Source organism: Pseudomonas sp. PDM31 (assembly GCF_019218965.1).
Classification (GTDB): Bacteria; Pseudomonadota; Gammaproteobacteria; order Pseudomonadales; family Pseudomonadaceae; genus Aquipseudomonas.
The window spans coordinates 1-56,254 of sequence record NZ_JAHUWS010000018.1; the positions used below are offsets into that span (position 1 = coordinate 1).

51 protein-coding genes and 2 pseudogenes (1 of these 53 cut by a window edge) are annotated in these 56,254 nt (G+C 59.8%); 21 read left to right on the forward strand and 32 right to left on the reverse strand.

Features of this window, described 5'->3' with window-relative positions:
- Positions 1 to 347 precede the first annotated feature (347 nt).
- Positions 348 to 3,446 (reverse strand): efflux RND transporter permease subunit, encoded by a 3,099-nt coding sequence (locus tag KW839_RS26015; protein ID WP_218425879.1) that lies wholly within the window; start codon positions 3,444 to 3,446, stop codon positions 348 to 350.
- A 15-nt stretch (positions 3,447 to 3,461) separates the two neighbouring features.
- Positions 3,462 to 4,619, reverse strand: a complete 1,158-nt coding sequence (locus KW839_RS26020) for an efflux RND transporter periplasmic adaptor subunit (protein ID WP_218425880.1) — start codon at positions 4,617 to 4,619, stop codon at positions 3,462 to 3,464.
- Between the two features lie 275 nt (positions 4,620 to 4,894).
- On the opposite strand from KW839_RS26020, the gene KW839_RS26025 reads away from it, so the two are divergent.
- Positions 4,895 to 5,596 (forward strand): response regulator transcription factor, encoded by a 702-nt coding sequence (locus tag KW839_RS26025; RefSeq protein ID WP_060542901.1) that lies wholly within the window; start codon positions 4,895 to 4,897, stop codon positions 5,594 to 5,596.
- 4 nt (positions 5,597 to 5,600) lie between these two features.
- Positions 5,601 to 6,902, forward strand: coding sequence for an ATP-binding protein (locus tag KW839_RS26030; RefSeq protein WP_218425881.1), 1,302 nt, complete (start codon positions 5,601 to 5,603; stop codon positions 6,900 to 6,902).
- Positions 6,903 to 6,917: 15 nt separating this feature from the next.
- Here KW839_RS26030 and KW839_RS26035 read toward each other — a convergent pair whose 3' ends face one another.
- A complete protein-coding gene (locus tag KW839_RS26035) occupies positions 6,918 to 8,018 on the reverse strand; it encodes an RHS repeat-associated core domain-containing protein (RefSeq protein ID WP_218425882.1) in 1,101 nt (366 codons plus the stop codon).
- Between the two features lie 326 nt (positions 8,019 to 8,344).
- On the opposite strand from KW839_RS26035, the gene KW839_RS26040 reads away from it, so the two are divergent.
- A complete protein-coding gene (locus KW839_RS26040; RefSeq protein ID WP_060542904.1) occupies positions 8,345 to 8,599 on the forward strand; it encodes a hypothetical protein in 255 nt (84 codons plus the stop codon).
- Between the two features lie 14 nt (positions 8,600 to 8,613).
- On the opposite strand, the gene KW839_RS26045 is transcribed toward KW839_RS26040, so the two are convergent.
- From KW839_RS26045 to KW839_RS26075, 7 genes are all read right to left on the reverse strand, one after another.
- Positions 8,614 to 9,375, reverse strand: coding sequence for an anti-sigma factor (locus tag KW839_RS26045; RefSeq protein ID WP_218425883.1), 762 nt, complete (start codon positions 9,373 to 9,375; stop codon positions 8,614 to 8,616).
- Complete coding sequence (locus KW839_RS26050) at positions 9,372 to 9,857, reverse strand: RNA polymerase sigma factor (RefSeq protein WP_256352849.1); 486 nt, start codon at positions 9,855 to 9,857, stop codon at positions 9,372 to 9,374. The genes KW839_RS26045 and KW839_RS26050 overlap by 4 nt, the downstream gene beginning before the upstream one ends.
- 66 nt (positions 9,858 to 9,923) lie before the next feature.
- Positions 9,924 to 10,469, reverse strand: coding sequence for a tetratricopeptide repeat protein (locus KW839_RS26055; protein ID WP_218425884.1), 546 nt, complete (start codon positions 10,467 to 10,469; stop codon positions 9,924 to 9,926).
- Between the two features lie 386 nt (positions 10,470 to 10,855).
- Entirely contained in the window at positions 10,856 to 11,809 is a 954-nt protein-coding gene (locus tag KW839_RS26060; protein ID WP_218425885.1) for a D-2-hydroxyacid dehydrogenase family protein, read from the reverse strand.
- Between the two features lie 10 nt (positions 11,810 to 11,819).
- On the reverse strand, positions 11,820 to 12,848 hold the full coding sequence (locus KW839_RS26065) for an alpha/beta fold hydrolase (protein ID WP_060542909.1): 1,029 nt from the start codon (positions 12,846 to 12,848) through the stop codon (positions 11,820 to 11,822).
- Between the two features lie 85 nt (positions 12,849 to 12,933).
- Positions 12,934 to 13,368, reverse strand: a complete 435-nt coding sequence (locus KW839_RS26070; RefSeq protein WP_218425886.1) for a YqaA family protein — start codon at positions 13,366 to 13,368, stop codon at positions 12,934 to 12,936.
- Positions 13,368 to 13,814: a DUF411 domain-containing protein gene (locus KW839_RS26075; protein ID WP_218425887.1), complete on the reverse strand. Its 447-nt coding sequence runs from the start codon at positions 13,812 to 13,814 to the stop codon at positions 13,368 to 13,370. The genes KW839_RS26070 and KW839_RS26075 overlap by 1 nt, the downstream gene beginning before the upstream one ends.
- 579 nt (positions 13,815 to 14,393) lie before the next feature.
- On the opposite strand from KW839_RS26075, the gene KW839_RS26080 reads away from it, so the two are divergent.
- The gene (locus KW839_RS26080) at positions 14,394 to 14,582 is read left to right on the forward strand and encodes a hypothetical protein (RefSeq protein ID WP_060542912.1); all 189 of its coding nucleotides are present in this window, start codon (positions 14,394 to 14,396) and stop codon (positions 14,580 to 14,582) included.
- A 16-nt stretch (positions 14,583 to 14,598) separates the two neighbouring features.
- Here the strand turns inward: KW839_RS26080 and KW839_RS26085 are convergent, their stop codons facing one another.
- The 3 genes and pseudogenes from KW839_RS26085 to KW839_RS26090 all read right to left on the reverse strand — a co-directional run bounded on the left by KW839_RS26085 (position 14,599) and on the right by KW839_RS26090 (position 20,360).
- Positions 14,599 to 14,970: a fe2+ zn2+ uptake regulation protein gene (locus KW839_RS26085; RefSeq protein ID WP_218425888.1), complete on the reverse strand. Its 372-nt coding sequence runs from the start codon at positions 14,968 to 14,970 to the stop codon at positions 14,599 to 14,601.
- Between the two features lie 169 nt (positions 14,971 to 15,139).
- Positions 15,140 to 15,384 (reverse strand): annotated as a pseudogene (locus KW839_RS27810) (hypothetical protein); the annotation flags it as partial.
- Positions 15,385 to 15,479: 95 nt separating this feature from the next.
- The gene (locus KW839_RS26090; protein WP_218425889.1) at positions 15,480 to 20,360 is read right to left on the reverse strand and encodes a dermonecrotic toxin domain-containing protein; all 4,881 of its coding nucleotides are present in this window, start codon (positions 20,358 to 20,360) and stop codon (positions 15,480 to 15,482) included.
- A gap of 195 nt (positions 20,361 to 20,555) precedes the next feature.
- On the opposite strand from KW839_RS26090, the gene KW839_RS26095 reads away from it, so the two are divergent.
- On the forward strand, positions 20,556 to 21,596 hold the full coding sequence (locus tag KW839_RS26095) for an Ldh family oxidoreductase (RefSeq protein WP_218425890.1): 1,041 nt from the start codon (positions 20,556 to 20,558) through the stop codon (positions 21,594 to 21,596).
- Between the two features lie 401 nt (positions 21,597 to 21,997).
- On the opposite strand, the gene KW839_RS26100 is transcribed toward KW839_RS26095, so the two are convergent.
- Positions 21,998 to 22,315 (reverse strand): YqjD family protein, encoded by a 318-nt coding sequence (locus tag KW839_RS26100; RefSeq protein ID WP_060542916.1) that lies wholly within the window; start codon positions 22,313 to 22,315, stop codon positions 21,998 to 22,000.
- 163 nt (positions 22,316 to 22,478) lie between these two features.
- Here KW839_RS26100 and KW839_RS26105 point away from each other — a divergent pair, with 163 nt between their 5' ends.
- Positions 22,479 to 22,730: a hypothetical protein gene (locus tag KW839_RS26105; RefSeq protein WP_060542917.1), complete on the forward strand. Its 252-nt coding sequence runs from the start codon at positions 22,479 to 22,481 to the stop codon at positions 22,728 to 22,730.
- A 128-nt stretch (positions 22,731 to 22,858) separates the two neighbouring features.
- Here the strand turns inward: KW839_RS26105 and KW839_RS26110 are convergent, their stop codons facing one another.
- The gene (locus KW839_RS26110) at positions 22,859 to 23,791 is read right to left on the reverse strand and encodes a LysR family transcriptional regulator (RefSeq protein ID WP_218425891.1); all 933 of its coding nucleotides are present in this window, start codon (positions 23,789 to 23,791) and stop codon (positions 22,859 to 22,861) included.
- Between the two features lie 84 nt (positions 23,792 to 23,875).
- On the opposite strand from KW839_RS26110, the gene KW839_RS26115 reads away from it, so the two are divergent.
- The 6 genes from KW839_RS26115 to KW839_RS26140 all read left to right on the forward strand — a co-directional run bounded on the left by KW839_RS26115 (position 23,876) and on the right by KW839_RS26140 (position 30,641).
- Entirely contained in the window at positions 23,876 to 24,799 is a 924-nt protein-coding gene (locus KW839_RS26115) for a carbon-nitrogen hydrolase family protein (RefSeq protein ID WP_218425892.1), read from the forward strand.
- A gap of 134 nt (positions 24,800 to 24,933) precedes the next feature.
- A complete protein-coding gene (locus KW839_RS26120; RefSeq protein WP_218425893.1) occupies positions 24,934 to 26,598 on the forward strand; it encodes an AMP-binding protein in 1,665 nt (554 codons plus the stop codon).
- A 16-nt stretch (positions 26,599 to 26,614) separates the two neighbouring features.
- Positions 26,615 to 27,376 carry an SDR family NAD(P)-dependent oxidoreductase gene (locus KW839_RS26125; protein WP_218425894.1) on the forward strand — a complete coding sequence of 254 codons (762 nt, stop codon included), beginning with the start codon at positions 26,615 to 26,617 and terminating at the stop codon, positions 27,374 to 27,376.
- A gap of 12 nt (positions 27,377 to 27,388) precedes the next feature.
- Positions 27,389 to 28,582 (forward strand): acetyl-CoA C-acyltransferase, encoded by a 1,194-nt coding sequence (locus KW839_RS26130; protein ID WP_218425895.1) that lies wholly within the window; start codon positions 27,389 to 27,391, stop codon positions 28,580 to 28,582.
- Positions 28,583 to 28,725: 143 nt separating this feature from the next.
- Entirely contained in the window at positions 28,726 to 29,853 is a 1,128-nt protein-coding gene (locus KW839_RS26135; RefSeq protein WP_060542923.1) for an acyl-CoA dehydrogenase, read from the forward strand.
- A gap of 14 nt (positions 29,854 to 29,867) precedes the next feature.
- Positions 29,868 to 30,641, forward strand: coding sequence for an enoyl-CoA hydratase (locus KW839_RS26140; RefSeq protein ID WP_218425896.1), 774 nt, complete (start codon positions 29,868 to 29,870; stop codon positions 30,639 to 30,641).
- Positions 30,642 to 30,823: 182 nt separating this feature from the next.
- Here the strand turns inward: KW839_RS26140 and KW839_RS26145 are convergent, their stop codons facing one another.
- The 3 genes from KW839_RS26145 to KW839_RS26155 all read right to left on the reverse strand — a co-directional run bounded on the left by KW839_RS26145 (position 30,824) and on the right by KW839_RS26155 (position 34,832).
- Positions 30,824 to 31,975: an acyl-CoA dehydrogenase family protein gene (locus tag KW839_RS26145; protein WP_218425897.1), complete on the reverse strand. Its 1,152-nt coding sequence runs from the start codon at positions 31,973 to 31,975 to the stop codon at positions 30,824 to 30,826.
- A gap of 3 nt (positions 31,976 to 31,978) precedes the next feature.
- Positions 31,979 to 33,085 carry an enoyl-CoA hydratase/isomerase family protein gene (locus tag KW839_RS26150; RefSeq protein WP_218425898.1) on the reverse strand — a complete coding sequence of 369 codons (1,107 nt, stop codon included), beginning with the start codon at positions 33,083 to 33,085 and terminating at the stop codon, positions 31,979 to 31,981.
- Positions 33,086 to 33,779: 694 nt separating this feature from the next.
- Complete coding sequence (locus KW839_RS26155; RefSeq protein ID WP_218425899.1) at positions 33,780 to 34,832, reverse strand: aldo/keto reductase; 1,053 nt, start codon at positions 34,830 to 34,832, stop codon at positions 33,780 to 33,782.
- 151 nt (positions 34,833 to 34,983) lie between these two features.
- Between KW839_RS26155 and zapE the strand changes: the two genes are divergently transcribed.
- The 3 genes from zapE (at position 34,984) to KW839_RS26170 (ending at position 37,311) form a co-directional block, all read left to right on the forward strand.
- Positions 34,984 to 36,102, forward strand: a complete 1,119-nt coding sequence (gene zapE, locus KW839_RS26160) for a cell division protein ZapE (protein WP_218425900.1) — start codon at positions 34,984 to 34,986, stop codon at positions 36,100 to 36,102.
- A 15-nt stretch (positions 36,103 to 36,117) separates the two neighbouring features.
- Entirely contained in the window at positions 36,118 to 36,699 is a 582-nt protein-coding gene (locus KW839_RS26165) for a DinB family protein (protein WP_218425901.1), read from the forward strand.
- A 120-nt stretch (positions 36,700 to 36,819) separates the two neighbouring features.
- On the forward strand, positions 36,820 to 37,311 hold the full coding sequence (locus tag KW839_RS26170) for a GNAT family N-acetyltransferase (RefSeq protein WP_060542281.1): 492 nt from the start codon (positions 36,820 to 36,822) through the stop codon (positions 37,309 to 37,311).
- Between the two features lie 516 nt (positions 37,312 to 37,827).
- Here KW839_RS26170 and KW839_RS26175 read toward each other — a convergent pair.
- The 3 genes from KW839_RS26175 to KW839_RS26185 form a co-directional block, all read right to left on the reverse strand.
- Complete coding sequence (locus tag KW839_RS26175; protein ID WP_218425902.1) at positions 37,828 to 38,046, reverse strand: hypothetical protein; 219 nt, start codon at positions 38,044 to 38,046, stop codon at positions 37,828 to 37,830.
- 175 nt (positions 38,047 to 38,221) lie between these two features.
- A complete protein-coding gene (locus tag KW839_RS26180; protein WP_218425903.1) occupies positions 38,222 to 39,958 on the reverse strand; it encodes a phosphoethanolamine transferase CptA in 1,737 nt (578 codons plus the stop codon).
- A 198-nt stretch (positions 39,959 to 40,156) separates the two neighbouring features.
- The gene (locus KW839_RS26185) at positions 40,157 to 40,339 is read right to left on the reverse strand and encodes a DUF6026 family protein (protein ID WP_060541989.1); all 183 of its coding nucleotides are present in this window, start codon (positions 40,337 to 40,339) and stop codon (positions 40,157 to 40,159) included.
- Positions 40,340 to 40,623: 284 nt separating this feature from the next.
- On the opposite strand from KW839_RS26185, the gene gnd reads away from it, so the two are divergent.
- From gnd to KW839_RS27935, 3 genes and pseudogenes are all read left to right on the forward strand, one after another.
- Positions 40,624 to 41,604, forward strand: coding sequence for a phosphogluconate dehydrogenase (NAD(+)-dependent, decarboxylating) (gene gnd, locus KW839_RS26190; protein WP_060541990.1), 981 nt, complete (start codon positions 40,624 to 40,626; stop codon positions 41,602 to 41,604).
- Entirely contained in the window at positions 41,601 to 43,124 is a 1,524-nt protein-coding gene (gene zwf, locus KW839_RS26195; RefSeq protein ID WP_060541991.1) for a glucose-6-phosphate dehydrogenase, read from the forward strand. Before gnd ends, zwf begins: the two co-directional genes overlap by 4 nt.
- Before the next feature lie 35 nt (positions 43,125 to 43,159).
- Positions 43,160 to 43,237 (forward strand): annotated as a pseudogene (locus KW839_RS27935) (outer membrane lipoprotein carrier protein LolA); the annotation flags it as partial.
- Between the two features lie 23 nt (positions 43,238 to 43,260).
- Here KW839_RS27935 and nhaB read toward each other — a convergent pair.
- From nhaB to KW839_RS26210, 3 genes are all read right to left on the reverse strand, one after another.
- Complete coding sequence (gene nhaB / locus KW839_RS26200) at positions 43,261 to 44,763, reverse strand: sodium/proton antiporter NhaB (RefSeq protein ID WP_218425904.1); 1,503 nt, start codon at positions 44,761 to 44,763, stop codon at positions 43,261 to 43,263.
- A gap of 78 nt (positions 44,764 to 44,841) precedes the next feature.
- Positions 44,842 to 46,131, reverse strand: coding sequence for a hypothetical protein (locus KW839_RS26205; RefSeq protein ID WP_218425905.1), 1,290 nt, complete (start codon positions 46,129 to 46,131; stop codon positions 44,842 to 44,844).
- A 282-nt stretch (positions 46,132 to 46,413) separates the two neighbouring features.
- Positions 46,414 to 46,680 carry a hypothetical protein gene (locus tag KW839_RS26210; RefSeq protein WP_060541994.1) on the reverse strand — a complete coding sequence of 89 codons (267 nt, stop codon included), beginning with the start codon at positions 46,678 to 46,680 and terminating at the stop codon, positions 46,414 to 46,416.
- Positions 46,681 to 47,024: 344 nt separating this feature from the next.
- On the opposite strand from KW839_RS26210, the gene KW839_RS26215 reads away from it, so the two are divergent.
- Positions 47,025 to 48,350: a sigma-54 dependent transcriptional regulator gene (locus tag KW839_RS26215; protein WP_218425906.1), complete on the forward strand. Its 1,326-nt coding sequence runs from the start codon at positions 47,025 to 47,027 to the stop codon at positions 48,348 to 48,350.
- Positions 48,351 to 48,522: 172 nt separating this feature from the next.
- On the opposite strand, the gene KW839_RS26220 is transcribed toward KW839_RS26215, so the two are convergent.
- The 8 genes from KW839_RS26220 to pnuC all read right to left on the reverse strand — a co-directional run bounded on the left by KW839_RS26220 (position 48,523) and on the right by pnuC (position 54,716).
- Positions 48,523 to 49,815: a hypothetical protein gene (locus KW839_RS26220; RefSeq protein WP_218425907.1), complete on the reverse strand. Its 1,293-nt coding sequence runs from the start codon at positions 49,813 to 49,815 to the stop codon at positions 48,523 to 48,525.
- A gap of 46 nt (positions 49,816 to 49,861) precedes the next feature.
- Positions 49,862 to 50,605, reverse strand: coding sequence for a hypothetical protein (locus KW839_RS26225; protein ID WP_060541997.1), 744 nt, complete (start codon positions 50,603 to 50,605; stop codon positions 49,862 to 49,864).
- Between the two features lie 48 nt (positions 50,606 to 50,653).
- Complete coding sequence (locus KW839_RS26230; RefSeq protein ID WP_060541998.1) at positions 50,654 to 51,334, reverse strand: C39 family peptidase; 681 nt, start codon at positions 51,332 to 51,334, stop codon at positions 50,654 to 50,656.
- 64 nt (positions 51,335 to 51,398) lie between these two features.
- Positions 51,399 to 52,208 (reverse strand): heme utilization protein, encoded by an 810-nt coding sequence (locus tag KW839_RS26235; RefSeq protein WP_218425908.1) that lies wholly within the window; start codon positions 52,206 to 52,208, stop codon positions 51,399 to 51,401.
- A gap of 63 nt (positions 52,209 to 52,271) precedes the next feature.
- On the reverse strand, positions 52,272 to 52,850 hold the full coding sequence (locus tag KW839_RS26240) for a hypothetical protein (protein ID WP_060542000.1): 579 nt from the start codon (positions 52,848 to 52,850) through the stop codon (positions 52,272 to 52,274).
- Position 52,851: 1 nt separating this feature from the next.
- Positions 52,852 to 53,283, reverse strand: a complete 432-nt coding sequence (locus tag KW839_RS26245) for a hypothetical protein (RefSeq protein WP_256352851.1) — start codon at positions 53,281 to 53,283, stop codon at positions 52,852 to 52,854.
- A gap of 348 nt (positions 53,284 to 53,631) precedes the next feature.
- Entirely contained in the window at positions 53,632 to 54,156 is a 525-nt protein-coding gene (locus KW839_RS26250; protein ID WP_218425927.1) for an AAA family ATPase, read from the reverse strand.
- The gene (gene pnuC, locus KW839_RS26255; RefSeq protein WP_218425909.1) at positions 54,153 to 54,716 is read right to left on the reverse strand and encodes a nicotinamide riboside transporter PnuC; all 564 of its coding nucleotides are present in this window, start codon (positions 54,714 to 54,716) and stop codon (positions 54,153 to 54,155) included. The genes KW839_RS26250 and pnuC overlap by 4 nt, the downstream gene beginning before the upstream one ends.
- Positions 54,717 to 55,037: 321 nt before the next feature.
- On the opposite strand from pnuC, the gene KW839_RS26260 reads away from it, so the two are divergent.
- Together KW839_RS26260 and KW839_RS26265 are read left to right on the forward strand one after the other, a co-directional pair.
- Positions 55,038 to 55,868 carry an undecaprenyl-diphosphate phosphatase gene (locus KW839_RS26260; RefSeq protein WP_060542004.1) on the forward strand — a complete coding sequence of 277 codons (831 nt, stop codon included), beginning with the start codon at positions 55,038 to 55,040 and terminating at the stop codon, positions 55,866 to 55,868.
- A protein-coding gene (locus KW839_RS26265; protein ID WP_060542005.1) for a DUF1294 domain-containing protein crosses the window boundary here: on the forward strand, positions 55,865 to 56,254 show its 5' portion. 42 nt of this gene lie beyond the right edge of the window; the window shows 390 of its 432 coding nt (coding positions 1–390); its start codon is at positions 55,865 to 55,867; its stop codon lies off the right edge, out of view. Before KW839_RS26260 ends, KW839_RS26265 begins: the two co-directional genes overlap by 4 nt.

Sequence of the window (56,254 nt, forward strand, 5' to 3'; positions counted from 1 at the left end):
GCCCGCGGCGCTCTCTGGTTTTTCGCGAGCGTGCTCGCTCCTACAATTGACCGTGTTGGACTGTAGGAGCGAGCACGCTCGCGATGGACGTGAACGATGACGCGGGTTTCCTGAATGCCCGCGGCGCCCTCTGGTTTTTCGCGAGCGTGCTCGCTCCTACAATTGGCCGTGTTGGACTGTAGGAGCGAGCATGCTCCGGGCGGCGTTCCGACGATGGACGTGAACGATGACGCGGGCATCCTGAATGCCCGCGGCGCTCTCTGGTTTTTCGCGAGCATGCTCGCTCCTACAGGGGGGCGGTCAGGCACAAATCGCCGGAGCGTCGCTCCCACAGGGATGATGTTTGTTCATATGTTTTTGTGGCGCTTGCGCACCAGCTTCATCACCACCACAAAAAACACCGGCACAAACACCACCGCCAGGGTCGCACTGATCATCCCGCCAATCACCCCGGTGCCAATGGCTTGCTGACTCGCCGAGCTGGCGCCGGTGGCGATCGCCAATGGCACCACACCGAGGATGAACGCCAGGGAGGTCATGACAATCGGCCGCAAGCGCAGGCGCGCCGCTTGCAGGGTCGCATCGATCAGGTCGTGGCCATCGTCATACAGGCTCTTGGCGAACTCGATGATCAGGATCGCGTTCTTCGCCGACAGGCCGATGATGGTGATCAGCCCGACCTTGAAGAACACATCGTTGGGCATCCCGCGCAGGGTCACGGCCAGTACCGCGCCGAGAACACCCAGCGGCACCACCAGCAGCACCGAAGTCGGGATCGACCAGCTCTCGTACAACGCCGCCAGGCACAGGAACACGATCAGCAATGACAACCCAAGCAGGATCGGCGCCTGGCTGCCGGACAAACGTTCCTGCAGCGACAGGCCGGTCCACTCCTGGCCCAGTCCCGCCGGCCCCTGCGCCACCAGGCGCTCGACCTCGGCCATGGCTTCGCCGGTGCTGTGGCCGAGTGTGGGCTCACCAGAAATGGCAATCGCCGGGTAGCCGTTGTAGCGGGTCAGCTGCGCCGGACCCAAGGTCCATTTGGCCTGGACGAACGCCGACAGCGGCACCATGTTGCCGTTGTTATTGCGCACATGCATTTTCAGCAGATCCGCCACCTGACTGCGCTGGTCGCCCTCGGCCTGCACGACCACCCGTTGCATCCGGCCCTGATTGGGGAAGTCGTTGATATAGGCCGAGCCGACGGCCGTGGACAGCACGTTGCCGATGTCGGCAAAGGACACGCCCAAGGCGTTGGCCTGCTTGCGGTCGACGATCAGATGCACCTGCGGCGCTTCGGCCAGGGCGCTTTCGCGCACGTTCATCAGGATCGGGCTTTTTTCGGCGGCCGCCAGAAATTCCGTGCGCGCCTGCATCAGCGCATCGTGACCGAGACCGCCGCGGTCTTGCAGGCGGAACTCGAAACCGCTGGACGTGCCCAGGCCATCTACCGGGGGCGGCAGCACGGCGAACGACACCGCGTCCTTGATCTGGCTGAGGGCAATGTTGGCCCGGTCGGCAATCGAGGCGGCCGAATCGTCGCTGCCGCGCTCGGACCAGTCTTTCAAGGTGGTGAACGCCAGCGCCGCGTTCTGGCCGCTGCCGGAGAAGCTGAAACCGAGGATCACCGTACTGTCGCCGACGCCCGGTTCAGTGGCGTTGTGCGCTTCGATTTGTTCTACCACCTGCACCGTGCGGTTTTTGCTCGCGCCGGGCGGCAACTGAATGTCGGTGATGGTGTAGCCCTGGTCTTCCACCGGCAGGAACGAGGAGGGCAGGCGACTGAAGCAGATAACCAGTCCCGCCAACAGCACGCCATAGATCAACAGGTAGCGCCCGGTGCGTTTCAACGCATAGGCGACCCAGCCCTGATAGCGCTCGGTCAGTCGCTCGAAACGACGGTTGAACCAGCCGAAGAACCCGGTCCGTTCGTGGTGTTCACCTTTGGCGATCGGCTTGAGTAGCGTGGCGCACAGCGCTGGGGTCAAGGTCAGGGCGAGGAAGGCCGAGAACAGGATCGAGGTGGCCATCGACAGGGAGAACTGCTGGTAGATCACCCCGACCGAGCCCGGCATGAACGCCATCGGAATGAACACCGCCACCAGCACCAGGGTGATGCCGATGATCGCCCCGGTGATCTGGGTCATGGCTTTGCGCGTCGCTTCCTTGGGCGACAGGCCCTCTGTGGCCATGATGCGTTCGACGTTCTCCACCACCACAATCGCGTCGTCGACCAGAATGCCGATGGCCAGCACCATGCCGAACATGGTCAGCACGTTGATCGAGAAACCCAGGGCGAGCATGGTCGCAAAAGTGCCCATCAACGCCACCGGCACCACCAGGGTCGGGATCAAGGTATAGCGGATGTTTTGCAGGAACAGGAACATCACCGCGAACACCAGCAACATCGCCTCGCCGAGGGTGTAGACCACTTTGGTGATCGAGACTTTCACGAAGGGCGAGGTGTCGTACGGAATCTTGTACTCGACGTTCACCGGAAAGTAGCGCGCCAGCTCATCCATCTTCGCCCGCACCAGGGTAGCGGTGTTCAGGGCGTTGGCGCCGGGTGCCAATTGCACGCCGACGGCGGTCGACGGTTTGCCATTGAGCCGAGTGGAAAACTGGTAGTCCTGGCTGCCGATCTCGACCCGTGCCACATCACCGATGCGCACTGTGGAGCCGTCGGGACTGGCTTTGAGCACGATGTCGGCGAACTCTTCGGGCGTCGACAGCTGTCCCTTGACCAGCACGGTAGCGGTGATTTCCTGGGTGCTGCGGGTTGGCAAGTCGCCCATGCTGCCGGCCGCTACCTGGGCGTTTTGCGCCACGATGGCGGCGTTGACGTCGGCCGGGGTCAGGTTGAAGCCGATCAGTTTTTGCGGGTCGATCCACACCCGCATGGCCCGTTCGGAACCGTACAACTGAGCCTTGCCGACGCCGTCCAGACGCTTGATTTCGTTCATCACGTTGCGCGCCAGGTAATCGCTGAGCGCCACGTCGTCGAGCTTGCCGTCACTGGAGGTCAGGGTGATCAGCAATAGAAACCCGGACGAGACTTTCTCCACCTGCAAGCCTTGCTGGATGACCGCTTGCGGCAGGCGCGACTCCACGGCCTTGAGGCGGTTCTGCACATCCACCTGGGCCAGTTCCGGGTTGGTGCCCGGTTTAAAGGTGGCCTTGATGGTGGCGCTGCCGAGGCTGCTCTGGGATTCGAAATACAACAGATGATCGGCGCCGTTGAGCTCTTCCTCGATCAGGCTGACCACGCTCTCGTCCACCGTTTGCGCCGAGGCGCCCGGGTACACGGCATAGATTTCGATCTGCGGTGGTGCGACATCGGGGTATTGCGCCACCGGCAATTGTGGAATGGCCAATGCACCGGCCAGCAGGATGAACAGGGCCACCACCCAGGCGAACACCGGGCGGTCGATAAAGAACTGCGGCATAAACAAGCGTCCTGCTTACTGACCAGAAACCTGGGCAAGGGGAAGAGGGGTGTCGTCGATCTGCACTTTCTCGCCGGGGCGTGCGTGTTGCAGGCCTTCGATGACGATGCGGTCACCCGGCTTGAGGCCGCCGGTGACGATCCAGCGATTGTTCTGCACGGCGCCTAGTTCAACCGGCTGCAGGCCGACCCGTTGTTCGTCGTCCAGCAGCAGCACCTGGGCGACACCGGCGCTGTCGCGCTGGATGGCCCGCTGCGGCACGCTGATGCCTTGCTGGTTGACCGCCTGCTCCAGGCGCACACGCACGAAACTGCCGGGCAGCAGGTCGAGATCCGGGTTGGGAAACTCGCTGCGCAGGATGATCTGGCCGGTGCCCGGGTCGACACTGATATCGCTGAACAGCAACTTGCCCGGCAGCGGATAGAGGCTGCCGTCGTCCTGGATCAACGTGGCCTTGAGCTGAGCCTGGCCAACCTGCTGCAACTGGCCGGAACGGAACGCGCGGCGCAGTTCGTTGAGCTCGCGGGTTGATTGGGTCAGGTCGGCGTGAATGGGATTGAGTTGCTGGATCAGCGCCAGCGGCGTGCTTTCGTTCTGACCTACCAGCGCGCCTTCGGTGACCAGGGCGCGACCGATGCGCCCGGAAATCGGTGCGGTGACGGTGGCGTAGCCCAGGTTGAGTTTCGCCCGCTCCACGGCGGCTTTGCTGGCGGCGACGTCGGCGGCGGTTTGGCGCACGGTGGCCCGGGCGTTGTCGTAATCCTGGCCGCTGATGGCTTTGTCATCGATCAACTGGGCATAGCGTTGTTCCTGCAAGCTGGCCTGATAGGCATTGGCCTCGGCTTTGCGCAGCACCGCTTCGGCGCTTTGCAAATCTGCTTTGAATGGCGCCGGGTCGATACGGAACAGCACATCACCTTGTTTCACGTCACTGCCTTCGCGGAAGGCCCGCTGCAAGACCACGCCGGCCACCCGTGCGCGCACTTCGGCAATGCGCGGCGCGGCTATCCGCCCGCTCAGTTCGGTGCTGATGGTCAATGGCCGGGCTTCGATGGTTTCGATGCGCACGGTGGCCAGTGGCGCCTGTTCTTCGGCGTTCGAGGACTTGTCACACGCGGCCAGCGGCAACACCAGTGCAATCAGACCGAGCCTGGCAAGCAGATTTTTCGACATTTCATACCCCAATAAAGACCCCAGCATGCTACCGGGCGTCGGCGAGAGTAGCGGTGAAGCATTGTTGGTGCTGTGTGAAATTGTGTAAGGGTTTTACTCAGGTGTGGGCGGGGGCGTATATCCTGCACTTCTTGAATTCAATTGTGACTGTGAGGCCGCCTTCGCGGGCAAGCCCGCTCCCACAGTGGATATGTGGCGTTCACACAATCCCTGTGGGAGCGGGCTTGCCCGCGAAGGGGCCGGTACAGGCACCCCCGCACCTTTTGGAACACCCCATGCCCAACATCCTCCTGGTCGAAGACGACGCCGCCCTCGCCGAACTGATTGCCAGCTACCTGGAACGCAACGGTTATTCCGTCAGCGTGATCGGCCGTGGCGACCCTGTGCGCGAACGTGCCCGACTCACCCCGCCGGACCTGGTGATCCTCGATCTGATGCTGCCCGGCCTCGACGGCCTGCAAGTCTGCCGCCTGCTGCGCGCCGACTCGGCGACGCTGCCGATCCTGATGCTCACCGCCCGGGACGACAGTCACGATCAAGTGCTGGGCCTGGAAATGGGCGCCGACGACTACGTCACCAAACCCTGCGAGCCGCGGGTATTGCTGGCCCGGGTGCGGACCCTGTTGCGCCGCAGCAGCCTCAGCGAACCGCAGACCGTCAACGACCGTCTCCTGATCGGCAACCTGTGTATCGATCTGTCCGAGCGTACCGTGACCTGGCGTGAGCAACTGGTGGAACTGTCCAGCGGTGAATACAACCTGTTGGTGGTACTGGCCCGGCATGCCGGCGAAGTGTTGAGCCGTGACCAGATTCTGCAACGCCTGCGCGGCATCGAATTCAATGGCACTGACCGTTCGGTGGACGTAGCGATCTCCAAGCTGCGACGCAAATTCGACGACCATGCCGGCGAAGCTCGCAAGATCAAGACCGTGTGGGGGCGGGGCTACCTGTTCAGCCGATCCGAGTGGGAATGTTGAGCCGATGTTCAGAATCCTCTTTCGCCTGTACCTGGTGACGATCGTCTCGTTCAGCGCCGCGATTTACCTGGTACCGGACATTGTGGTCAGGGTGTTCCAGGAGCGCTTTGTCACCTACAACCTCGATTATTCCCGTGGTTTGCAAACCCTGATCGTCAAACAGTTTCACGGGGTTCCCGCAGAACAATGGCCAGCCCTGGCAGCGCAAATGGACGCGGAATTCCAGCCGCTGCACATCGTGCTCAGCCGCAATGACGACGCCGGTTTGACCGCCGACGAGCGCCAGCGCCTGCAGCGCGGCGAGAACGTCGTACGTGTCGGCGACTGGGGCTGGCGCACCCTGGCGGTGGCGCCGCTCAACGACACCACTGTGGTGCAAATGGTGGTGCCGCCAGACCCGATGGACGTCAACCTGTTGTACTGGAGCATCAACGTGCTGATTGGCGCGACCATGCTCGCCTGCCTGTTGCTGTGGTTGCGTCCGCACTGGCGCGACCTGGAACGACTCAAAAGCACCGCCGAGCGCTTCGGCAAGGGCCACTTGAGCGAGCGCACGCAGATCTCTCCAAACTCCAGTATTGGTAGCCTGGCTGCGGTTTTCGATACCATGGCCGGCGACATCGAAAACCTGCTCAATCAGCAGCGCGACCTGCTCAATGCGGTGTCCCATGAATTGCGCACGCCCTTGACCCGGCTGGATTTCGGCCTGGCGCTGGCGCTGTCCGACGATATGCCGGCCGCCAGCCGTAAGCGCCTGCAAGGCCTGGTCGCGCACATCCGCGAACTCGACGAGTTGGTGCTGGAGTTGTTGTCCTACAGCCGCCTGCAAAATCCGGTGCGCCTGCCCGAGCAGGTCGAGGTGTCGCTGGACGAATTCATCGACAGCATCCTGGGCAGCGTCGACGAAGAATTGCAATCGCCGCAAATCGTCATCGACGTGTTGCTGCACGGCCAGCTGGAGCGCTTCAGCCTCGACCCGCGCCTGACGGCCCGGGCCCTGCAGAACCTGCTGCGCAATGCCATGCGCTACTGCGAGAAGCGCATTCAGATCGGCGTACAGGTCAATGCCGAGGGCTGCGAGATCTGGGTCGACGACGACGGCATCGGTATTCCCGACGACGAACGCGAACGGATTTTCGAGCCGTTCTATCGGCTCGATCGCAGTCGGGATCGGGCCACTGGCGGGTTTGGTCTGGGGTTGGCGATCAGTCGCCGGGCGCTGGAAACCCAGGGCGGAACGCTGACGGTGGAAGCCTCGCCCTTGGGAGGGGCGAGGTTTCGGTTGTGGTTGCCGATGCCGGGGTGAGTGTGGGTCTACTTCTTACGAATTCTTACGAAACGGGATTGGTCCTCGAATATCCTCACGTGCTGCCACGACGGTGTTGTGGCCTGGTAGGCTGGAAAGAGTATTTGTTGAGTTTGGTGCTGGTGCTGGAGGGGCTGATGGCGTGAAGTTGCCTGCAGATGTTTGTGCTTTGCTGGGTAGAGGGTTTGTAGGTGCTGTAGGTGTAGTTGTAACTGCTGTAGTTGTAGTTGTAGTTGTAGTTGTAGTTGTAGGTGTAGGTGTAGGTGTAGCTGTAGCTGCTGTAGCTGTAGAACGGCTGGTGACAGGAGGTCTTACAGGGATTGGTGCACTGCTGGCACCTGTACTATTTGCAGATCGTCCACCCATCGGTTGCAACGGGATGGAGTTGCGACGAATCGGTCGAGGCCCCCTCCCAATATACCTTCCTAGCGATCCTGCAGCAGATATTGTACCCACCGTGAGATAAATGGCTGCTACGGCAGCGAAGGTTTTAGAAACGAACTTATCTTCAATGAAATAGGCAGCTACACCATGAGCTGCACCGCCGGCGAACATAATCATTGAATAAAAAGACAAAAACGTCATATGCCCTGTCGGATCACTTCGATTCACCGGATTCCCCTTGCAGTACGCATACGCATTCAACCCACCCTCCCCAAACGGACTCCAGCTGTCCGGGCTGTTGAAGCGCTTCAACAAAGGGTTGTACTGCCGATAACCTTGACCGAGGGGATAATGCCCGGTCACCGGGTCTGGTCGCTCACCATTGAAAGCGAGCAGGCTGCGTAATCCTTTTTCCGCGGGGTGATGGCCGTAGGCGGCATAGGCAACAGGATGGGATTGAGCGGTATCCAGCGCATTGATTACCGAACGTTGCGGGTCGGTAGCCAGCAGGGTGGTGTCGGTGCTGGTACCCTCACGCTGCGCTTGGGCCAGCAGATGGTCGTCGTGCTGGATGATGCTGCGCTGCACGGCACCTTGAATTTCACTGGCCAGGCGGCTGTTGCAGTAGAAGCGCCGGATAGCGGATTGCGCGGCAGTTGTGCTGTCGACCAGACGGTCCAGCGCATCATACCGGTGGTGACACAATAGGGAATGCTGAGTAGAGGGAGGCATTGCTAGAGCTCCAAGTGGATTTTCGGATAACCGATTTCAAGCGTCCTCCCTTTTCTTGATCTTGCCCACTATCAGAACTGCTAGGGTCCGCGCGGAAACAGCCGTACGTCCACGCTTGAGGCATGGTTGTCTGACCGTTGGGCAAACACTCGCTCATTTGTCTCACTACCGGAAAACCAACTCGGCAAGACGGCGAGCGTCGAAAAATGTCCGTTGCATCTGTCAGGTCTGACAGTAGCCAGGAGCAAAGATTGAGCGTTTCATTAGCGCTGGCCTTCACTGGCTTCAGGGCTGTCAGAATGTGACGGCGATGCAGGAGCATGGACATGGATGCGCCCCTTACAAAAACAACCGGGCTGGGCACCATCGACGCGATCAGACCCGTCAGGGTCGAGGCAACGTCGACTCTCTACGCCATGGTCATCCCCGATGACGGTGGTGGTTCGCGGCTGGCGATCCGCATCGGGCCCAAGACGATGGCCAAAGGCAGTGAAGCTTTTGTGGTTGGCGACAAGGTGAGATTTACCTTGCTGGCAGGTGAGTTTCCCAAGGCCCGGGACCTGATGAAACTTCAAGATTAAAGTGGGGAGCGTTGTCAGGCGCTGAGGCGGCTGCGCAACAGTTGCGCCATTTCCGTCAGATCCGACGTCGGGTTACGTCCAATCAACATCCAGGCATGTTCCATATCGGCCCAATACACGATATTGAGCCCGCGTCGCTGCTCTTCGGTGGGGGCCTGTCTGCCGCTGTTAGAGCGGATGATGCACAACGCCATGGGGCCATGGACCGGGTCCAGATAAGTGATCTGGGCAATGGGTACGCCGTCGTATTCAAGAATTTGCGCGCGCTTGAATTCGGCGCCTGGCAGAAGCAGTTTGGCCGGCGCGAGATCGAGGCCCAGGCGTGCATCGAGGATTCTCAGTTGTGCGTGCCGGGCGGTTTCGTCGACAGGTAGATGGGCCAGGGTCTGCGGCACGTAAAGTGCCATGTAGTCGGCCACCAGTTCTCGCCAGTTGTCTTTCTCCCGGGTCAGTTGCCACCCCAGGAACAAGCGATCGGCCAGCACACCACTGACCACCAGCCCGGCGGCTGCGGCGAGGAACCAGCGGCGGCTGTACGCGGGACGGGCAGGGGGCGGCAAGGTGTCGAGCATCGCTTGCAGGCGTGCCACCGGGGCCTGACGCGCCAGTTCATCGTAGGCGTCCTTGAACGGCAGGCTACTGCGATCGAGCCATTGCAGGCGCAAGCTCAACATCGGGTCGGCGGCGATGGCCGAGTCAATGCGCTCGCGCTGTTCGGTGTCGAGCTGGTTGTCCAGGTAGGCCACCAGTTGCTCGTCCGAGGGTGTCGCGTTCATCGACGTTCTCCGTTGGTGGGGTTGCGCACCGCGTGTAGCGGCGGATATTCGGCCAGCTTCGTCCGGGCGGTGGCCAGGCGACTCATGACCGTGCCAATCGGCACTTGCAGCACTTCGGCGACTTCGCGGTAGGACAGGCCTTCGACGTAGGCCAGGAATACCGTTTCGCGCTGGGCTTCGGGCAGCGCATCGACGCGGCGGATCACCTGCGCGGCGAGCACATGGGTTTGCGCCGCGTATTCGCCATCGAACGACAATGCCTCATCAGCGTCGACCGTGCCCTGGCCAAGTCGCACCCGCCGGGCGCGGACTTCATTGAGCCAGATCGAATGCAGAATGCTCAGCAGCCAGCGGTCCATGCGCGTGCCCGACACGAACTGCCCGGCCCGTTCCAGTGCGCGCACGCAGGTCGCCTGCACCAGGTCATCGGCAACATGCCGTTGCCGGGACAGCAGCAGGCCGTAGCGCCACAAACGCCCCAAGTGCTGATTGAGTTCTGCTCGTATGGCCTGATCGCTGGCGATGTAGACCTCCGTCCGCTCGGGGAGTCAGGTTTTCGATGAATCGTTGATGGCTTCGGCCAGGTCCTGGTATTCCTCACAACGGGTATCGCCGCAGATGGCTTTGATCTGCTGCAACTGTTCCTGCGCCAGGTCCAGGCGGCCTTTGATGACATAAGCCTCACCGAGGTATTCGCGCACTTGCGCGTACTGCGGGTCGAGCTTGACCGATTGCAGGTAGTAGCCGATGCCCTCGTCGGTACGCCCCAGTTTACGCGTAGCGTAGCCGCGATAGTTGAGGGCTTTGGCAGTGTTCGGGTTCTTCAGGGTGTCGAGCAGGGCCAGGGCTTCTTCGTAGCGACCGTCTTTGGCCAGTTGCCAGGCATAGTGGGTGCGGTCTTCATCCGGCACCAGGCTGCTGGTTTGCCTGACGCATTTCTGTGCCCGGGAGTCGAAGACCTGGCCTTTGGGGCAGTTGGGTCTGGCCGGTGCCTCGTCGTCTTCACCGCCACCACCATTGGCCAGCGCCAGGGAGCCGGACAAGGCGACGGCCAGGAACAGCGAGGTAGCCAATGCAGCGAAACGGAAGTTCATGGGCAAAGCTCCACAGGTGAATACGTTTCAGATCGGGTCGCGCCCCGGCAACATGCAGCGCAAGATTGAGACATCAAGCAGGCTGGAAAAGTGAAAGACCATGGCCCAGCGTAGATCTTCATCGGTCATGAAAGATGAACACCGCACAATGGATAATTATTCATTCGTTCTGGTGTTGTTTTAAGGAAAGTTCACATCGCAGCGTTACACCATTATCAGCGTTCAGCAGCGTCATTGCCGGTGATGCCCTCTTCGCGAGCAAGCCCGCTCCCACATTGGATCTTCAGTAGCCACAGATTTTGTGTCTTGCGTAAATCCCCTGTGGGGGCAGGCTTGCTCGCGAAGGGGCCGGGAGTCGCTGCAAAGCTGTTGAGTGTGCCGGGTAATCAACCCAACAAGCGCACCGGCGAGCCCGCCGCCCAGGCCTGGATATCCTCGATCATCTGCGAGAAGAACAACTGATAGTTCTGCTGGCTGACATAGCCGATATGCGGCGTGGCCAGCACGTTGTCCAGGGTGCGGAACGGGTGATTCGCGGGCAAGGGCTCATGCTCGAAGACATCCAGCGCCGCGCCGGCCAGCCGCTGTTTTTGCAGGGCCTTGATCAGCGCCGCCTCATCGACAATCGGCCCGCGAGCGGTGTTCACCAGCAGCGCCGTGGGTTTCATCCAGCCCAGGGCCTGAGCATCGACCAGACCCCGGCTGCGCTCGCTGAGTACCAGATGCACCGACAGTACGTCGGCCTGTTCGAACAGTTCCTGCTTGCTGACGCAGGTTACGCCGACCTGCGCCGCGCGTTCTGCCGTGAGGTTTTCGCTCCAGGCGATCACCCGCATGCCGAACACCTGACCGAATTGCGCAACACGTTGGCCAATACTGCCAAGACCGAGTATCGCCAGGGTCTTGCCGTGCAGGTCGCCACCCAGTCCTTGCTGCCAGCGGCCGGCGCGCAAGGCATTGGCTTCGACCAACAGATTGCGAGTTGCCGCCATGATCAGGGCCCAGGTCAATTCCGGCGCGGCATGTTTGTAGCTGTCGCTGCCACTGACCTCAATACCCAGTGCAGCAGCAGACTTGAGGTCGAGGGCGGCGTTGCGCATGCCGCCGGTCACCAGCAACTTGAGCTTGGGCAGACGTCGCAACAGGTCTTCATCGAAACGGGTGCGCTCACGCATCACGCAGATCACTTCAAACTCCCCGAGGCGCCGGGCCAGGCTTTCGTTGTCGACAGGGTAGTCGTGGAGAAAGCTCACCTGGCCGATGGCGTCCAGCACTGACCAGTCCACCACTCCCCGGGCCACATCCTGCCAATCATCCAGCACGGCAATCTGCACAGTCATCAGCGTTACCTCACTCCGGCACGGGGTTGGTTTTGCTCAGCCAGGCCAGCAAGGCCTGATGGAACTGCTCCGGCTCTTCCATCTGCGGCGCATGGCCCATGCCGGGGAACTCGACCAGGGTCGACTGCGGAATCAGTTTGGCCACTTGTTTGCCGAGCACGTCGTAATGCCCCAGCTTCGCCTTGACTTCTGGCGAGGCAATGTCGCTGCCGATGGCGGTAGTGTCGGAGGTGCCGATCAACAACAGGGTCGGCATTTTCAGGTTGGGGAATTCGTAGTACACCGGTTGAGTGAAAATCATGTCGTAGATCAACGCCGAATTCCACGCCACTTGCGTATGCCCCGGGCCTTTGTTCAGGCCGGCGAGCATGTCCACCCAGCGATCGAATTCCGGCTTCCAGCGGCCACCATAATAGGTGTTGCGTTCATAAGTGCGGATGCCGTCGGCGCTGAGCTTGAGTTCGCGCTCGTACCATTGATCCACGGTGCGGTAGGGCACACCGAGGGCTTTCCAGTCTTCGAGGCCAATGGGGTTGACCAGGGCCAGTTGCTCGACCTGTTCGGGAAACAGCAGAGCATAGCGGGTGGCGAGCATGCCACCGGTGGAATGCCCCAACAGGGTTGCTTTCTGGATGCCCAGGGCCTTGAGCAATTGCTGGGTGTTGTTCGCCAGTTGCTGGAAGCTGTATTGGTAGTGCTGCGGTTTGCTGGAGGTGCAGAAGCCGATCTGGTCCGGAGCGATGACCCGGTAGCCGGCATCGCTCAGGGCTTTGATCGAACTGTCCCAGGTGGCGCCGCAGAAATTCTTGCCGTGCATCAATACCACGCTGCGACCATTGGCCTTGCCGTGGGCCGCGACGTCCATGTAGCCCATCTGCAAAGACTGGCCCTGGGATTCAAGGGCGAAATGCTTGAGCGTGTAGGGGTACTCGAAACCTTGCAGTTCGGGGCCATATTCCGGCCCTTCGGCATGGGCGACGACGGGCAACGCAGCGCTCAGAAAGAGCCCGGGCAACCAGCGGGAAAAGAAAAGCGACATGGGTGAACTCCATAGAACGTCCGCCGATTCTGGATCGGCACGATTAGGGCGACATTAATCACAGGCAATCGCCAACCCTATTGGTTCAACCCATCCAGCCCAGCGTTGCCAGGGCCAGTACCCCATAGCGGGCGCCTTTGGCTACTGTCACGATCAACAGAAAACGCCCCAACGGCTCGCGCATCACCCCGGCCACCAGGGTCAGCGGGTCGCCGATGATCGGCAGCCAGCTCAGCAGCAACGACCAGTGGCCGTAGCGCTGATAATGAGTCCGCGCCTTTTCCAGATGTGCCGGGCTGACCGGGAACCAGCGGCGCTCGCGAAACCGTTCGATGCCGCGCCCCAGCCACCAGTTAAGCAGCGAACCCAGGACGTTGCCCAATGTCGCCACGCTCAGCAATGCCCAGAGCCAGTAGTGATCGCTGAGCAACAACCCCACCAGCAGTGCTTCGGACTGCAACGGCAACAGCGTCGCCGCACCGAACGCGGCGAAGAACAGCCCGATGTATGCCCCCGACATCAATGGGCGGGGTAGTCCGCTATCACCGTGTCAGTGCCGTCCTTTTTCAGGCCGATAACCTGATAGGCATCGCTTTTGCCGTCCATTTCCATGCCGGGCGAACCCATGGGCATGCCGGGAGCGGCGACACCCAGCAGATCATCGCGCTTGCTCAATGCCTTGACCTGATCGGCCGGCACATGACCCTCGACGAACTTGCCGTTGATCAATGCGGTGTGGCAGGACGACAGACGCGGCGGCACACCGTGCTGTTGCTTGAATTCGCTCATGTTGGTTTCGACGTGGTCCTGGACCTTGAAGCCATTGTCTTGCAGGTGGGTGATCCACTTTTTGCAGCAGCCACAATTGGCGTCGCGGTGCACTTCGATCGGAATCAGGTCGGCGGCCTGGGCCAGGGAGGAGATGAACAGGGCGCTCAGGGCGATCAGACGCAGGTGGGTTCGCATGGGAAGTGTCTCGTTGTGGCGGGCAAAAAAATGCATTCTGACCCGTTTTTCCGGTCAGGCATCGCAGGATTGTTTCGAATTGATACAAAGGCAGCGGCATTGATTATCGTAGATCAACGCTGTCAGCTGGATGAGGGGAAGATTACAAATCTGACAGCGGGGCTCTGACAGATTATCGATGCGGTAAAGCCAAAACGTGCCATCGGCTGTAACATGAGCGCCTTTTACAGCGCCCGTCCCGGGATAACGGCAGGCGCCGGGGCTGTGTGGTGAGGGAGCTTGTGTGGCGAGGGGGCCTGCCTGTGGCGAGGGGGCTTGCCTGTGGCGAGAGGGCTTGCCTGTGGCGAGAGGGCTTGCCTGTGGCGAGGGGGCTTGCCCCCGTTGGACTGCGCAGCAGTCCCATTTTTTTGGGGGGCCGCTTCGCAGCCCAGCGGGGGCAAGCCCCCTTGCCACAAAAGCACCTTATCCACTCAAACCCCATAGCTACTCAAACCCCATAGCTACTCAGGCCCCTAGCCAAATCAATGGCATGCCTGCAACACAGACCCGAACCATTTTCCAGCTTTTCAGGAACCCGCAATGACTCAGTCGCAACGTTTGAAATACTCGATTCTGATCTCCCTGGTGGTACTGGCGATCATGTTTGGCCTTTCCTGGTTGCAGAACACCGGCGTCATCAGCGAGAAACTGTTCCAGTACATCGCCATCGGCGTGGCGGTTATCGTGGTGGTCATCAATGGCATGATGCGCCGCAAGGTCAAGCCCTGAGCAGGGCCGGGCCTGATCAGTCCCGGTGCAGAATGGCGGAAGCCTGTGGATGCAGGCTGTAGCTCTTGTCCGGATTGAGGACAATCACGCCCTCACTGCACAGGCGCTTGAGCACTTCACGCACGCTTAAAAAGGACAGGGGAATATCCAGGTCCAGCAAGTGGCTGTGAACACCGCGCACGCCCAGGCTGCGGTCGCTTTCGGCGGCGCTGAGCAGGGCATCGATGACTTTCAGGCGAATCAGGCTGGTGCGCAGGCCAAAGCTCTTGAGCAGGCTTCGGATCCGCTCGTTGCCGTGGCGCTCGATACGCGGCTCGTATACGCCGACTTCCATGGAAGTACCCTTTGGCGCGTTGCTACCGTCCGTTGGCAGTTGCGAGTTGTACATTGCAAAACTCCTTTTTGAGAGCCAGGTCGGAAAAACGGGCGCTTGAATAGCTCTTGAATAAGTAGACGTATGAACGGCACCAATCATGAAGGCTCAAATGTAGAAATTTTGTAATCATTGCGTGATCAGTCTGTAAGCCGCTGCGCAAATGCGACTTTCAAACTGAGTTTTAGTCGTTGATTTCGTTCCTGAAGGGAAGCTCAGCGCGCAGTGTCGGTCGCCTTTTCGCAGACTTTTGCGGCATCGAGTTGATCACCAGATTGCCGTCCTGGTTGCGTGTCAGGTAGATCGGCAGCCGCCTGGGCAAGGACTTCACCAGGCCATTGATCTCTTTGATGTTGTAGATGCTACCGATATGGATCGATCCGCGGCTTATGTCCGCGCCAGCAAGAGTTTATCCAGATAGCGATTGATGGGCTCATCCTGATTCCCGGCATTCGAACCGTGACGGAAGTTGTCGAGAACATCCGTCACGGCAATTGCCCATCTACTCAGGCATCTATTCAGATTCAGGGTGTACTGACGTGCAACTGGCGTCCCAACTGGGTGATTAACCAGGTGACGCTGTCGGCGTTACCGAGCTGCACGGCCATCCGAATCAGGGGCTCGGCTGCGAAACGTGTGCGTGCTTCGCTCAGACTCGGTTTGCCGGTCAGTTTCAGAACCCGTTCCTTGGCTTCGTCGGTGTCCTCATAAGTGGTACTTCCCAAGTCCTCCCATTGGCCCAGGTCGGCGTTGTAGACCGCGAACAGTTCATTGAGGGGAGTGTGGCTCGACAGCGCTTTGCGTTGCAGATCGGACAGTGCCTTCTTTAAGTTTTTGGCCCGTTGTGGGGACGTTTCGATCAAGTCGTGAAAAGGCCTGCCAGAGTCGAGGTAAGCAATATCCGCGGTTTGGCAGGCAATGTGGGAAAGCTCATGGATAAGGGTGGCCGCCCGGGAGTGAGCCCTGATGGGAAAGGCGGCGTCCGTCATGTAGTTGCGGTAGTAGTCGAAGTTGGGGTGAAAGAATCGTTCCGTCAGATAGATGATCCGCTGCGGGTCCTTAGGCACGACAAATGCGTAGGTGTGATCTTCATCCGCGAGGACGCGGCCGACGGCAAATCGTTTCGACTTCGGCTTTCTGAGCGAGGGGTCGAGCAGGGCGGCAAACACATCACCGACGACTTTTTCCAGCGCGGTCACATGCGCAGGCAGCACGGCCGGTACATCAAGAAAGTCCATGATGAGCCGGTGAACCGGTGTCACCGTGTTCCCGGAAGTATTGAGCAATTGCAGATTGCGAAAGGCATTCCACGCATAGCTGGTCGCCAGGTCGAGGCCTTCATCGATCAAGCGCGCCTTGACTGGAAACAACCGGCGAATTTGCGGCATACCCTTGGCCTGGATGTTCATGCCCTCCCAGGCGGAGTAGGCTGAACTCCAACGGTTGATGATGCCCAGGCTTGGGATTTTTTCCAGGTCGAGGACCCATTGCTTCGATACATTCTGGCGCACGTAGGGCCCCAGGGGTTTCTTGCCGGCAATCCGCCAGCGCTCACCGTTTTTCTCCAGTGAATACACTTTGCCTTCAACGGGGGCATAGTTCTTTTTGTCGGTTGAATCGGTGTAAAGCCCGAGGCTCGTGTCCAGCATCAGGGAACCGAGATCAACCCCGGTGGATTCAAAACGCTGCAACTGCGTGCGTCCTGGCGCGGTGACGGCGATGTCCTTGTAGTTGAATCGCTTCTCTGGCGTTTTTATCTTGTCCTTTGCATCTTCTGCCTTTGTCTCTGTGTCGTCTTGCGCATCAGGCTCGCTCACCGCCGACGCCGGGGTTTGTTGTGCCTCCAGCGATTGGCGCAAGCTGGCGAGCTGCCCGACTCCGCTGATGAACTCCCTGATTGCGGCGCTCCACCGGTGGGTCTGCAAGTCTTCGGCGGACTGTTTGAACTCACGGAAACTCTGCCATACGGTGATCGGGTAGCGCAGTTTGCCGGTGAAAAACGATGTGGCCAGGTCGAGATCCTCGCCCAGCACCTGTTTGACGGTTTCCCATTGCTCCCGGGAATTGTTTTCGGACTGCAAGCCAAGGAACCGACTGATCAACCCGAGGTTGTCCTTGAGCAACCGCTGGAACAGGTTCGCCTTGACGGGAGTCGACGCCAGGCTGATGCCACCGGTTTGACCGGAGGTGGCGGCCAGCTTTTCCTTGCACAGTTCGCGCACCTGCGCCGGCACGCTGTTGAGCACCCAGTCGCGCAGTGCGCCATGGGTTTTCAGTTCGGTAATCAGTGCAGCTTCATTTTCGTACTCCCGGAGACTGTGCCTGGCGCTATAAGGCGCGAGCAGCACCTGTGGACCGGTCGCCTCGTCTTTGTCGCCGACCAGATAGACGCCTGGCACCGAAATAGTCTGCTGCTCCCTGATGCCTTTGAGCTCCAGCGGCCGAATTATCGCACTCGCCCCCTCGACGGCCGCTCGGGCAATGGCATCGGGCATGTCCATGACCTGCTTGATCAGGTCGAAACCGGTTTCACTCAGGCGTTCCTGGAGCTTTTCTGTGTGGGCGAAGTGCATCAGTTGCCATGGAAGTTGCGCGGCAAAGCGATTGCGTCGTTCGGTTGCGTCCGCGTTTGTCGTGGCAAACGCTGTGTCGAGGATGGCCTGCTGGTGCTGACCGAGCTTCAGATTGCGGATCAGGGTCTTGATGTAGTTTGCGTCCATCGCCTCAGGGATCTTTTTACCCTCATCCAGCGAGACGAGGGTGAAGCGCGCGGCGTCCAGTTCCTGGAGATGGTCCAGGGCAAAGTTCGTGAGGGTTTGCGCCTTTGCTGTCGAGGCCCCGCGTGCGCTGATCTGCAGTTCGATTTTGTCCGGGTCGAGGTCGAAGGTGTCAGCCTTGAGTTGTTTGTGCAGTTCATGATGCGCTGTGCGAGCCAGCGAGCGAACACCGCTGAGGTAGTCCTGGTCTTTGTCGACGTTACGCAGGTATTGCTCCAGCAACTCGGCATGCAGGATCTGGTCTTGAATCGACGCCTTGGCCAGCCAGGGCGGAGTGTTTTGCTGGGTGATCAGCGATTGGGCGATGTCTGTCGCGCGGCGCAGTCCGGTCTGGGGTTCGCGCAGCGCCACCAGTTTCAGCAAATCGGTGCGGGTTGCGACCGCTGATCGGGTGTCGGTGGCCAGTGCCTTGGTGACGCTGACCCGGTCCAGTTGCACAAAGGGCTTTTGCACATGCTCGAAAAGATGGTCGACCACCCGTTGCAGGGGGGCCAGGGTGTAGGACCGGCCCGGCAATCGCTCGCTGCGGCCGAGGTTTTCCAATAGTGTGAGGCGCTTATCGTGATCCTTCAGGCGTCCTTCGAGTTCGGCCAGCAAAGGAGCCAGGGAAGGGAAGGCTTCGAACCCCAAAGCCGGCGTCCACAGGATGGCTTTGCCCGAATGCTCCCGGTCCAGCCCGCCACGTTCGGTCAGCACGAAACAGCTGGCCAGTGGCAACGGCTCATCGGGGTTGCCGGTTTGCAGCGCCAGGGAAAAGGCATCAGGCAGAAAACCGTTGAGGGCAGCGCGCTGCAGTTTCTGCGGTGTCTGCAGCACAGTGCGGATGATTGCCTGCTCCGGCGCACTCAATGTACGCGCCACGGTTCGCAATTGCAGTTCGCTTTTCAACGCTGTGGCAAACAGATTGGCAAAGTCCGCTTGTAACGTTTTCAAGGATGAGTCGACATTTGCCGCTGCCTCGTCGACAGAGCTTGCAGTCGTGGCGACGGGAGGATGGCTTTCAAGGCGTGTTTCAAGGGCTTGCTCGAGCGTTGCAAGCGTGGCCAATTGCTGTTTCGCTGACTCTGCCCGCACGGTGGCCGGTTGCGCGGTCCAGCGCAGATCGGTTTGCGTGCTCCAGCGCCCGCCAGCGTCCGTGCTCAGCAATCGCTGATCGATCATTGCGCGCACATCCAGAGCCTTGTCGATCAACGCATGCGGGTCAAGTGTGCCTTCGCTTTCGCGATAGCGGTTCAAGGCGTAGGTGAGGTTGCTCAGTTGCCTGTCGAGAATGCCCGTCATCAACCGTTCGAATACCGGGGTGGTGACAGGTTCTCCGATAATCATGCGGTCGTCTAAAGGTGTGAGTTCGATAAAGGTATTGCGCTCCTGAAGTGAGAGGAAGTTGAGCAGGTTGTCTTCATGTCCATCACTTATCATCATTTGCAACACGGTTTTTCGAATGCTGGACAGGTCGCTCGTGACTTCGATGCCTCTGCCTGGGCTGTACAGATAACCGAGGGAGTCGGCTTTACCGATCATCAAGGTGCAGGCCAACTCCACGTAATGTTTAAAGGGCGCGGTGACCCGTACCTTCTCAACGCGCACAGGGCTGGTCGTTGCCGACTCGAGGCCGACCGCGATCAGTTGCAGATAGCCCTCAGCCGTCAAAACGCCTTGCTGGCGTTTCAGCAACAGGTCGAGGTAGTAGGCGTCACGCAGGCATTGGGAGAAAAACGCCTGGCGGGAAGGCCCGTTGTTGATCGAGGTGTTCCAGTAGGTTTCGATCAGGCTTTGCAAGCGCGGCGTGAAGCTCTGCACGATTTGCTGCAGCGTGCTTTCCCAGGTTTTATTGTCGGCCTCGCTGCTGGTGCCATGGAGGGGGTTGGAAAATGTCCTGGTATCGCCAGACGGCCAGTGGTTGTTGTGCAAATACAGCTGGAGCAGGGCGTCGCTCAGTGGCACGGAAGAGGTTTTTTTTCGGGTGACCTTGTCATCGGAAGCGGTTGTCGAAGTGGTCACAGTGTCCATTCGGGTATGACGTTGATCCAGTGCCGCGAATGGCTTGTGGAGCGCGATTTTCAGGGTTTCGTCGAGCATCCACAGCAGTGACGGTGCCTCGACCAGTTCGGCCATCATGGCCGTGAGGTTAGCGGCTCTATTGCGCTCAAGGATATGTTCCTGACGCTGAAATACCGCGGCGTCGATGTCCTGGGTGGAAATGCCCGGTGCGCTGCCTGCCAGTACCCGGGTACGCTGTGCTACAGACAGAAAACGCAGCAGTTCGCGCTTGCCGGTGTCCTGTTCGAGCCATTCTTTGAGCTTGCTCTTTAAATCATCCATGTCGGCGAATTTGATCAGGCCTTTCCAGGGCGTGTAGAGCACCGCTTCACCGTTGGCCGGGCGGCTCATGGCAAAGGCACCGGCCATGGGAATGGCGGGTTTGTCGGCAAGGTCCAGCAGCAGTTCATGGACCTGCATGGGATTTTTTGCGGCGGTACGGGCTGCTTTGTCAGGTAGATAAACAGCCTTCAACCAGTTCAGGTCATCCAGCGTGAATTTCAACGCGTTTTCCCGGTCGCCGGGCTGGTTGGCCGTGGAAGCGCGCTCCGCTTCCTCAAAAAAATAGGGAGTCGATGACTCAGGCATGGTGTTTCCTCGAAAGAGAGCGATAGAGGTTTGATCGCAGGTCGTTGGGTCGAGGGAAGACAATAGGGCGGACGGACTGGTCAGGGTGCGGTACATATTGCTGGGCGCGATAACGCGAGAGGCTTGACAGAAAGCCGGTAGGGAAGCGCTTAATCGGCGGGTCGCCCGTCTCTAATAATAAAACTGGAGCTTCAAATGACCGCTTCGCCTGAAATGGCAGTCAGTTCGGCCAAACAAACCCTCGATTTCGACTCACTGGTGGTACTGCTCGAACAGATTTTCGTGCGACATGGCACCTCTGCCGAAGTCGCCAGGACCCTGGCGCTCAACTGTGCCGGTGCCGAACGTGACGGTGCGCACAGCCACGGTGTATTCCGGATTCCGGGGTACGTCTCCACGCTGCAAAGCGGCTGGGTCGACGGTCAGGCCGTCCCGGTGGTCGAAGATGTGGCTTCGGGGTTTGTCCGGGTTGACGCCGGTAACGGGTTTGCTCAGCCCGCCCTTGCCGCCGCGCGCGAGTTGTTGGTGGAAAAAGCCAGAAGCGCCGGCATTGCGGTGCTGGCAATCCGTAATTCACACCATTTCGCCGCGTTGTGGCCGGATGTCGAACCCTTCGCCTATGAAGGCCTGGTGGCCCTGAGTGTGGTCAACAGCATGACCTGCGTGGTGCCCCACGGCGCTGACAGGCCATTGTTCGGTACCAACCCGATAGCCTTCGCTGCCCCGCGTGCCGAGGGTGAGCCGATTGTCTTCGACCTCGCGACCAGTGCCATTGCCCATGGCGATGTGCAAATTGCTGCGCGCAAGGGCGAGCACTTGCCCGAAGGCATGGGCGTGGACAGCCTGGGCCAGCCAACGCAAGAACCCAAGGCGATACTTGAAGGCGGAGCGCTGCTGCCGTTCGGTGGGCACAAGGGTTCGGCGCTGTCGATGATGGTGGAATTGCTGGCGGCGGCGCTGACCGGGGGTAACTTTTCCTTCGAGTTCGACTGGAAGAATCATCCGGGCGCCAAGACACCGTGGACCGGTCAGTTACTGATCGTGATCGACCCGAGCAAGGCGGCCGGCCAAGGCTTCGCCGAACGCAGCAAGGAACTGGTGCGACAGATGCATGGGGTTGGCTTGAAGCGCTTGCCGGGGGATCGGCGTCATCAGCAACGCGCCCAATCCCAGGCCTGCGGCATCACTCTCGATGCTCAGACGCTGGCTAATCTGCACGAGCTGGCAGGGCGCTGACATACGAGAAACACCCCGCCCCCTGCAGGAGCGAGCATGCTCGCGAAAAACCGGAGAGCGCCGCGGGCATTCAGGATGCCCGCGTTATCGTTCGAGTCCATCGCGAGCGTGCTCGCTCCTACAAGGATTTGTGGGGTTTGGGTGATGAGTGTCTGGCCGCCCCCCTGTAGGCGCGAGCATGCTCGCGAAAAACCCGAGGGCGCCGCGGGCATTCAGGAGGCTCGCGTTATCGTTCGAGTCCATCGCGAGCATGCTCGCTCCTACAAGGATGTGTGGGGTTTGGGTGTAGGAGCGAGCATGCTCGCGAAAAACCGGAGAGCGCCGCGGGCATTCAGGATGCCCGCGTTATCGTTGACGTCCATCGCGAGCGTGCTCGCTCCTACAAGAGGGGGGAGTTGTGTTCAACGCCGACCGAGCAGCAACCCCACCACCAGGCCGAAGCCGGCGGAAATGGCCACGGTTTGCCATGGATGGCCGCCGATATAGCTTTCAGTGGCTTCGAATGCAGGCTGGGTGCGGTCGCGAACGCTGCTGACCGAATCTCTGGCTTGCTGCAGTTTCAGGGCAATTTGCCCGCGCAGGGTTTCCGCTTCCTCTCCAACCAGTGACGCACTGCTTTTAAGCAGCTTTTCCGACTCTTCGATCAGCGTCTGCAGCTCGCTGAAGGCTTGATCCTTGATTTGATCTTCGGCGGCTTGCATGGCGGTTTTACGGGCCATTGAAGTACTCCTTGCAGTTAATGGACAGTGAACAATGGAGTCTGCCGCCGTCGAAAAAGTTGCAGCATTTTTACCTGCCAGGGCAATCAGGCTGAAAAACCGGCGCAGGACAATTCCTCCTACAGTGTAAGATGTCGCCTATTTTACGCAGCAGGAAATTCCCATGAGCTTCAATCTGGCCGACAAACCCCTTGCCGAGCGCGCAGCGCTTGAAGACGAGAAATCCCGTCTGTTCGAACTCTGGCAAAACAACCTGGGCAAAGCCAAGGGCGAGGCCGCACGGTTGTTCGGTGAGCGGGCCAAGCGCAAAGGCAAGTGGGCTGAGTGGGTGCGCTCTGAACTGGACGGCATGTCACCGCCTGAGTACGCCAACATGGTGCGCAGCGAAGTCAATCGCCTGATGGCCGCCAAATAACCCTCAATCAAGCAGCTACATGCCCTGCGTCGTATGACATAGCCGAGGTTTCACAAAAAACGGTAGGAGCCGGCTTGCTGGCGAAGCGGTCTTGAGCGTTGCGTTGCCGGTTCCTGCGTCATCTCTGGTTAGGTCAGTTCCAGTAGATCGTCGTCTGAGAAAATCGTGACAATGGCCTGCCTGACTTTCAACACCAGCGGATCGAGCCCGGTGCTGGTCCGCCAGCCCAGTTCGATCGGGTAGCGCGGCAAGGCCAGCGGGCAGGGCAGCAGGGTCAAACCGCTGAGTGCGGCGATGCTGCGGGCAGCGTGGCCCGGAATGGTCGCCACGGCCTGGCTGCCCTTGAGCAGATACGGCAGCGCGGCAAAATGCGTGGTCGAGGCGCATACCCGTCGACTCAGGCCCACGGCGGCCAGGCCTTCGTCGGTAATCCCGATAAAACCGCCCGATGACACCAGAATGTGTTCGCGGGCGACAAATTCTTCAAGGCTGATGTGCTGCTGGCCTTCGATCAAGCTCGTCGGGTCCACCAGACACCAGTAATCGCCTTCACCCAATACCTGTCGGCTAAGCAGGCGCTCGGCAAAACCACCAGCGGTGATCGCCAGGTCGATGCTGCGCTCCATCAGGGCCTGGGCGACGATCTGGCTGTGGGTCTGACGAAAAATCAGGCGCAGCTTCGGCGCGCAGCGGGCGATTTCTTCGATCAGCCGACGGCCGTAGGCAATTTCAAAATCATCCGACATACCCACGGTGACCGAGCGGCCCTCGTAATGGTGTGCAGCCGGGTCGACCATTGCCAGGCTTTGCCGGCACTTGTCCAGCGCATCACTGACCACCGGTTTCAGTTGATTGGCCCTGAGGGACGGCGCCAGCCCGCGCCCGGTGCGCACGAACAATTGATCACCGTACACCTGGCGTAGCCGGCGCAGTGCCGCGCTCACCGCCGACTGCGTAACGCCAAGGCGCAAGGCGGCACGGCTGGCACTGGATTCTTCGTGCAGCGCCTCGAAGACTTTCAGCAGGTTCAGGTCGACGTCGGTGATATTCATATGGCTCATATCATTCAGCAGTGATTCGGTCTTTATTCATGATCGCGGCGCGCCGCAGAATGAGCAACACCTGACGCCAATGGAGTTATCGCGATGCCTAAATCAATCGTTGCCGCCCTGCAAATCGGCGCCTTGCCCGGTGGCAAGGCCGAGACCCTGGAACAGATTCTGTCGTATGAAGCAGCGATCATTGAATCGGCCGCCAGGCTGGTGGTCATGCCCGAAGCGCTGCTCGGCGGTTATCCAAAAGGGGAAGGTTTCGGCACGCAACTGGGCTATCGCCTGCCGGAGGGGCGCGAGGCTTTCGCCCGCTATTTCGCCAATGCCATCGACGTGCCGGGGGTGGAAACCGAGGCGTTGGCCGGGCTGTCAGCGCGCACCGGCGCCAACCTGGTGCTGGGTGTGATCGAGCGGGCGGGCAGCACCTTGTACTGCACCGCGCTGTACTTCGACCCGCAGGCGGGACTGGTGGGCAAACACCGCAAACTGATGCCCACCGGCACCGAGCGGCTGATCTGGGGCAAAGGCGACGGTTCGACTTTGCCGGTGATCGACAGCCAGGTCGGGCGGATCGGCGCGGTGGTGTGCTGGGAGAACATGATGCCGTTGCTGCGCACGGCGATGTACGCCAAGGGTGTTCAAGTGTGGTGCGCACCGACGGTGGACGAGCGCGAGATGTGGCAAGTGAGCATGCGCCATATCGCCCATGAGGGGCGCTGCTTCGTGGTCAGCGCCTGCCAGGTCCAGGCTTCGCCGCAGGCATTGGGCCTGGAGATCGCCAACTGGCCCGCGGACCGGCCATTGATTGCCGGTGGCAGCGTGATCATCGGCCCCATGGGCGATATTCTCGCCGGACCCTTGCGCGATGGGGCCGGGCTGCTGACCGCCGAGATCGACACCGACGACCTGGTGCGGGCCCGTTACGACTACGACGTGGTCGGGCATTACGCGCGCCCGGACGTGTTCGAGTTGACGGTGGACGAACGGGTCAAGCCCGGCGTGCGCTTCATTTCCTGAGGCTTGGGACTTTGGCCAAAGCAGTCACGCAACTTGAGAACTTTGACCATTGTCCCGGCCATCGCGCAGAGCGAGTATTTGCCTGTTGATTACGGTTCCCCCAACCCTAATAAAAAGACCGAGGGATTCTGGCAATGCGCGATTACTTGTCTGCTTTTTCACAGTTCAACTATCAGCACACCGTCGACGCTACACTCGCCGGCGATCTGAGCGCCCTCAACGCTTGCGTCGAGTGTTGCGACCGGCATGCCTTGCCGGGCCGGATCGCCCTGTTCTGGGAGGGGCGCGACGGCGCCAGCGCCACTTACACCTTCACTGACCTGCAAGACAAAGCCGCGCGCCTGGCCAACTTCCTCCTGGCCCAGGGGGTGAAGAAGGGCGACAAGGTTGCCGGCCTTCTGCCGCGCAATATCGAACTGCTGATCACCGTTTTCGCCACCTGGCGCATTGGTGCGGTGTACCAGCCCCTGTTTACCGCCTTCGGCCCCAAAGCCATCGAACACCGCTTGAACTGCTCTGGCGCCAAGGTCGTGGTCACCGATGCGATCAACCGGCCGAAACTGGCTGAAGTGGCCGACTGCCCGACCATCGTCACCGTTGCCAGTGCCAAGGGGCAGGGCATTGTTCGCGGCGATTACAGTTTCTGGGCCGAACTTGCCAATTATCCCGCAGCCTGTGAGCCGGTGTTACTGACCGGCGAAGATCCGTTCCTGCTGATGTTCACCTCAGGCACCACCGGTCCGTCCAAAGCACTGTCGGTGCCGCTAAAGGCCATCGTCGCCTTCCAGAGCTACACCCGCGACGCCGTGGACTTGCGCCCGGAAGACGCCTTCTGGAACGTTGCCGACCCGGGCTGGGCCTATGGCATCTACTTTGGCGTCACCGGTCCACTGTCGATGGGCCACCCGATCACTTTCTACGATGGCCCGTTCACCCTCGAAAGTACCTGCCGGGTCATCAACAAATACGGCATCACCAATCTCACCGGCTCGCCGACGGCCTATCGCTTGCTAATCGCTGGTGGTGACGAGTTCGCCAAATCGATCAAGGGCAAGCTGCGCATCGTCAGCAGTGCCGGTGAGCCGCTGAACCCGGAAGTGATCCGCTGGTTCGCCGACAACCTCGACGTGGTCATTCACGACCATTACGGCCAGACCGAACTGGGCATGGTGCTGTGCAATCACCACGCCCTTGGGCATCCGATACACATGGGTGCCGCCGGATTCGCCTCACCAGGGCATCGCATCGTGGTGCTGGACGATGACTACAAGGAACTGGGTGTTGGTCAGCCGGGGATTCTGGCCATCGACCGCACTCAATCGCCCATGTGCTGGTTCGCCGGCTACGAAGGCGTACCGACCAAGGCCTTCGTCGGTGACTATTACCTCAGCGGCGACACCGTGGAGTGGAACCCGGACGGCAGCATCAGCTTCGTCGGCCGTAGCGACGACGTCATTACCACCTCCGGCTACCGGGTCGGCCCGTTCGACGTGGAAAGCGCGTTGATCGAACACCCGGCAGTGGTCGAAGCCGCAGTGGTCGGCAAACCCGATCCGGAGCGCACCGAACTGGTCAAGGCCTTCGTCGTGCTCAGTGCGCAATACCGCGCCACGACGGAGCTAGCCGAAGAGTTGCGCCAACACGTGCGCAAGCGTCTGGCAGCCCACTCGTACCCCCGTGAAATCGAATTTGTCAGCGAGTTGCCGAAAACCCCAAGCGGCAAATTGCAGCGCTTTATCTTGCGCAACCAGGAAATCGCCAAGGCTCAAGAGGCTGCGGCGAAGAACGTTTCAGCTTGAATCGAAGGACACAATGATGCAGATCGCAAACAAGGTTTTTATCGTCACCGGCGGTGCTTCCGGCCTCGGTGCGGCCACCGCTGAAATGCTGGTCGCGGCTGGTGCGAAAGTGATGCTGGTGGACATGAATGCCGAAGCGGTGGCCGCCCAGGCCCAGCGCCTGGGCGCGCAAAGCGTGGTGGCCGACATCAGCGATGAAGCGGCAGCACAAGCGGCGGTGCAGGCGACGGTCAAGGCGTTTGGCGGACTCAACGGCCTGGTCAACTGCGCCGGCATCGTGCGCGGCGAGAAGATCCTCGGCAAGAATGGTCCACACGCGTTGGGAAGCTTCAGTCAGGTGATCAACGTCAACCTGATCGGCAGCTTCAACATGCTGCGCCTGGCTTCGGCAGCGATTGCCGAAACCGAAGCAGATGCCGATGGCGAGCGCGGCGTGATCATCAACACCGCCTCGGCGGCGGCCTATGACGGCCAGATCGGCCAGGCCGCCTATGCGGCATCCAAAGGCGCGATCGTCAGCCTGACCTTGCCCGCCGCCCGTGAACTGGCGCGCTTCGGCATCCGCGTGATGACCATCGCTCCAGGCATTTTCGAAACGCCGATGATGGCCGGCATGACCCCGGAAGTCCGCGATTCGCTGGCCGCTGGCGTGCCGTTTCCACCACGCCTGGGCAAACCTGCCGAGTATGCCCAACTGGTCCGGCATATCATGGAAAACAGCATGCTCAACGGTGAGGTGATCCGTCTCGACGGCGCCTTGCGCATGGCCGCCAAGTAAAGAGGATTTGTCATGACTATTGCCAACGATCCAATCGTTATCGTCAGCGCCGTCCGCACCCCGATGGGCGGTTTCCAGGGCGAACTGAAAAGCCTGACCGCGCCGCAACTCGGTGCGGCGGCCATCAAGGCTGCGGTAGAGCGCGCCGGCGTTGCGCCTGATGCCGTTGAAGAAGTGCTGTTTGGCTGCGTACTGTCCGCCGGGCTCGGTCAGGCTCCGGCGCGTCAGGCTGCCCTGGGCGCCGGGCTGGATAAATCGACCCGCTGCACCACGCTGAACAAAATGTGCGGTTCGGGTATGCAAGCGACCATTCTGGCCCACGACATGCTGCTTGCCGGTAGCGCCGATGTCGTGGTTGCCGGTGGCATGGAAAGCATGTCCAACGCGCCTTACCTGCTGGACCGCGCCCGCAGTGGCTACCGCATGGGCCACGGCCGCGTGCTTGATCACATGTTCCTCGACGGCCTGGAAGACGCCTACGACAAGGGCCGCCTGATGGGCACCTTTGCCGAAGACTGCGCCGAATCCAACGGCTTCAGCCGCCAGGCCCAGGATGAGTTCGCCATTGCCTCGACCACCCGCGCCCAACAGGCGATCAAGGACGGCAGCTTCAAGGACGAGATCGTGCCCTTGACCGTCACCGTCGGCAAAGAGCAGGTGACGATCAGCAATGACGAGCAGCCACCCAAAGCCCGACTGGACAAGATTGCCTCGCTGAAACCGGCATTCCGTGATGGCGGCAGCGTGACGGCGGCCAACTCCAGTTCAATCTCCGACGGCGCGGCGGCACTGGTGCTGATGCGCCGTTCCGAAGCCGACAAGCGTGGCCTCAAGCCGCTGGCGGTGATCCATGGTCACGCGGCATTCGCCGACACTCCGAGCCTGTTCCCGGTGGCGCCGGTGGGCGCAATCCAGAAGCTTCTGAAGAAAACCGGCTGGTCGCTCAATGAAGTCGATCTGGTCGAGGTCAACGAAGCCTTTGCCGTGGTCGGCATGGCCGCGATGACCCATCTGGACATTCCCCACGAGAAACTCAACGTGCATGGCGGCGCCTGCGCCCTTGGCCATCCGATTGGTGCGTCCGGTGCGCGGATCCTCGTGACCCTGCTCTCGGCCCTGCGTCAGAAAGGCTTGAAGCGCGGCGTGGCAGCGGTCTGCATTGGCGGCGGTGAAGCAACGGCCATGGCCGTCGAGTGCTTCTACTAAAACCCGCATAATCCCTGTAGGAGCGAACTTGTTCGCGATGGATGTTAACGATAACGAGGGCTGCCTGGATCAACGCGGTGCCCTTACGTCCATCGCGAGCAAGCTCGCTCCTACAGGGGCAATGTCAAATTCAAGGAATTGTCATGATCCCCAATGACGAACAACAACAGATTCGCGACGCGGCCCGGGACTTTGCCCAGGAACGGCTCAAACCCTTCGCCGCCGAGTGGGACCGCGAACACCGCTTCCCCAGGGAAGCCATCGGCGAGATGGCCCAATTGGGTTTCTTCGGCATGTTGGTGCCCGAACAATGGGGCGGTTGCGACACCGGTTACCTGGCCTACGCCATGGCCCTGGAAGAAATCGCCGCGGGCGATGGTGCCTGCTCGACCATCATGAGCGTGCACAACTCGGTGGGTTGCGTACCGATCCTCAATTACGGCACGGACGAGCAGAAAGAGCGTTTCCTCAAGCCATTGGCCAGTGGCGCGATGCTCGGCGCCTTTGCCCTGACCGAACCCCAGGCCGGTTCCGATGCCAGCGGCCTGAAGACCCGTGCGCGCCTGGAAGGCGATCACTACGTGCTCAACGGCTGCAAACAATTCATCACCTCTGGCCAGAATGCCGGGGTGGTGATTGTATTTGCCGTGACTGATCCGGGCGCAGGCAAGCGTGGAATTACCGCGCTGATCGTGCCGACCGATTCGCCCGGCTACAAAGTCGCGCGGGTCGAAGACAAGCTCGGCCAGCACGCATCCGACACCTGCCAGATCCTTTTCGACGACGTGAAGGTGCCTGTGGCCAACCGTTTGGGCGAGGAGGGCGAAGGCTACAAGATCGCCCTGGCCAACCTCGAAGGCGGGCGCGTGGGCATTGCCTCGCAATCGGTGGGCATGGCTCGCGCGGCGTTTGAAGCGGCCCGTGATTACGCCCGTGAGCGCGAGAGCTTCGGCAAGCCGATCATCGAGCATCAGGCCGTGGCGTTCCGCCTGGCGGACATGGCCACCCAGATCGCCGTGGCGCGGCAGATGGTGCACTATGCCGCCGCCCTGCGTGACAGCGGCAAGCCCGCGCTGGTCGAAGCGTCGATGGCCAAGCTGTTCGCGTCCGAAATGGCCGAGAAGGTCTGCTCCTCGGCGTTGCAAACCCTCGGCGGTTACGGTTACCTCAACGACTTCCCGCTGGAGCGAATTTACCGAGACGTGCGGGTGTGTCAGATCTACGAAGGCACCAGCGATATCCAGCGCATGGTCATTTCACGCAATCTTTGAGATGGGGTCTATTTGTGAGCTACGAAACGATTTTGCTGGAAACCCACGACCGCGTGGGCCTGATTACCCTCAACCGCCCGCAGGCGTTGAACGCGCTGAACGCGCAGATCATCAGCGAACTGAACCACGCCCTCGATGGCCTGGAAGCCGACTCGAACATTGGCTGTATCGTGCTGACCGGCTCGAAAAAAGCTTTCGCCGCCGGGGCCGACATCAAGGAAATGGCCGAGCTGACCTACCCGCAGATCTATCTCGATGACCTGTTCAGCGACAGCGACCGCGTGGCCAACCGGCGCAAGCCGATCATCGCTGCGGTCAATGGTTTCGCCCTTGGTGGTGGTTGTGAACTGGCGCTGATGTGCGATTTCATCCTGGCCGGCGACAACGCCAGATTCGGCCAGCCGGAAATCAACCTCGGCGTGTTGCCGGGCATGGGCGGCACCCAGCGCCTGACTCGCGCCGTGGGTAAGGCCAAGGCCATGGAAATGTGCCTGAGCGGCCGTTTGATCGATGCCGTTGAAGCAGAACGTTGCGGGATTGTCGCGCGGATCGTACCGAGCGATGAACTGCTGGATGAGGCGTTGAAGGTCGCGGCATTGATTGCCAAAAAGTCGTTGCCGATTGCGCTGATGGTCAAAGAAAGCGTCAACCGTGCGTTCGAGGTGAGCCTGTCCGAAGGCGTGCGCTTCGAGCGCCGGGTGTTCCATGCAGCGTTCGCGACCCAGGATCAGAAGGAAGGGATGGCGGCGTTCATTGCCAAGCGCGAGGCGCAGTTTCAGGGTAAGTGACGTTTTGGGGTGGGCTTTAGCTCCACCCCCTCACCCCAGCCCGCCCCAAGGGGGGAAAGGGAACCGATCTCAAGCTTTTCAGATCCTGACCTCGACTCGGATTTTCAGGTCGATGTAACTCGAAAAAACAACTCGGTCAGTTCCCTCTCCCTTCGGGAGAGGGTTAGGGTGAGGGGATGGCCTCACACCAGATAGTTTTTCAGTTCCCGCGCAATCACCATCCTTTGAATCTCGCTCGACCCTTCATAAATCTGCGTGATCCGCGCATCCCGGTAGTATTTCTCCACCGGGTAATCCTCCAGATACCCATACCCGCCATGAATCTGGATTGCGGACGAACACACCTTCTCGGCCATCTCCGAGGCAAACAGCTTGGCCTGTGACGCCTCCGACAGACATGGCTTGCCGGCACTGCGCAAGCGCGCCGCATGCAGAATCAGCAAGCGCGCCGCGTTCAGTTGCATGTGCATATCAGCCAGCAGGTTGGCGATGCTCTGGTGCTCGATGATCGGCTTGTCGAACTGCACGCGATCGCGGGAGTAGGCCAGCGCCGCCTCGAATGCCGCGCGGGCGATGCCCAGGGCCTGGGCAGCGATGCCGATGCGACCGCCTTCGAGGTTGGAAAGGGCAATGGCCAGGCCCTTGCCGCGCTCACCCAGCAGGTTGGCTTCGGGGATCGTGCAATTGTTGAGGGTGACGGCGCAGGTATCGGAAGCGCGAATGCCCATTTTGTGTTCAGTGCGGTCGACGATAAAACCGGCGGTGTCGGTGGGCACCAGGAATGCCGAGATACCACGCTTGCCCAGATCCGGGTCGGTAATCGCAAATACGATGGCCAGCTTGGCGCGCTTGCCATTGCTGACGAACTGTTTGGCGCCATTGATCACCCATTGGCCGTCGCGCAGTTCGGCGCGGGTGCGCAGGTTGTGGGCCTCGGAACCGGCCTGGGGTTCGGTCAGGCAGAAACAGCCGATGGTCTTGCCGCTGGCCAGGTCCGCCAGCCAGGTCTGTTTCTGTTCCTGGGTGCCATAGTTGAATACCGGCCCGCAGCCCACCGAGTTGTGGATGCTCATCAGCGCGCCGGTGGCGCCGTCGCCAGCGGAAATCTCTTCCACTGCCAGGGCGTAGGCGACGTAGTCGACATAGGTACCACCCCATTCCTCGGGCACCACCATGCCCAACAGGCCAAGCTCGCCCATCTTCGCCACCAGGGCGTCATCGATCCAGCCGGCCTTTTCCCAGTCTTGGGCGTGAGGCGCGATTTCGCCGCGGGCAAAGTCCCGTGCCATATCGCGGATCATCACTTGCTCTTCACTCAATTCGATATCGTGCATGGCTCAGCTCCCACTTTGCTCAAAGCCGCTGAAGAAACTCGCGACATGCTCGGCGTCCAGCGCCTGCAGGGTCGGTGGGTTCCAGCGCGGATTCTTGTCTTTGTCGATCAGCAGGGCGCGCACCCCCTCGATCAGGTCGCCGCGCTCGAACCATTGGCGATCCAGATGCAGTTCCAGGGCGAAACATTGCTCAAGGCTCAGGTACCGCCCGCGCCGGAGCATTTCCAGGGTGACCGCCATGGCCAGGGGGGAGCGGGTTTCCAGCAGGTCGGCAGTGGTCAAGGCCCACTCGTGGCTGTCGGCGACCGTCACCTCGCGTAGTTGCTCCACGATACTCGGCACATCGGCCTGGGCGAAGAAGTGGTCGATGGCCGGCCGCAGTGCGCTCAACGGGGCGTCTGGCAGTTGCTGCACGGCGAGCCTGGCCAACAGGCCTTGCAGGTCCTTGAGCGGCGTGTCGCGCCATTCGAGCTTGTCGAGTTGCTCGTCCAGGGTACCGAGTTTGGCGCTCTCCAGATACCAGTCCGCCAGACCGCAATACAGGGCGTCGGCGGCACGGATCTGCACGCCGCTGACGCCCAGGTAGATGCCCAGCTCACCGGGAATGCGCGGCAGGAAATAACTGCCACCGACATCGGGGAAGTAGCCGATGCCGACTTCCGGCATCGCCAGGCGGCTTTTTTCGGTCACTATGCGCAAATCAGCGCCTTGTACCAGGCCCATGCCGCCGCCCAGGACAAAACCGTCCATCAACGCCAGCACCGGTTTGGGGTACCGGTGGATCGACAGGTCGAGGGCGTATTCCTCGACGAAGAAATCCTCGTGCAGGGTGTCGCCATTTTTGAAGCTGTCATGCAGCGAGCGAATGTCGCCACCGGCGCAGAAGGCTTTTTCGCCGGCGCCGCGCAGGACTACGGCATGCACTTGGGCATCCTGGGCCCAGATGTCGAGCTGGCGATGCAGGTTGCGCACCATGTCCAGGGTCAGGGCGTTGAGGCCGCCGGGACGGTTGAGGGTCAGGTGACCAATGTGGTTGCGAACTTCGGCCAGCACTTCGTTTTGCGTGGCATCCATGAACTGCGCCCCCTTCGATGAAACCTGAGCAGTCATCACTAACTCCCTGCTTTTATTGTTCTTTATAAAGAAGCTCGCGCGCGAGCGATGCCGGATCGTAACAGTGCAAATTTGCCTTGTACAACCCGGATAACTGCAGGTTCTCTATGCAATTTTGCATGAGGGTGGGGTGCCTTTGGCCTGCTTTTGTGCCGGTTGCAGGTAATCCATTGCAGGAGCGAGCCTGCTCGCGATGAGGCCGGCGTATCCGGCATATCCGGCATCAAGGGTGACTGACACATCGCCATCGCTGGCAGGCCAGCTCCCACAGGTGATGGTTGCAGGCCATGACATTTGTGTTCACTGATTATCAAATTGTGGGAGCGGGCTTGCTCGCGAAGAGGCCGGCACGTCCAACATCACGGGTGACGGACAAGCCGCCATCGCTGGCAAGCCAGCTCCCACAGTGGATGGGGGCCGGCCATGAATGTGGTGTTCACTGAAGATCAAATTGTGGGAGCGGGCTTGCTCGCGAAGAGGTCGGCACATCCAGCATCTCGGGTGAGTGACACTACGCCATCGCTGGCAAGCCAGCTCCCACAGTGGATGGGGGCCGGCCATGTATGTTGTGTTCACTGAATATCAAATTGTGGGAGCTAGCCTGCTGGCGATGAGGCCAGTACATCCAGCATCACGGTAACTGACACTGCGCCATCGCTGGCAAGCCAGCTCCAATTACAGGGGCTCTTTATCAGGCCACTGGAATGATCGGCAGGTCCAGGGTCTGCCCGCCGCTGAACCCCGCGAACGAACTGGCAATGGTTTGATGCGGCACACCTTTGGCCACTTCACTGGCGCCATCGAGTCGCGCCAATTGATCGGCACTCATGTGCACCTGCAACGCCCCCAAAGTCGCATCCAGTTGCTCACGGGTGCGCGAGCCCAGAATCGGAATCAGCGCCGTGGTCGAGCGCCTGGCTTTTTCCCGCAGCCAGGCAATGGCCACATGCGTCGGGCTGGCGTCAAGTTCTGCGGCGACGGCCAGCAAGGCGTCGAGCAGGGCGGTTTCCCGGGCGCTTTTTTCGCTGTGAATCAGGACGCCGAGCTTGTTGGCGCGGTTGTCGCTGTCATTGTTGCGATACTTGCCGGTGAGAAAGCCGCCACCCAGGGGCGACCATAAGGTGGCGGCCAGGCCCAGGGCCTCGGCCATCGGCAGTTGTTCACGTTCCGCAGTGCGCTCGGCAAGGCTGTACTCGACCTGAATGGCGGCCACCGGAGCAAATCCGCGCACTTCGGCCAGCAGGTCGGCGCGAGCGATGCGCCAGGCCGGGAAGTTCGACAGCCCGGCATAGTGGATCTTGCCGGCGCGCACCAGGTCGTCGAAGCCGCGCAGGATCTCCTCCATTGGCGTCACGCCATCGCTCATGTGTGCCCAGAACAGGTCGATGTGATCGATCTGCAGGCGCTTGAGGCTTTCTTCAACGGCTCGAACCATGTTCTTGCGATTGTTGCCGGTGTGGGAGATTCCCGCCGCTGGGGTGGTACCCAGGGCGTACTTGGTGGCGATGACCAGGCGATCACGCTCTGCAGCGATGAACTCGCTGAGCATCACTTCCGACTGGCCGCCCTGATAGCCGTTGGCGGTATCGATGAAGTTGCCGCCGGCTTCCAGGTAGCCGTCAAAGATGCGCCGGGCTTCGTCACGCTCGGCACCATGGCCCCAGCCGGTGCCGAAATTGCCGGCGCCCAGCGCCAGTTCGGATACACGCAAGCCGGTTTTACGGCCGAAGACTTTGTAATGCATGAGCCTGACTCCAGGGGATGGAAATATGAATGACGTACAACATGCAATAAATATTACGCACGTAATATTGTGCGTCAATGGGTTTTACCGCCTGCATGAAATTTGCCGACCAGCGGCCCCGTAATCGAAGGGCGATGGCATACTGCTGCGCATGACTATCGACTCCCCCCTGAGCGCCTGGCAGCAGGCCATCGCGCAAAAGGGCTTCGTCCAGGACGAGGCCCAGGAACATGCCGTGTGGGCCTTGCACAAATGCCACGAAGCATTGCATGAAGGTCGCACGCCAGTATCCGGCGTCTATCTCTGGGGCCCGGTGGGGCGTGGCAAGACCTGGTTGATGGACCAGTTTTACCAAAGCCTGCGAATACCGGCCCGGCGCCAGCACTTTCACCACTTCATGGGCTGGGTGCATCAGCGCTCGTTTCAACTGACCGGTACCGCCGACCCGCTCAAGGCGCTGGCGCGCGAGCTGAGCGAGGAAGTGCGGGTGCTGTGTTTCGACGAATTGTTCGTCAACGACATCGGCGACGCGATCATTCTCGGGCGCTTGTTTCAAGTGATGTTCGAGCAGGGGGTTGTAGTGGTCTGTACATCCAACCTGCCGCCAGATCAGTTATACGCCGATGGCTTCAACCGTGAGCGCTTTGTCCCTGCCATCAGCGCGATCAAACATCATATGCAGGTGATCGCGGTGGATGGCGGGGAAGATCATCGCCTGCATCCGGGTGCAGCGTCGCAACGTTACTGGGTGGTCGAACCGGGGCAGCCTGGCGCGCTGGACGAGGTGTTTACGGCGTTGACCGTCGGCCAGCCAGTCAGCAGTGAGCCGATCAAGATCGGCTACCGCTCGCTTGATGTGGTCAAGGCCAGCCCCGGCGTGCTCTGGAGCCGTTACGCCAATCTCTGCGAGCAGCCGTTTGCCGCCATGGATTTCATGACCCTGTGTGACACCTACAGCGCTATTCTTTTGGGTGACGTGCCAAACCTGAGCGCGCAAAAGCGTGCGGGGCGCATCGCCCGGGGCACTGAGGATGGCGTCGAACGGGTAGAGGCGGGGGATCGCGTGTTGCCGCAACTGTCGGTGCATGACGATGGAGTGCGGCGTTTCATTGCCCTGGTGGACGAATGCTACGACCGCAAAGTGCCGTTGTATCTTGAAGCGCAGGTACCGATGGCGTCGCTCTATACCGAAGGGTATCTGGAGTTCCCGTTCCGTCGCACCCTCAGTCGTCTCCAGGAAATGCAGTTGCAACGATTTGCCCAAAGCTGATCGGGAGGAGGGAGCATGCATCAGCCACTGTCACATCATTTGCTGACCATGGCCTATCAGAACGCCTGGGCCAATCATCGCCTCGCCAAGGCCTGGCGGCAGTTGAGTGCCCAGGAGCTGGCGGCTGCCCGAGTCAGTTTCTTTCCCAGCCTGCGGGCGACCCTCAATCACATTCTGACCTGCGACTGGTTGTATGTGGATGCCCTGGAACGTGAGTTGCGCGGCGACGATCCGCACGCCGATATTCAGGTGTTTTTCCGGCAAGACGAGCCGTTCACTACCGCTGACGAACTTGGCCGCGAACAAGCCCATGTCGACCGTCGGTTGATTGCCTACTGCGAGCAAATGCGTGACGCCGATCTCGGTAAAATCGTGACGATCGCCCGTGATACCCCGCAACATGACAGTCGCCTGCGCCTGCTGTCCCATCTGTTCGAGCACCAGATCCATCATCGGGGGCAGGTTCACGCCATGCTCAGCGGCACCTCGGTCGCACCACCGCAACTGGACGAATTTTTCTGTGCCGGTGAAGCGCACCTGCGGGCTGAGGATTTTGCCGAGCTGGGATGGACTGAAGCCTTGATCTGGGGGCATTAAGGCAGGCGTCGTCGCAGGCTGCGGTCTTTTGATCCTTTGATATTTGTCGCATCTCGCGCTAGGGTCGCGATTCCCGTGTGAACTGCGCACGGGCTACTTCATGTGTGTTCGAGGATGGAAATGGATTTCGCAGAAATACTTGTATTGCAAGCCAGCTACAGCAACCCGGTGCATGCCGAGGCGATTGGCCTGGTCTTGAACAGTTATGCCGAAGACCCCATGGGTGGGGGCCATTCCTTGTCTGCGACTGTTCTGGAACACTTGCCGGAGGAGTTGGCCAAGCGCGCCCATGCGTTCAGTGTCCTGGCCTTCGTCGGCGGCGAACCGGCCGGGCTGGTCAATTGCTTTGAGGGGTTCTCGACCTTTGCCTGTCGCCCATTGGTCAACGTCCATGATGTGGCGGTGGTGCCGAAGTTTCGCGGATTGGGCCTGAGCCAGCGAATGCTGCACAAGGTCGAGGAAATCGCCCGGCAACGGGGCTGCTGCAAAATCACCCTGGAGGTGCTGGAAGGCAACGCAGTGGCCCAGGCGTCCTATGGCAAGTTCGGTTTTGCTGCGGGCGAGTTTGACCCGGCGCACGGCCGCATGATGTTCTGGACCAAGGCGCTCTGATCCAACGGGCAAAAACGGCCGCAACTGTAGGAGCGAGCATGCTCGCGAAAAACCAGAGAGCCCGCTGGCATTCAGGAAACCCGCGTCATCGTTGACGTCCATCGCGAGCCTGCTCGCTCCTACAGGGGATCTGCGTGCGCTGAAGATCAAACTGTAGGAGCGAGCATGCTCGCGAAAAACCAGAGAGCACCGCTGGCATTCAGGACGCCCGTGTCATCGTTGACGTCCATCGCGAGCCTGCTCGCTCCTACAGGGGATCTGCGTGCGCTGAAGATCAAACTGTAGGAGCGAGCATGCTCGCGAAAAAACCGAGGGCGCCGCGGGCATTCAGGAAACCCGCGTCATCGTTGACGTCCATCGCGAGCTGCTCGCTCCTACAGGGGATCTGCGTGCGCTGAAGATCAAACTGTAGGAGCGAGCATGCTCGCGAAAAACCAGAGAGCACCGCTGGCATTCAGGACGCCCGCGTCATCGTTAACGTCCATCGTCGGAACGCCGCCCGGAGCCTGCTCGCTCCTACAGATCATCGCGGTCCTTGTAGGATTCAGTCATTTGCGCGGTTTGATCGTCGGGGACCCGAAGTTCCGCACTCTGGCTCGCTTGCCCGAGCGCTTGCTGCTGGGCGAGTCGCAGGCTTTCGAAGTAATAGCGCATGCGTTCGGCGCCACCTTCGGCAAATGCACTGGCGGAACCCAGTGCCATCAATCCTGCGATGATCATTGCAGTACGTTTCATGGTTTGCCTCCACTACTGATCGGATGCCTTTCATCCATGAGTCAATGAGTCGGTGTACAAACAGAATTATCCGCCGATTCCGTTAAATGGGAATTAACTTCACCAGGGGTGTGAGGCTGCAGAGAGTGTGCGGCGCGGGGTATGAGAAAGGGGCCGGAACCGGCCCCTTGAAGGTTTACTGCTTAACGACCGTCGGCGCCGCTTTGGGCTTCATCAGGCTGAAGTCGATCAAGGCTTTCTGTTCACGTTCGTAAGGGTTGCCGATCATCAGCGGGCGCACCGTGAAGCTGTCGCTGACCAGGCTCTTGCTGCGATCCAGTTCATCGAAGCTCAAACCTGCGAGGTCGGCCCAGGTATGGATCAGATGGGAGCTGCTGTACGGTCGATCCAGCGCTGCGGTGAAATTCCAGTCATGGCTGGCACGCCATTTTGGCGAAGCCCAGGCCATGAACGGAATGGTGTACATCGGCGCCGTCGGCTTATTCTCGTTGCGTCCCAGAGTGCTGTGGCCCGCAGAGTCGAACACGTCTTCGCCGTGGTCAGAGAGGTACAGCAGAAATCCGTTCGGATCGGTCCTGGCGTAGTCCTTGATCAGGCTGGAGACAACGAAATCGTTGTACAGCACCGCGTTGTCATAGCTGTTGTACGTCGGCAACTGATCATCACGCACGCCGGCGGGGACACCTGTGCGGTCGGTGAACTTGTCGAAAGTCTTCGGGTAGCGGTACTGATAGCTCATGTGCGTGCCGAGCAAATGCACGACGATCAGCTTGCGTGGCGCCGCGTCAGCCAGGGCCTTGTTGAATGGCTCGATGACATCGCCATCGTACTGGGCGGCGTTCTGGTTGCGGTTGTTGTTCAGATACACCTGTTCGTCGGCCTGTTCGGAAAAGGTCGTGAGCATGGTGTTGCGCTTGGTCATGGTCTGCTGGTTGGTGATCCAGAAGGTCTTGTAACCGGCCTGTTTCATCATGCTGACCAGCGACGGCGTCGACAGGTACAGGTCCGGGTTTTCTTCATCGGCGAAGGTCAGAACCTGCTGCAGCGCCTCGATAGTATAGGGGCGCGGGGTAATGACATTGTCGAAGACCGCCAGTTGATCCTTGAGCTTGTCCAGCTCTGGCGTAGTGTTGCGCGGATAACCGTACAGGCTCATGCGCTGGCGGTTGGTGGACTCGCCGATCACCAGTACCAGGGTCGCCGGCTGGTTGGCCATCGCATCCTTGAGGTTGCGCAGCGGCGGGATCTTGCGGGCGCTGTCGAGCATCCCTTGCATGCTGGCAAGGGTTTCCAGGTAGCGGTGATAGGCCACGGCCATCTGCCAGGGCACTGCCGGTTCGATGCGGGTTTCGAACTTCTCGAAGCCTGCGGCGAAACTGCCGGTGCGTTGAGTCTGCTTGATCAGCGGATAGCCGACCACTGCGATGACGATTGCGGTGGCTGCCAAAAGGGCTTTGCCGCGTGGCAGGTATACCGGGCGCAGGCGAGTCCACAGCCAGTAGGCGAAAGCACTGTGGGCGAGGAATGCCAGGACCATCCACCAGGCAAAATACTGGGTCATGTACTCGCCGGCTTCAGACACGTTCGATTCGAACATGATGAAGATGACACTTTGCGAGAACTCTTGCTGATAGATGAAAAAATAACCCAGGCTGGCCATGGAGCACGCCCACAGCACCACACCGATCAACGCCGACAGTACACGCGTCTGCCTGGGGAACAGCAGCATCGGCGCAAGCCAGAGGGCACTCATCACGAAGGCCTGGCGGAACCCGGAGAATCCGGAGGTACCCGTCAGCTGGATGAGCAGCTGGGTGATGCCGGAAAAATACCAGAAGAAGACAAACAGCCAGACGAACCCGGCCCAATCGAAACCTTTCGCAGACTTGTTGCTGCGTTCAAACACATTCATTCAGCGCTCCAGCCGATAAAACACTTCCATTTCCGGGACGTTGAACATCCCGGACGACGGAACTGGGCCGCGCGAATAGCGAGCGGCCATCAACCGTAAATTATCTGTTTCTGAATGTGAAAATTTTGTGAGTTGCCGGTATCGGCCCGACGTGCAGCGAGCGCAAGCAGTGCAGACCGCTTGCGCGTTGAGGAAGGATCAGACGTGAGGGACGCGGTGAGTGACAGGTAACGGCTTGGTCTCGTTTCCTTGCAGCAACAGACGCAGTTGGGTCAGCTCCTGTTTCAATTGATCGCGCTCGTCTTTCAACTGGCGCAATTCATCGCGACGGATAGTGACGTAAAGGGTTTGTGCTGGCTGTACGGCGTGTACTGTGCCCATTGCTCACCTCGCAAATGGCGTGTCTCAACTACAGGTAAGCCTCGCAACGGGAGGTCGACCTGCTATCGGCGCCAATTTTGATTTCTTTTTCCCTCGAAGGGAACTTTTTTATTTTGCATTGTCGTTGTGTCTTCGGCTTGATTGCAGGCGTTATCAGTCAGGATCGGGCACAATGCCCGGAAACTTCATGGCAACGCACCTGACTAAAGCTTCTTTGGGCTTCATTGGTCACGTTGCGCTATAACCTTTGACACACATTTATTTGTAGTAGGGAGCATCAGCACATGCAACTCGGGATTATTGGACTGGGCCGCATGGGCGGCAATATTGCGCGTCGCCTGATGCTCAACGGGCACACCACCGTTGTTTATGACCGCAATACCGCCTTCATCGAAACCCTGGCCGCGGAGGGCGCCACCGGTGTGGCCGACCTGCCGGCCCTGGTCGCCGGACTGGCCAAGCCACGAGCGGTGTGGGTCATGCTGCCGGCAGGCGCACCGACCGAAGACACCATCGACACGCTGAGCACCTTGCTCGAAGCCGGCGATACCATCATCGACGGCGGCAACACTTTTTATAAGGATGATATTCGTCGGGCGAAAACCCTGGCGGAAAAAGGTCTGCACTATATCGACGTCGGCACCTCCGGCGGCGTCTGGGGCCTGGAGCGCGGTTACTGCATGATGATTGGCGGTGATACCGAGACCGTCAAGCGTCTCGACCCGTTGTTTGAAACCCTGGCCCCGGGCCTGGGTGACATCCCGCGCACCAAGGATCGCAAGTCTGACGATGATCGCGCCGAGCGCGGCTACATTCACGCCGGTCCCGCCGGTGCCGGTCACTTTGTGAAGATGATCCACAACGGCATCGAGTACGGGATGATGCAGGCGTTCGCCGAAGGTTTCGACATCCTCAAGACCAAGTCCAGCGAGATTCTGCCCGAGGATCAGCGTTTCGACCTGAACGTCGCCGATATCGCCGAAGTCTGGCGTCGCGGCAGCGTGGTGTCCTCCTGGCTGCTCGACCTGACCGCTGATGCCCTGGCCAGCGATCCGAAACTCGAAGGTTTCTCAGGCTCGGTGGCGGACAGCGGTGAAGGCCGCTGGACGATCGAAGCCGCCATGGAACAAGCGGTACCGGTACCGGTGCTGTCGAACTCGCTGTTCTCGCGCTACCGCTCCCGTGGGCAAGGCACCTTTGGCGACAAGATTCTCTCGGCCCAGCGCTTCGGCTTCGGCGGTCACGTGGAGACAGCGAAAAAATGACCCACGGGATCCGCAGGAAATCCAAGACCGAGCCCGCACCGCCAACCACGCTGTTCCTGTTTGGCGCTCACGGAGATCTGGTCAAGCGTCTGCTGATGCCGGCGCTGTACAACCTCAGTCGCAACGGACTGCTCGGGGATGGCCTGCGGATCATCGGCGTTGACCACAACGCCATCAGCGATGAAGGCTTCGCGCAAAAACTCGAAGACTTCATTCGCAACGAGGTGGCCACCAAGGTCGGGAAGGGCGATCAAGCCCTTGATCCGGTCGTGTGGGCCAGGCTCGCCAAAGGAATCAGCTACGTCCAGGGCGATTTTCTGGACGACAGCACTTATCAGGCGCTGGCGGCGAAAATCGCCGACAGCGGTACCGGCAATGCGGTGTTCTACCTGGCCACCGCGCCACGCTTTTTCAGTGAGGTGGCCCGTCGTCTCGGCGCCGCCGGCTTGCTGGAGGAATCACAGGATGCCTTCAGGAGGGTGGTCATCGAGAAGCCCTTCGGCTCCGATCTGCATACCGCCGAGGCGTTGAACGCCTGCTTGCTCAAGGTCATGACGGAAAAGCAGATCTACCGGATCGATCACTATCTGGGCAAAGAGACCGTGCAGAACATCCTGGTCAGCCGGTTCTCCAACAGCCTGTTCGAAGCATTCTGGAACAATCACTACATCGACCACGTACAGATCACCGCCGCCGAAACCGTCGGTGTGGAAACCCGTGGCAGTTTCTACGAAAACACTGGCGCCCTGCGCGACATGGTGCCCAATCACCTGTTTCAGTTGTTGGCAATGGTGGCGATGGAGCCGCCAGCGGCCTTTGGCGCCGACGCGGTGCGTGGCGAAAAAGCCAAGGTGGTTGGCGCGATCCGGCCATGGACCGTCGAGGAGGCCCGGGCCAACTCGGTTCGTGGCCAATACTGCGCCGGTGAGGTAGACGGCAAGGCGTTGCCGGGTTATCGCCAGGAAAACAACGTGGCGCCCGACAGCACGACCGAAACCTATGTCGCGCTCAAGGTCATGATCGACAATTGGCGCTGGGTGGGTGTGCCGTTCTACCTGCGCACCGGCAAGCGCATGAGCGTGCGTGACACCGAGATCGTCATCTGTTTCAAGCCGGCACCTTACGCGCAGTTTCGTGATACCGAGGTTGAGGAGCTGAAACCCACCTATCTGCGTATCCAGATTCAGCCCAACGAAGGCATGTGGTTCGATCTGCTGGCCAAACGACCGGGCCAGTCGCTGAAAATGGACAATATCGAGCTGGGTTTTGCCTACAAGGACTTCTTCGAGATGCAGCCGTCCACCGGCTACGAGACCCTGATCTACGATTGCCTGACGGGCGATCAGACGCTGTTCCAGCGTGCCGACAATATCGAGAACGGTTGGCGTGCCGTGCAGCCGTTCCTCGATGCCTGGCAGCAGGACTCAAGCGTGCAGGACTACGCAGCCGGGGAAAACGGCCCCAAGGCCGGTGAGGAGTTGCTGGCCCGCGATGGTCGAGTCTGGCACCGTCTCGGGTAGCAACGCCAAATCCTGTAGGAGCGAGCTGACTCGCGATGGTCGTCAACGATAACGCTGGGGCGCTGACACCCCGCGGCGCTCTCAGGTTTTTCGCGAGCGTGCTCGCTCCTACAGGGATGGAGGGGGGACGGCAGGGTTACAGCCAGTAGCTGACGGCGTACCAGCCAAGCACGCCCATCACCACGGTATACGGCAACGCCATCCACACCATGCGCCCGTAAGACAGGCGAATCAGCGGTGCAATCGCCGACGTCAGCAGAAACAGAAACGCCGCCTGGCCGTTGGGTGTCGCCACGCTTGGCAGGTTGGTGCCGGTATTGATCGCAATGGCCAATGTCTCGAAATGCTCGCGGGTCATGGCGCCGGCAATAAAGGCGCGTTTCACTTCTGTGATGTAAATGGTCGCCACGAATACGTTATCGCTGATGGCCGACAACAGGCCGTTGGCGATAAACAGCATACCCGGCTGCTGATTCGCCGGCAGCGCCAATACCCACTGGATCAGCGGCGTGAACAGTTGCTGGTCGTGAATCACGGCCACCACGGCGAAGAACACCACCAACAAGGCGGTGAACGGCATGGCGTCCTTGAACGCGGTGCCCAGGCGGTGTTCGTCGGTGATGCCAGTGAACGCAGTGATCAGCACGATCACCATCAAGCCGATCAGACCCACCTCGGCGATGTGAAACCCCAGGCCGACAATCAGGATCAATGCGGCCACGCCCTGGACTATCAAAGCTGCACGCTGGCGTGTGGTGCGTTCGGCATCATCTTCTGCCGCGTAGTTTGCCAGCACCGCGCGAACGTTATCGGGCAGCACGGTGCCATAGCCGAACCAGCGCAGTTTCTCCAACAGCACGCAGGTCACCAGACCTGCCGCGAGCACCGGCAGGGATACCGGCGCAACCTTCAAGAAGAACTCCAAGAAATGCCAGCCCATCTCGTGGCCGATCAACAGGTTTTGCGGTTCGCCAACCAAGGTACAGACGCCGCCCAGTGCGGTGCCCACGGCGCCATGCATCAACAGGCTGCGCAGAAAGGCACGGAACTGTTCCAGATCGCCGTGATGCAGTGCCGGCAAGTGCTGGTCATCGCCAAATTCGCTGTCCTGGCGTGGATCATTACCCGAGGCCACGCGGTGATACACCGAGTAGAACCCCACGGCCGCACTGATGATCACGGCGGTTACGGTCAAGGCGTCGAGAAACGCCGACAGAAACGCCGATAAAAAGCAGAACATCAGGGCGAGCAAGGCCTTGGAGCGCACGCCGAGCAGCAGGCGTGAGAACAGGAACAGCAGCAAGTCCTTCATGAAGTAGATGCCGGCGACCATGAACATCAGCAGCAGGATCACCGGGAAGTTATGCAGCAACTCGTCATACAGCGCCTGGGGCGTTGTCATCTTCAGCAGCAGCGCTTCAACCAGCAGCAGGCCACCGGGCATCAACGGATAACATTTGAGCGCCATGGCCAGGGTGAAGATGAACTCCAGTACCAGCAGCCAGCCGGCTGCCACCGGACCCACCGTCCATAGCACCAGGGCATTGAGGATCAGAAAGCCGACGATGCAGACCTTGTACCAGCGGGGCGATTGCCCGAGAAAGTTGTGCGCGAACGCCTGGGCCATTGAACCGGACATCAGCTGCTCCTTGTCTTAAGAAGCGCGCAAGTTGCCGCAAGCGCGAGAGAAGATCAAGCGTAGGAAAAATACAGTGGCCTACGCCAGATAGCGTGCGACGATTGCCTTGTATGTGCCGTCCAGTGAGTAACCTCCTACAACGATGTTCCCATCGGCCTGCACGGCAACGCAGGTTGCCGTATCCAGGCTGCGACCGAAGCGGGTGCGCACCCATCCCGTGCCGTCGCCGAACCCGGCGTCGAGTTGCCCGTCGGGCAGATACCGCCCCAGAATGAAGTCTGCCTCGATTCCACCGATGGTGGAGCCAACTGTCAGTACAGTGCCGTCGGGTTGTGCTTGCGCGGCGGTCCATTGGCAGCCGCTGCGACCAATTTCCAGAAGCTGGGGCTGGCCACCGTGGCAATGGTTATCCGGGCGACCGTCGCTGTGGGTTTTAAATGCCAGGCAATGCATCGGGTCGCGGCTGCTGCCAAAACACAGCACGTCGCCATTCTCCTGCTGGACTACCCGGGTAACCTGCGCGTTGTGCCCCTGTGCCTTGAAGGTCATGAATCCATCGATGGCAAATTTTTCGTCGAGACTGCCGTCGGTTTGATAGCGCGCCAGCAGACCTTCTTCGGGAAAGTTGATCGATCCACCCACCAGGATTTGTCCATCGCGCTGCACCGTCAGGCAGCTTAGCCAGGTGTTCATCAGTAAATGCCTGACCATGACGAAACCGCGGCCATTGAACGAACTGTCCAGCGAGCCTTCCACGTCCAGGCGCATCAGCAGGCCAACGTGATCGGCGAGTTCGAAGTGGTGATTGGCCAGTAGCAGGATTCGCCCGTCCTTCTGTATGCCGACATCGCAGGCTTCTGCGCCGGGTACACCGGGAGGCAGCCAGGCATCACGCACTCCCCGGGACAGGTCGCCGGGCAAGCGCACCACGCTGCGCCCATTGTTGCCGAAGCCTTGAACGGGTAACCCCTGTGGATCAAACAGTGCCACGGCCGGCAGCGTGCGATGGGCGTCTTCGTAATGCAGGCCGGCCAGCAGGATATTACCGTCGGCCAACACCACGGCTTTGGCCCCCATGGCTTCGAAGCCCGGTTCGAATTGGCCGATGACACTGCCCTGTCGGCCAAATGCCAGGTCCGCTGAGCCATCTTCGAGCAATCTGGCCAGACCGAAGCGGCTGCCATCGGGCATTGTGACCTTCGCGGACACCAGCAAGCGACCCTGGGCATCTATTGCTACCCCGTTGGCCACGCTGCAAAGGCTGTCGGCAAAATACACCTGGGTTCTGCCGTTGGCGGCGAACGTGATATCGAGTTTACCGTCGTCGTTACGGGTGCAGGGGAAGGCAACAGCAGACTGGATTGACATGCACGCATCTCCTTGCGAGTTGGCCTGGTCCAGAGTCGGGATGGCGACTATCAGGAAAACATTCAATCCCCGAATGACAAGATGCACAACTGCAAGAACTAACAGGCGGAGGGTCGCTGTGTGCCACAACAGTGTCTTTTCGAACCACTGACTAGCCTGCAAATCAATCAGGCGATAGAAGTTCCACTCAGTCAGTGTCGATGAGTACAGTTGGCCGTAAAAGGCCAGTTAACTAACGAGAGGAGGGAGGAGCGGATTACCGGGAAGTAATCCGCAAGACAATTAGTGCGGCATCGACCACGATTGCAGCGTGTAGCCTTCCTCGCTCAATTCCGCGCGGGCCTGTTCCAGCACGTGTTCGAGCTGTTCGGGATCGGTATAGGCGCTGCTTGGAATCTGCGTGCGACCGATGTTGGTACTGGTGCGGTCGATAACCGTAAGAGTCAGTTCGCCGTTACCGTCCTGCGGGGCCCATGCCACACATTTAAATGGCTTGAATGCGCGATCAGCAATCAAAAGAGCTTCGTTGATACGGAGCGGGGCGTTCATAAGGTCTTCTCTCAATTATGCCCAATCAAGTGAAATGCCGAAGGTTGGGCTTACCGTTCGGTTTCTTACTTTTACTGATGCCCGCAAGCGCCCCCCGGGTCACACATAATCACAATAAATTTTCACTTTCTTGCATGTATTCAAGAGGGAACCTTGTTTTGAAAGCTGGCTGAAAGGAAATAGTCGTTAGGTAACTAATAAACCTGCTTCTTATAACTAGTTTGGTATCAACGCTATAGACAAACGGTACAAGGCCCCGTCAAATTCTTGCTAACGTTACAGCTAGGTCCGCCAAACGACTGTTTTTACTAAATATTCCTTAATTTTGGCGCCAAGGAACAGTCATGAGCGATGCGCCTGCCTTACGGCGGTTGTTAGTAGTGGACCCCTGCGATGACTGCTATCGCCTGCTCCCGGGATTGCGCTCTGTGGGCTGGGACGTGGATAGCTGCTCGCTGGAAAATGCCGCCGATCGCTCCTGTGACGTCGGATTGATCCGCTTGCAGCCCTATCACCTTGAGCGCCCCGACGCCGTCAAGGAATTGATCAGTCGCAGTGGTACCGAATGGATAGCAGTGCTGAATCAGGAAGTCCTGCGCCTGCAGAATGTCGGGGACTTTGTCTGCGAATGGTTTTTTGACTTTCATACCTTACCGTTCGATGTGGCGAGGGTGCAGGTTACACTGGGCCGCGCATATGGCATGGCACGCCTGCGCGGGCAGGGCACGGTACATGTCGACCAGCCTGAGCACGAGCTGCTGGGTGACAGCAAACCTATCCGTGAGTTGCGCAAGCTGCTGAGCAAGCTGGCACCGACGGAGTCACCGGTATTGATTCGGGGGGAAAGCGGCACGGGCAAAGAGTTGGTGGCGCGGACACTGCACCGACAATCCCAGCGTCACAGCAAGCCCTTTGTCGCCATCAATTGCGGCGCGATTCCCGAGCACTTGATCCAGTCCGAGCTGTTTGGTCATGAAAAAGGCGCCTTCACCGGTGCGCACCAGCGCAAGGTCGGGCGAATTGAAGCGGCCCATGGCGGGACATTGTTTCTTGACGAGATTGGTGACCTGCCGCTGGAGTTGCAGGCCAACCTGCTGCGATTTCTCCAGGAAAAACACATCGAGCGTGTTGGCGGCAGTCAGCCGATCCCGGTGGATGTGCGGGTCCTGGCGGCGACTCACGTCGACCTTGAATCTGCCATCCAAAAGCGCCGCTTTCGCGAAGACCTGTATTACCGCCTGAACGTATTGCAAGTGGTAACGGCGCCGCTGCGTGAGCGCCACGGCGACTTGTTGGTGCTGGCTAACCACTTTTCGCATTTCTATAGCCACGAAACCGGCCGGCGTCCGCGCAGCTTCAGCGAGGACGCACTGATTGCCATGGGCAAGCACGACTGGCCGGGCAATGTTCGCGAGCTGGCCAACCGGGTCAGGCGCGGCCTGGTGTTGGCCGAAGGCCGGCAGATCGAGGCCCGCGATCTGGGGTTGATCAGTCAGCAGGCCATTACCGCCCCCATGGGTACCCTCGAAGATTACAAGACCCGTGCCGAGCGCCAGGCACTGTGTGATGTATTGAGCCGCCACAGCGACAACCTGAGTGTCGCCGCCAAGGTACTGGGTGTGTCTCGGCCGACCTTCTACCGGTTGTTGCACAAACACCAGATTCGCTGATTGCAAAGATCGCAGCCTGCACCAGTTCCTCCAGGAGCTGGCTTGCTGGCGATGGCGGTCTTGAATATTGCGTTGTCCACCGCAACGCCATCGCCAGCAAGCCGACTCCTACAGATTTATGGGGGACCATGCAATCAGCGTGTACTCACATCGACGGGGTATGGTCGAAGGGTCAGAAGTAATAAGGAAGTTTCAGGCTGAACTGGAAGTCCGGGGCGTCGTCGGTCAGTCCGATGGACAGGTTAGGCACGATGGTCAGGCTGTCAGTGGCGGCAATCGTCATGCCGATATTGAAGTAACCGGCGTTGGCATCGCTGGATATCACCTTTTCCCACTCTCCACCGTCCTGTTTGATTTTGCTGTTGCGTTGCACCAGGTCAGAGACCGAGAACGACATGCTCATCTTTTCGTTCAACGCAAAAGCGATACCGGCCCCGATCTGGATACTGTCGCCGATTCGTACTTTACCCGGCGTCTTTTGATTGACCGTCGAACTGATGTCGTCGAACGACTCCTCCAGGTTGTGGGTATAGGACAAACTGCCGAACAACACTGCCGGGTCGAAGGTTTTAACCAGCGAGATACCTGGCGAGATCGACCAGACCCCGTTGCCGGTAGGCAGTGTGTCAGGCACGAACAGGTTGGAGTTGGCGTCGACCTGGCGCAGTTTGATACCGAATGGATCCTTGCCGGTGGGCGCCTTCACGCGCAAGGTCACCACCGCATCCGGCGTATTGACCGACTCGTCAAGGAACTTGTAGGCGATGCCGAAGTTGACGTCGCCGATATTCGGGTCCCGGGTAACGGATGCTTCGGAGGTGACGCCTGCCGAACCCTCGTTGCCGCCGCCGGATTGATACGTGGATTCGCGGTAGATCACCGGGACGTTCAGGTCGAACTGCCAGCGATTGTTGAAGTTGTAGCGACCGGTAAGGTCAAGGGTCCAGGTGTCGGCCTTGATTCGGTCCAGGTTGATGTTGCCCAGGAAGATCGAGTCCAGCGCAAGAAAGCCGTTGAGAATCAATTGCCGCGTATCGTAACGCGAGTAGGTTATGCCGGTTTCGACGCTGAACTTGCCGCCGCCGAAGAATCCGCTGGCTTCGTCATAGAGATTGGAAACGCTTTGGGCCGGTTGCGAGTCTTCTACCAGCGTTTGTCCATATGAGCTGCCGCCTGCGGAGGCTGGTGCTGCCCCGGTGCCCGTGGCGACTTTCGAATTGCCTTTCATATCCGCTGGTGACTTGACCAGGCGCTTGGGTGGCGGTGCTGCGGGCTGTTCTTCAACCTGGCGGACTCGTTGCTCGAGTACCGCCAAGGCTTTTTGTTGGGCTTCGTATCGTTGCTTCAACTCCAGCAACTCCTGTTTCAGAGCCTGTAGTTCGGCATCGGGTGCTGCCTGCAATACTGCCGCGGGGAATAGGGCGCTCAAACATACGACTGCACGCAGGGGTACTGATCGATACATGAAATATGCCGTCCCTTGATGCCCAATGTTCGAGCCTCAGGGTAGTTTAGTACCCCTGCGTACGAAGTGCGGTAAGTTGATTCAGATTGAAGTTCTGGCCACCCGTGCCCGAACCATCATTATTGAGAATCACACTCAGTTGAGTGAGGTTGTTGACCATATTGTTATTGCCCTGCAAGCGGGTGTTTTGTACCAGGCCACTCTGCGCGATTTTGTGCAGGGACGAACCCTGATTGTTATTGGCGGTAATCGCCATCTGGACCCCGCCACCGGTGGCGGAAACGGCGACACTGCCTGCTGCATTGTTGCCGCTGATCGTCTGGCCGGCTACCAGCGCCTCGCCCTGAGCGGGCAACGGTGCCGGGGCGATACTGGCCTCCTTGACGTCGATGGTGATGCTGTTGTTTGCCGTGTTGTCATCACCGGCGGCCCGTGTGACCTGCGTAATTGCCTGGCTGGTGTTCAGGCTGGCACCACCGAGCACTGTGCCGGAGCCCAGCGTGGGCGTTCTGCCGTTGCCTCTTTCCTTGATGGTTGATACGTAAAATTGCGGTTTTACCGTCGCGGCCTGAATTTGCATCGTAGTGGCAGCCCCGATCAGGTCGCCACTGGCATTGCGCCAGGTACTGCTCATGACCACGCCGAAACTGATAACGCGCCCCGGCATGACATACCGGCCGCGCAATTGGGCCAGCTCTTCATCCTTTATCTCGACGGGATTGAAATCATTGGCAAAGCCGGTGGTGCTCGTCACCAGACAAGCAGCGGCCAGCCAATAGGAGGTTTTCATTTACTGCTCCCGGAGCGTCCTGCCCTCTGTTTGTTGGCTTGTTGGCGATTAAAAAAAGTCGCTCTGTATGAAACCGAAATCCATCAATTCGGCATCTTTGACCGGGTTGAAGTTGTCCAGTTTGTACTTGGCAGTCAGCGGTTCCGGTGGACTGCGTAATGCATTGGTTTTGTCGTAACCGGGGCCTACGACCGCGAACACAATGCCATTCCAGCCTTTGACGAAGTCATCATGAGAGTAGCGCTTGTGACCGAGTACCGGATCGCCGATATAGACCCAGTTCCTGTCGGCGCGCTGCATCACCACGAAGTGCTTGTAACCACGAATCTCCATCAGGACCACTACCGGGATCGTGACTGCGTCGAGCCTTTCAGGCGGGATCTTGTAGCCCCGGGCGCGCATGCCGATACTTTCGATGTAGCGCTTCATGTCCAGCATGGAAAAGCCTTGCGTGCGCACCAGGTCCTGGTCGGCATTGATCAACATGCCTTTGATGACATGTTCTTCATCGACATCAAGCCAGTACGCCTGGCGCAGGACCGTTGCCAATGCCGCGGCGCCGCAGCTGAAATCGGTTTTCTGCTCGACGATATTGCTGAACTTGCGCTCACGCAAACTCTGCACCTGCTTGTACACCAGCACCCCGCCAGGCAAGGCGGCCACCGGCATCTGCCCAGCCTGGGTCAGGCCGGACAGGCAGAGGAGGGCGAACAGTGCAGCCTTGCGCATTGTCATCACGCCTTCGGACCGAGGAAAAGCCCCGTCGCCGGGGCTTTTATGTCGACCGCAATCACTAGCAGCCACTGCAACCTGCAGCGATGGAGAGCGAGTTGCTTTGCTGGTTGCCGGTACCGGCAGAGTTGTTGAAGCCAGCGTTGCCGGAGAAATTGTTGCCGACGTTATTGAGTGTTGCAGTGTTGGTGACAGGGTTCCAGCCCGCCGGGGTCACCATTTGTTGGGTGGTTACGCCAGCCAGACCTGTTGCGCCAACGGCGACGAAGGCTCTGTTGTTGGCCGTGAGGCCGGACGAGCTTTGGTTGGCTGCCGCCGCTGCGACTGCTACACGTCCGCCGGACACGGCAATCGCCAGGTTGTTTTTCTGTTGGTTGAAGCTGCCGGCCGAGTTGTTTACGCCAATGTTACCAGAGCCATTGTTACCCACGTTGGTCATGTTGGCGTTGGCTGCGCTCGCGCGGTTTCTGGCGGTGTTGCCAGAGATCGTCTGAGACGCGCTCGTGACAGCGATTGCACTGCCGAAGATGAAGCTTTCGTCTGCGGTCGCCAGTGCGGCAGCGTTATCTTGCTGGTTGCCGTCGCCGGAGGCATTGTTCATGCCCAGGTTGCCGTTTGAGGATTCTGCCGAATCTCTGACCCTGGCATCATTTTGGGTGCCCTGGTTGCGTACTGAGCCGGTGTTGCTCTCCTGCTCATCCACCACGACGGCCCCGGCGCCCGCAGTGATCTGCAGAACTTGGTCCAGCGACGGGCCTGCAGGCTGATTGCCATTGCCTTGGTCATCGTCAGGCGCGGCGGCTTGAACTGCGAATGCCATCACCGCTGCCAGAGCGAAAACCATTGGTTTCAAGGCCATTGTAGAGTTCATGGTGATCTCCGTGCTTATGCGTTATTCAAATGTTGTTACTTTTCTAATTGCACTGCCTTCGGGTCATTCAGCGACCCGGATGCTTAGGGTGTTAGTCATGCGGTTGCCTACACCGGCACTCTGGTTGACCTGGATCACTCCCCGGCTACCAGCAAAGGCCTGGTCGCTTGTCACCACCTGGCGAGCGCCGGTTGGGGCGCCACTTGCCCCCGAGCCAGGTAGCAACGCCACGTTTTGTTGAGAAAGGGCGCTGTCGTCCACGGCTTGCGGTGCAGCGCTGACGCTGATTCGCATGGCGTTGGCCATCTGGTTGTTGGCCCCCGCACCCTGGTTCACACCCAGGACGCCGTTGCCATTACTGAAAGATGTGCCGCCGAGGGTGGTGGTTGCATCAACCGATCTATCGGCCTGGGTGTTGATTTTCTGATTGATGCGGGTGGTGGCGCTCGCGTCGGTACCGATGGCGATTGCACGGACGTTGGCCTGCTGATGCTGATCACCCGAGGCCTGGTTGACGTTAAAGTTGCCTTTGTAGCGGGTGCCGGCATCCACCATGCTGGCGTTGTTCACCGTGCTGACCCCGGAGTCGGCCATCACGCTGGTGCACCCGAACAGGGCAAGGAACATGAGGAAATGCCGCATCTCATTGACCTCCAGCCAGTCTGCCCAGTGGGGCGAGGCCGGAACTCATGGCGCGGTTGACGGTCCCCGAAATGGCGTTGCCGCTGCCGCCGCCGTGACTGGCGCGCATGCCGGGCATACCATTGGGATTGCTGATGACGTTGAGGCCTTGCATACCGTTCAGGTGCTGGCCATTACTACTGCGCAGGGCGGTACCGGTGGTGACGCCGGCAATGTCTGCGTCGCTCAGTTCGCCGGTGACCCGTGCCGATGGGTTGGCGTTGATGGTGCTCGGATAGGGGTCCCTGCCACCATTGCGACCGAAATACTGCGGCTGTACATCGCGTTGCAGCACGATGACACCGTTGCCTTCAGCCTGGACGTCGAATGTGAGGAGCGTACTGGCAGCACCTGCGATCAGCAGGAGGCAGGACAAGCCTTTATCGATGAACATCCCCACGGCACAATTCCTTCTTTATGTGGGCTGGCAGGGATAAGGAGCGAAAGCTGTGCCGGTTTTTGATTTCATTGAAAAATCAATAGCTTGCAGAATTTGGCCGATAGATCAATGTTGATTCTGTATCAGTCCTGAGACATAACTACCGGGTTGGGACCCGATAAAGTCGTTGCACCGCTCTGGAACAGGGGTTCTAGTCGATGTGTTTCAAAGTCGTGACAGGTCAGGTCGTTAAACGATGAGGGGCTTTTAAACGGGCCACTTGCGCAGGGGAGTGTGTTTCAGCAGCGGACAGTTTTTTCCTGGATCAGGGGAGCGAATGGGGCAAATGCCCCGAATTCAGGGTCAGGGATGCAAAAGTCGAGTCACGCAGTCGAGTGCCTGAAGCCGGCGTTGTGCCCAGTTTCCATCCAGAATCTGAACAGCTTGGCCGTGGCTGTCGAGCCAGACCTGAGTCCTGTCGAAAAATGCCTGGCGTTCGCCCAGGTCGGGCTGGCAGCGCTGACCATCATCTGTCCATTCGACGTCTTGCGGTGACAACAGCAGGTGCAAGTCATAGTGCCGGGCCAGCAGGGCTTGTTCGATCCAGGCCGGGCATTCGCCAAACAGGGTCTGGCTCCAGAGGATGTTGCTCAGCAAGTGGGTGTCGAGAATCAGCAGTTGCGGGTGTCTGGCGCGAGCCTCGTCCTCCCATCGCAATTGCCCGGCAGCAATGTCGGGGATGTCGGCAAGGGTGGTGTCCCGCGGATTCTGCTCTATGAAGTGGCGCACATACTCGTCCACTCGAACGCCGCCGAAATGTTCCTGCAACCCGGCTGCCAGCCAACTTTTGCCGCTGGATTCCGGACCGGTCAGCACCAGGACTTTCATGCGCGTAACGCCGGATCGGCGCGCCATTCACGCCAGCCCTGCACGGCGATAATCGCGAACAAGCCATACAGGGTGGCGGTCAGGTACAGCTCTTTATAAACGAACAACCCAACGAAAATCACATCCAGGGCAATCCACAGCGCCCAGCATTGCACCCGTTTTTGCGCCATCCACACCTGCGCCACCAGGCTGAATCCGGTGAGCGCCGCATCGAGCCAAGGCTGCGCGGCATCGGTCCAGTGGGCCATGGCCGCGCCCAGCAACAGGCTGCCGAATGCGCCAATCGACAGGCTGATGGCTACGGCCCTGCCACCCAGGCGGCTGACCGCGCGGCCCTGTAGAGTTTGCCCGGGGCGGGTCCATTGCCACCAGCCGTACAGCTGCAAGCCGGAGTAAATCACTTGCAGCAGCATGTCCGAATACAGCTTCACCGTAAAAAATATCCAGCTGTAAAGCAGCACCATGACCAGGCCGATCGGCCAGCACCAGGGGTTCTGTTTGACCGTCAGCCAGACGGCAATGACACCGAGGGCGGCGGCAAACAGTTCAAGCCCGGACATGGAGGTTCCTTGGAGGAAATGGAAGAGGGGGCGGATTGTACCCGCCGGCCGCGAGGTTTTCGAACTGCCTTTGTTGTTCTTGTAATAAACCGTCTCCAGCCTGCCTTGGCAGCGGATGTCCAAATACGCGGCAGCGTTTACCGGGCTTGTCTGATAGGATTTCGGCCCCGAATGGAAAGCTCTCGGTCCTGAATGATTTATCAGCGGACTTTCACAGTTCTGTGGGGGCTGTTTCACGCGGGATTTCAGTTACGCTCATCGCAATGATTGCTTTGAAAAATACTATTGGGGCATGCAGGTGCATAGCCTTTTGGGGGATTGATGGATCTTTGGACCGCCTTTCAGGCATTGATTCTTGGGGTTGTAGAAGGGCTGACGGAGTTTCTGCCCATTTCCAGTACCGGCCACCAGATTATCGTGGCCGATTTGCTCGAGTTCGGTGGTGAGCGGGCAATGGCTTTCAACATCATCATTCAGCTCGGTGCGATTCTGGCGGTGGTGTGGGAATTTCGTCGCAAGATCTTCGATGTGGTTATCGGTTTGCCGACCCAGCCGAGTGCCAGGCGTTTTACCGCCAACCTGCTGATCGCATTCCTGCCGGCCGTGGTATTGGGGGTGATCTTCGCCGACCTGATTCACCATTACCTGTTCAACCCGATCACCGTGGCCAGCGCCCTGGTGGTTGGCGGGGTCATCATGTTGTGGGCCGAGCGCCGTCAGCACCAAGTGCACGCCGAGACGGTGGATGACATTACCTGGAAGGACGCCCTGAAAGTCGGCTTCGCCCAGTGCCTGGCGATGATTCCCGGCACTTCGCGCTCGGGCTCGACGATCATTGGCGGTTTGCTGTTCGGCCTGTCGCGCAAGACGGCTACCGAGTTCTCGTTCTTCCTGGCAATGCCAACCATGGTCGGTGCTGCGGTGTACTCGGGCTACAAGTACCGTGATTTGTTCGTGCCCGCGGATTTCCCGGTGTTTGCCGTCGGTTTCGTCACCGCATTCATTTTCGCCATGATCGCCGTGCGCGGCCTGCTCAAGTTCATCGCCAACCACAGCTATGCGGCATTCGCCTGGTATCGGATCGTGTTCGGTTTGCTGATCCTGGCCACCTGGCAGTTCGGCTGGGTCGACTGGACTGCGGCCAAGCCGTGAGCCAATACAATGCACGCAGCCAGCCTGGCCGCCAGCCCGCTGGGCCAATACGCAACCCACGGCTGAAATGGCTGGTGTTTGCGGTGCTGTGTGCATTGCCGCTGACGGGCTCGATTACGTTCTGGCTGCGAGGGGTGTCGCTGGTTCCCCTGGTGGCCTACGGCATTTTCAGCGTGCTGGCGTTCTTGCTGTACTGGCGCGACAAGCGCAAGGCCCAGGCCGATCAATGGCGCACCCCGGAAAACGTCCTGCACGCACTGGAGTTCGCCGGTGGCTGGCCAGGTGCCTTGCTGGCCCAGCAAGTGTTCCGGCACAAGACGCGCAAGGTTTCCTTTCAACTGGTGTTCTGGTTCATCGTGTTGCTGCATCAGGTGTTCTGGATAGAC

Bases quoted from the DNA above. Each gene is read 5' to 3' on its own strand.
- KW839_RS26015 (WP_218425879.1), bottom strand. From the start codon at position 3,446: ATGCCGCAGTTCTTTATCGACCGCCCGGTGTTCGCCTGGGTGGTGGCC.
- KW839_RS26020 (WP_218425880.1), bottom strand. From the start codon at position 4,619: ATGTCGAAAAATCTGCTTGCCAGGCTCGGTCTGATTGCACTGGTGTTG.
- KW839_RS26025 (WP_060542901.1), top strand. From the start codon at position 4,895: ATGCCCAACATCCTCCTGGTCGAAGACGACGCCGCCCTCGCCGAACTG.
- KW839_RS26030 (WP_218425881.1), top strand. From the start codon at position 5,601: ATGTTCAGAATCCTCTTTCGCCTGTACCTGGTGACGATCGTCTCGTTC.
- KW839_RS26035 (WP_218425882.1), bottom strand. From the start codon at position 8,018: ATGCCTCCCTCTACTCAGCATTCCCTATTGTGTCACCACCGGTATGAT.
- KW839_RS26040 (WP_060542904.1), top strand. From the start codon at position 8,345: ATGGATGCGCCCCTTACAAAAACAACCGGGCTGGGCACCATCGACGCG.
- KW839_RS26045 (WP_218425883.1), bottom strand. From the start codon at position 9,375: ATGAACGCGACACCCTCGGACGAGCAACTGGTGGCCTACCTGGACAAC.
- KW839_RS26055 (WP_218425884.1), bottom strand. From the start codon at position 10,469: ATGAACTTCCGTTTCGCTGCATTGGCTACCTCGCTGTTCCTGGCCGTC.
- KW839_RS26060 (WP_218425885.1), bottom strand. From the start codon at position 11,809: ATGACTGTGCAGATTGCCGTGCTGGATGATTGGCAGGATGTGGCCCGG.
- KW839_RS26065 (WP_060542909.1), bottom strand. From the start codon at position 12,848: ATGTCGCTTTTCTTTTCCCGCTGGTTGCCCGGGCTCTTTCTGAGCGCT.
- KW839_RS26070 (WP_218425886.1), bottom strand. From the start codon at position 13,368: ATGTCGGGGGCATACATCGGGCTGTTCTTCGCCGCGTTCGGTGCGGCG.
- KW839_RS26075 (WP_218425887.1), bottom strand. From the start codon at position 13,814: ATGCGAACCCACCTGCGTCTGATCGCCCTGAGCGCCCTGTTCATCTCC.
- KW839_RS26080 (WP_060542912.1), top strand. From the start codon at position 14,394: ATGACTCAGTCGCAACGTTTGAAATACTCGATTCTGATCTCCCTGGTG.
- KW839_RS26085 (WP_218425888.1), bottom strand. From the start codon at position 14,970: ATGTACAACTCGCAACTGCCAACGGACGGTAGCAACGCGCCAAAGGGT.
- KW839_RS26090 (WP_218425889.1), bottom strand. From the start codon at position 20,360: ATGCCTGAGTCATCGACTCCCTATTTTTTTGAGGAAGCGGAGCGCGCT.
- KW839_RS26095 (WP_218425890.1), top strand. From the start codon at position 20,556: ATGACCGCTTCGCCTGAAATGGCAGTCAGTTCGGCCAAACAAACCCTC.
- KW839_RS26100 (WP_060542916.1), bottom strand. From the start codon at position 22,315: ATGGCCCGTAAAACCGCCATGCAAGCCGCCGAAGATCAAATCAAGGAT.
- KW839_RS26105 (WP_060542917.1), top strand. From the start codon at position 22,479: ATGAGCTTCAATCTGGCCGACAAACCCCTTGCCGAGCGCGCAGCGCTT.
- KW839_RS26110 (WP_218425891.1), bottom strand. From the start codon at position 23,791: ATGAGCCATATGAATATCACCGACGTCGACCTGAACCTGCTGAAAGTC.
- KW839_RS26115 (WP_218425892.1), top strand. From the start codon at position 23,876: ATGCCTAAATCAATCGTTGCCGCCCTGCAAATCGGCGCCTTGCCCGGT.
- KW839_RS26120 (WP_218425893.1), top strand. From the start codon at position 24,934: ATGCGCGATTACTTGTCTGCTTTTTCACAGTTCAACTATCAGCACACC.
- KW839_RS26125 (WP_218425894.1), top strand. From the start codon at position 26,615: ATGCAGATCGCAAACAAGGTTTTTATCGTCACCGGCGGTGCTTCCGGC.
- KW839_RS26130 (WP_218425895.1), top strand. From the start codon at position 27,389: ATGACTATTGCCAACGATCCAATCGTTATCGTCAGCGCCGTCCGCACC.
- KW839_RS26135 (WP_060542923.1), top strand. From the start codon at position 28,726: ATGATCCCCAATGACGAACAACAACAGATTCGCGACGCGGCCCGGGAC.
- KW839_RS26145 (WP_218425897.1), bottom strand. From the start codon at position 31,975: ATGCACGATATCGAATTGAGTGAAGAGCAAGTGATGATCCGCGATATG.
- KW839_RS26150 (WP_218425898.1), bottom strand. From the start codon at position 33,085: ATGACTGCTCAGGTTTCATCGAAGGGGGCGCAGTTCATGGATGCCACG.
- KW839_RS26155 (WP_218425899.1), bottom strand. From the start codon at position 34,832: ATGCATTACAAAGTCTTCGGCCGTAAAACCGGCTTGCGTGTATCCGAA.
- zapE (WP_218425900.1), top strand. From the start codon at position 34,984: ATGACTATCGACTCCCCCCTGAGCGCCTGGCAGCAGGCCATCGCGCAA.
- KW839_RS26165 (WP_218425901.1), top strand. From the start codon at position 36,118: ATGCATCAGCCACTGTCACATCATTTGCTGACCATGGCCTATCAGAAC.
- KW839_RS26170 (WP_060542281.1), top strand. From the start codon at position 36,820: ATGGATTTCGCAGAAATACTTGTATTGCAAGCCAGCTACAGCAACCCG.
- KW839_RS26175 (WP_218425902.1), bottom strand. From the start codon at position 38,046: ATGAAACGTACTGCAATGATCATCGCAGGATTGATGGCACTGGGTTCC.
- KW839_RS26180 (WP_218425903.1), bottom strand. From the start codon at position 39,958: ATGAATGTGTTTGAACGCAGCAACAAGTCTGCGAAAGGTTTCGATTGG.
- KW839_RS26185 (WP_060541989.1), bottom strand. From the start codon at position 40,339: ATGGGCACAGTACACGCCGTACAGCCAGCACAAACCCTTTACGTCACT.
- gnd (WP_060541990.1), top strand. From the start codon at position 40,624: ATGCAACTCGGGATTATTGGACTGGGCCGCATGGGCGGCAATATTGCG.
- zwf (WP_060541991.1), top strand. From the start codon at position 41,601: ATGACCCACGGGATCCGCAGGAAATCCAAGACCGAGCCCGCACCGCCA.
- nhaB (WP_218425904.1), bottom strand. From the start codon at position 44,763: ATGTCCGGTTCAATGGCCCAGGCGTTCGCGCACAACTTTCTCGGGCAA.
- KW839_RS26205 (WP_218425905.1), bottom strand. From the start codon at position 46,131: ATGTCAATCCAGTCTGCTGTTGCCTTCCCCTGCACCCGTAACGACGAC.
- KW839_RS26210 (WP_060541994.1), bottom strand. From the start codon at position 46,680: ATGAACGCCCCGCTCCGTATCAACGAAGCTCTTTTGATTGCTGATCGC.
- KW839_RS26215 (WP_218425906.1), top strand. From the start codon at position 47,025: ATGAGCGATGCGCCTGCCTTACGGCGGTTGTTAGTAGTGGACCCCTGC.
- KW839_RS26220 (WP_218425907.1), bottom strand. From the start codon at position 49,815: ATGTATCGATCAGTACCCCTGCGTGCAGTCGTATGTTTGAGCGCCCTA.
- KW839_RS26225 (WP_060541997.1), bottom strand. From the start codon at position 50,605: ATGAAAACCTCCTATTGGCTGGCCGCTGCTTGTCTGGTGACGAGCACC.
- KW839_RS26230 (WP_060541998.1), bottom strand. From the start codon at position 51,334: ATGCGCAAGGCTGCACTGTTCGCCCTCCTCTGCCTGTCCGGCCTGACC.
- KW839_RS26235 (WP_218425908.1), bottom strand. From the start codon at position 52,208: ATGAACTCTACAATGGCCTTGAAACCAATGGTTTTCGCTCTGGCAGCG.
- KW839_RS26240 (WP_060542000.1), bottom strand. From the start codon at position 52,850: ATGCGGCATTTCCTCATGTTCCTTGCCCTGTTCGGGTGCACCAGCGTG.
- KW839_RS26245 (WP_256352851.1), bottom strand. From the start codon at position 53,283: ATGTTCATCGATAAAGGCTTGTCCTGCCTCCTGCTGATCGCAGGTGCT.
- KW839_RS26250 (WP_218425927.1), bottom strand. From the start codon at position 54,156: ATGAAAGTCCTGGTGCTGACCGGTCCGGAATCCAGCGGCAAAAGTTGG.
- pnuC (WP_218425909.1), bottom strand. From the start codon at position 54,716: ATGTCCGGGCTTGAACTGTTTGCCGCCGCCCTCGGTGTCATTGCCGTC.
- KW839_RS26260 (WP_060542004.1), top strand. From the start codon at position 55,038: ATGGATCTTTGGACCGCCTTTCAGGCATTGATTCTTGGGGTTGTAGAA.